This is a genomic window from Bradyrhizobium sp. PMVTL-01, from assembly GCF_051861855.1.
GTDB lineage: Bacteria > Pseudomonadota > Alphaproteobacteria > Rhizobiales > Xanthobacteraceae > Bradyrhizobium.
Window position 1 is genome coordinate 4591054 of the sequence record NZ_CP193982.1, and the last position, 52397, is coordinate 4643450.

62 protein-coding genes and 3 tRNA genes (2 of these 65 only partly in view) are annotated in these 52397 nt (G+C 63.9%); 6 read left to right on the forward strand and 59 right to left on the reverse strand.

Annotation, left to right across the window (positions count from 1 at the left end; translation table 11 throughout):
• The 8 genes from ACRQ5Q_RS22115 to ACRQ5Q_RS22150 form a co-directional block, all read right to left on the reverse strand.
• On the reverse strand, positions 1-562 hold the start of the coding sequence (locus ACRQ5Q_RS22115; protein WP_439367967.1) for a TolC family outer membrane protein. Its footprint begins 824 nt before the window's first position; only the first 562 of its 1386 coding nucleotides appear in the window; its start codon is at positions 560-562; its stop codon lies beyond the left edge, outside the window.
• 208 nt (positions 563-770) lie between these two features.
• Complete coding sequence (locus ACRQ5Q_RS22120; protein WP_439392302.1) at positions 771-1433, reverse strand: protein-L-isoaspartate O-methyltransferase family protein; 663 nt, start codon at positions 1431-1433, stop codon at positions 771-773.
• 140 nt (positions 1434-1573) lie between these two features.
• Complete coding sequence (locus ACRQ5Q_RS22125; protein WP_439367965.1) at positions 1574-1753, reverse strand: hypothetical protein; 180 nt, start codon at positions 1751-1753, stop codon at positions 1574-1576.
• Between the two features lie 213 nt (positions 1754-1966).
• A tRNA-Asn gene (locus ACRQ5Q_RS22130) sits at positions 1967-2041 on the reverse strand.
• Between the two features lie 254 nt (positions 2042-2295).
• A complete protein-coding gene (locus ACRQ5Q_RS22135; protein WP_439392303.1) occupies positions 2296-3990 on the reverse strand; it encodes a flotillin family protein in 1695 nt (564 codons plus the stop codon).
• 23 nt (positions 3991-4013) lie between these two features.
• Positions 4014-4673 (reverse strand): OB-fold-containig protein, encoded by a 660-nt coding sequence (locus ACRQ5Q_RS22140; RefSeq protein ID WP_439367963.1) that lies wholly within the window; start codon positions 4671-4673, stop codon positions 4014-4016.
• Between the two features lie 10 nt (positions 4674-4683).
• A complete protein-coding gene (locus ACRQ5Q_RS22145; protein WP_439392304.1) occupies positions 4684-5844 on the reverse strand; it encodes a PspA/IM30 family protein in 1161 nt (386 codons plus the stop codon).
• 308 nt (positions 5845-6152) lie between these two features.
• Positions 6153-6416, reverse strand: a complete 264-nt coding sequence (locus ACRQ5Q_RS22150) for a hypothetical protein (protein WP_439367962.1) — start codon at positions 6414-6416, stop codon at positions 6153-6155.
• Between the two features lie 259 nt (positions 6417-6675).
• Here ACRQ5Q_RS22150 and ACRQ5Q_RS22155 point away from each other — a divergent pair, with 259 nt between their 5' ends.
• On the forward strand, positions 6676-6882 hold the full coding sequence (locus ACRQ5Q_RS22155) for a hypothetical protein (protein WP_439367961.1): 207 nt from the start codon (positions 6676-6678) through the stop codon (positions 6880-6882).
• A gap of 83 nt (positions 6883-6965) precedes the next feature.
• On the opposite strand, the gene ACRQ5Q_RS22160 is transcribed toward ACRQ5Q_RS22155, so the two are convergent.
• Complete coding sequence (locus tag ACRQ5Q_RS22160) at positions 6966-7112, reverse strand: hypothetical protein (RefSeq protein WP_439367960.1); 147 nt, start codon at positions 7110-7112, stop codon at positions 6966-6968.
• Positions 7113-7311: 199 nt separating this feature from the next.
• Positions 7312-7385, reverse strand: a tRNA-Cys gene (locus ACRQ5Q_RS22165).
• 292 nt (positions 7386-7677) lie between these two features.
• Between ACRQ5Q_RS22165 and ACRQ5Q_RS22170 the strand changes: the two genes are divergently transcribed.
• The 3 genes from ACRQ5Q_RS22170 (at position 7678) to ACRQ5Q_RS22180 (ending at position 8973) form a co-directional block, all read left to right on the forward strand.
• The gene (locus ACRQ5Q_RS22170; RefSeq protein ID WP_439392305.1) at positions 7678-7911 is read left to right on the forward strand and encodes a hypothetical protein; all 234 of its coding nucleotides are present in this window, start codon (positions 7678-7680) and stop codon (positions 7909-7911) included.
• A gap of 331 nt (positions 7912-8242) precedes the next feature.
• Entirely contained in the window at positions 8243-8614 is a 372-nt protein-coding gene (locus ACRQ5Q_RS22175) for a helix-turn-helix domain-containing protein (protein WP_439392306.1), read from the forward strand.
• Between the two features lie 101 nt (positions 8615-8715).
• The gene (locus ACRQ5Q_RS22180) at positions 8716-8973 is read left to right on the forward strand and encodes a hypothetical protein (protein ID WP_439392307.1); all 258 of its coding nucleotides are present in this window, start codon (positions 8716-8718) and stop codon (positions 8971-8973) included.
• Positions 8974-9136: 163 nt separating this feature from the next.
• Here ACRQ5Q_RS22180 and ACRQ5Q_RS22185 read toward each other — a convergent pair whose 3' ends face one another.
• From ACRQ5Q_RS22185 to ACRQ5Q_RS22215, 7 genes are read right to left on the reverse strand one after another with little or no spacing between them, the layout of a single operon-like run.
• Entirely contained in the window at positions 9137-9463 is a 327-nt protein-coding gene (locus tag ACRQ5Q_RS22185; RefSeq protein WP_439392308.1) for a septal ring lytic transglycosylase RlpA family protein, read from the reverse strand.
• A gap of 6 nt (positions 9464-9469) precedes the next feature.
• Positions 9470-10162: a hypothetical protein gene (locus tag ACRQ5Q_RS22190; protein ID WP_439392309.1), complete on the reverse strand. Its 693-nt coding sequence runs from the start codon at positions 10160-10162 to the stop codon at positions 9470-9472.
• An 11-nt stretch (positions 10163-10173) separates the two neighbouring features.
• Entirely contained in the window at positions 10174-10581 is a 408-nt protein-coding gene (locus tag ACRQ5Q_RS22195; RefSeq protein ID WP_439392310.1) for a hypothetical protein, read from the reverse strand.
• Between the two features lie 26 nt (positions 10582-10607).
• Positions 10608-10991 (reverse strand): hypothetical protein, encoded by a 384-nt coding sequence (locus ACRQ5Q_RS22200; RefSeq protein ID WP_439392311.1) that lies wholly within the window; start codon positions 10989-10991, stop codon positions 10608-10610.
• Positions 10992-11022: 31 nt separating this feature from the next.
• Positions 11023-11817: a hypothetical protein gene (locus ACRQ5Q_RS22205; protein ID WP_439392312.1), complete on the reverse strand. Its 795-nt coding sequence runs from the start codon at positions 11815-11817 to the stop codon at positions 11023-11025.
• The gene (locus ACRQ5Q_RS22210; protein ID WP_439392313.1) at positions 11804-12307 is read right to left on the reverse strand and encodes a hypothetical protein; all 504 of its coding nucleotides are present in this window, start codon (positions 12305-12307) and stop codon (positions 11804-11806) included. Before ACRQ5Q_RS22210 ends, ACRQ5Q_RS22205 begins: the two co-directional genes overlap by 14 nt.
• The gene (locus tag ACRQ5Q_RS22215; RefSeq protein WP_439392314.1) at positions 12304-12942 is read right to left on the reverse strand and encodes a glycoside hydrolase family 25 protein; all 639 of its coding nucleotides are present in this window, start codon (positions 12940-12942) and stop codon (positions 12304-12306) included. The genes ACRQ5Q_RS22210 and ACRQ5Q_RS22215 overlap by 4 nt, the downstream gene beginning before the upstream one ends.
• A gap of 258 nt (positions 12943-13200) precedes the next feature.
• On the opposite strand from ACRQ5Q_RS22215, the gene ACRQ5Q_RS22220 reads away from it, so the two are divergent.
• Positions 13201-14232 (forward strand): hypothetical protein, encoded by a 1032-nt coding sequence (locus ACRQ5Q_RS22220; protein ID WP_439392315.1) that lies wholly within the window; start codon positions 13201-13203, stop codon positions 14230-14232.
• The gene (locus ACRQ5Q_RS22225; RefSeq protein ID WP_439392316.1) at positions 14229-15323 is read left to right on the forward strand and encodes an acyltransferase family protein; all 1095 of its coding nucleotides are present in this window, start codon (positions 14229-14231) and stop codon (positions 15321-15323) included. The genes ACRQ5Q_RS22220 and ACRQ5Q_RS22225 overlap by 4 nt, the downstream gene beginning before the upstream one ends.
• Here ACRQ5Q_RS22225 and ACRQ5Q_RS22230 read toward each other — a convergent pair.
• From ACRQ5Q_RS22230 to ACRQ5Q_RS22435, 42 genes are all read right to left on the reverse strand, one after another.
• Positions 15296-15559, reverse strand: a complete 264-nt coding sequence (locus ACRQ5Q_RS22230; protein WP_439392317.1) for a hypothetical protein — start codon at positions 15557-15559, stop codon at positions 15296-15298. The two genes, ACRQ5Q_RS22225 and ACRQ5Q_RS22230, sit on opposite strands and share 28 nt — an antisense overlap.
• Positions 15560-15569: 10 nt before the next feature.
• Complete coding sequence (locus ACRQ5Q_RS22235; RefSeq protein ID WP_439392318.1) at positions 15570-17432, reverse strand: hypothetical protein; 1863 nt, start codon at positions 17430-17432, stop codon at positions 15570-15572.
• Positions 17433-17506: 74 nt separating this feature from the next.
• Positions 17507-17842, reverse strand: coding sequence for a hypothetical protein (locus ACRQ5Q_RS22240; RefSeq protein WP_439392319.1), 336 nt, complete (start codon positions 17840-17842; stop codon positions 17507-17509).
• A 13-nt stretch (positions 17843-17855) separates the two neighbouring features.
• Entirely contained in the window at positions 17856-19685 is a 1830-nt protein-coding gene (locus tag ACRQ5Q_RS22245) for a hypothetical protein (protein ID WP_439392320.1), read from the reverse strand.
• Positions 19686-19689: 4 nt separating this feature from the next.
• A complete protein-coding gene (locus tag ACRQ5Q_RS22250; RefSeq protein WP_439392321.1) occupies positions 19690-19875 on the reverse strand; it encodes a hypothetical protein in 186 nt (61 codons plus the stop codon).
• On the reverse strand, positions 19875-22508 hold the full coding sequence (locus ACRQ5Q_RS22255) for a hypothetical protein (protein WP_439392322.1): 2634 nt from the start codon (positions 22506-22508) through the stop codon (positions 19875-19877). Before ACRQ5Q_RS22255 ends, ACRQ5Q_RS22250 begins: the two co-directional genes overlap by 1 nt.
• On the reverse strand, positions 22508-25882 hold the full coding sequence (locus ACRQ5Q_RS22260) for a hypothetical protein (protein ID WP_439392323.1): 3375 nt from the start codon (positions 25880-25882) through the stop codon (positions 22508-22510). Before ACRQ5Q_RS22260 ends, ACRQ5Q_RS22255 begins: the two co-directional genes overlap by 1 nt.
• Entirely contained in the window at positions 25882-26220 is a 339-nt protein-coding gene (locus ACRQ5Q_RS22265) for a DUF3307 domain-containing protein (protein WP_439399855.1), read from the reverse strand. Before ACRQ5Q_RS22265 ends, ACRQ5Q_RS22260 begins: the two co-directional genes overlap by 1 nt.
• Positions 26221-26225: 5 nt before the next feature.
• Positions 26226-29345 (reverse strand): lysozyme, encoded by a 3120-nt coding sequence (locus ACRQ5Q_RS22270; RefSeq protein ID WP_439392324.1) that lies wholly within the window; start codon positions 29343-29345, stop codon positions 26226-26228.
• A gap of 6 nt (positions 29346-29351) precedes the next feature.
• A complete protein-coding gene (locus ACRQ5Q_RS22275; protein WP_439392325.1) occupies positions 29352-29867 on the reverse strand; it encodes a hypothetical protein in 516 nt (171 codons plus the stop codon).
• Positions 29867-30322 (reverse strand): hypothetical protein, encoded by a 456-nt coding sequence (locus ACRQ5Q_RS22280; RefSeq protein ID WP_439392326.1) that lies wholly within the window; start codon positions 30320-30322, stop codon positions 29867-29869. Before ACRQ5Q_RS22280 ends, ACRQ5Q_RS22275 begins: the two co-directional genes overlap by 1 nt.
• Positions 30319-33504: a hypothetical protein gene (locus ACRQ5Q_RS22285; protein ID WP_439392327.1), complete on the reverse strand. Its 3186-nt coding sequence runs from the start codon at positions 33502-33504 to the stop codon at positions 30319-30321. The genes ACRQ5Q_RS22280 and ACRQ5Q_RS22285 overlap by 4 nt, the downstream gene beginning before the upstream one ends.
• 3 nt (positions 33505-33507) lie before the next feature.
• Complete coding sequence (locus ACRQ5Q_RS22290) at positions 33508-34104, reverse strand: 3'-5' exonuclease (RefSeq protein ID WP_439392328.1); 597 nt, start codon at positions 34102-34104, stop codon at positions 33508-33510.
• Positions 34104-34415: a Gp49 family protein gene (locus ACRQ5Q_RS22295; RefSeq protein ID WP_439392329.1), complete on the reverse strand. Its 312-nt coding sequence runs from the start codon at positions 34413-34415 to the stop codon at positions 34104-34106. The genes ACRQ5Q_RS22290 and ACRQ5Q_RS22295 overlap by 1 nt, the downstream gene beginning before the upstream one ends.
• A 9-nt stretch (positions 34416-34424) precedes the next feature.
• Positions 34425-35225 (reverse strand): hypothetical protein, encoded by an 801-nt coding sequence (locus ACRQ5Q_RS22300; RefSeq protein WP_439392330.1) that lies wholly within the window; start codon positions 35223-35225, stop codon positions 34425-34427.
• 3 nt (positions 35226-35228) lie between these two features.
• Entirely contained in the window at positions 35229-35780 is a 552-nt protein-coding gene (locus ACRQ5Q_RS22305; RefSeq protein WP_439392331.1) for a hypothetical protein, read from the reverse strand.
• Between the two features lie 11 nt (positions 35781-35791).
• Positions 35792-36199, reverse strand: coding sequence for a capsid staple protein (gp10, locus tag ACRQ5Q_RS22310; protein WP_439392332.1), 408 nt, complete (start codon positions 36197-36199; stop codon positions 35792-35794).
• 149 nt (positions 36200-36348) lie between these two features.
• Positions 36349-36717, reverse strand: coding sequence for a hypothetical protein (locus ACRQ5Q_RS22315; RefSeq protein WP_439392333.1), 369 nt, complete (start codon positions 36715-36717; stop codon positions 36349-36351).
• A 5-nt stretch (positions 36718-36722) separates the two neighbouring features.
• A complete protein-coding gene (locus ACRQ5Q_RS22320) occupies positions 36723-36905 on the reverse strand; it encodes a hypothetical protein (RefSeq protein ID WP_439392334.1) in 183 nt (60 codons plus the stop codon).
• Positions 36906-36916: 11 nt separating this feature from the next.
• Positions 36917-38155 (reverse strand): hypothetical protein, encoded by a 1239-nt coding sequence (locus tag ACRQ5Q_RS22325; RefSeq protein WP_439392335.1) that lies wholly within the window; start codon positions 38153-38155, stop codon positions 36917-36919.
• Positions 38156-38232: 77 nt separating this feature from the next.
• Positions 38233-38310 (reverse strand) — tRNA-Met (locus tag ACRQ5Q_RS22330).
• A gap of 34 nt (positions 38311-38344) precedes the next feature.
• Entirely contained in the window at positions 38345-39079 is a 735-nt protein-coding gene (locus tag ACRQ5Q_RS22335) for a hypothetical protein (protein ID WP_439392336.1), read from the reverse strand.
• 111 nt (positions 39080-39190) lie between these two features.
• Positions 39191-39730: a hypothetical protein gene (locus ACRQ5Q_RS22340; protein ID WP_439392337.1), complete on the reverse strand. Its 540-nt coding sequence runs from the start codon at positions 39728-39730 to the stop codon at positions 39191-39193.
• A gap of 118 nt (positions 39731-39848) precedes the next feature.
• Positions 39849-40886 (reverse strand): major capsid protein, encoded by a 1038-nt coding sequence (locus ACRQ5Q_RS22345; protein ID WP_439392338.1) that lies wholly within the window; start codon positions 40884-40886, stop codon positions 39849-39851.
• 90 nt (positions 40887-40976) lie between these two features.
• The gene (locus ACRQ5Q_RS22350) at positions 40977-41966 is read right to left on the reverse strand and encodes a hypothetical protein (protein WP_439392339.1); all 990 of its coding nucleotides are present in this window, start codon (positions 41964-41966) and stop codon (positions 40977-40979) included.
• Between the two features lie 8 nt (positions 41967-41974).
• Positions 41975-42439, reverse strand: a complete 465-nt coding sequence (locus tag ACRQ5Q_RS22355; protein WP_439392340.1) for a hypothetical protein — start codon at positions 42437-42439, stop codon at positions 41975-41977.
• A complete protein-coding gene (locus tag ACRQ5Q_RS22360; protein ID WP_439392341.1) occupies positions 42432-42854 on the reverse strand; it encodes a hypothetical protein in 423 nt (140 codons plus the stop codon). Before ACRQ5Q_RS22360 ends, ACRQ5Q_RS22355 begins: the two co-directional genes overlap by 8 nt.
• Positions 42851-43111, reverse strand: coding sequence for a hypothetical protein (locus tag ACRQ5Q_RS22365; protein WP_439392342.1), 261 nt, complete (start codon positions 43109-43111; stop codon positions 42851-42853). Before ACRQ5Q_RS22365 ends, ACRQ5Q_RS22360 begins: the two co-directional genes overlap by 4 nt.
• A gap of 136 nt (positions 43112-43247) precedes the next feature.
• Positions 43248-43499, reverse strand: a complete 252-nt coding sequence (locus ACRQ5Q_RS22370; protein WP_439392343.1) for a hypothetical protein — start codon at positions 43497-43499, stop codon at positions 43248-43250.
• Positions 43499-44056 carry a hypothetical protein gene (locus ACRQ5Q_RS22375; RefSeq protein WP_439392344.1) on the reverse strand — a complete coding sequence of 186 codons (558 nt, stop codon included), beginning with the start codon at positions 44054-44056 and terminating at the stop codon, positions 43499-43501. The genes ACRQ5Q_RS22370 and ACRQ5Q_RS22375 overlap by 1 nt, the downstream gene beginning before the upstream one ends.
• The gene (locus ACRQ5Q_RS22380) at positions 44053-44487 is read right to left on the reverse strand and encodes a hypothetical protein (protein WP_439392345.1); all 435 of its coding nucleotides are present in this window, start codon (positions 44485-44487) and stop codon (positions 44053-44055) included. The genes ACRQ5Q_RS22375 and ACRQ5Q_RS22380 overlap by 4 nt, the downstream gene beginning before the upstream one ends.
• A gap of 4 nt (positions 44488-44491) precedes the next feature.
• Positions 44492-46363: a portal protein gene (locus tag ACRQ5Q_RS22385; RefSeq protein ID WP_439392346.1), complete on the reverse strand. Its 1872-nt coding sequence runs from the start codon at positions 46361-46363 to the stop codon at positions 44492-44494.
• Positions 46363-46566 carry a hypothetical protein gene (locus tag ACRQ5Q_RS22390; protein ID WP_439392347.1) on the reverse strand — a complete coding sequence of 68 codons (204 nt, stop codon included), beginning with the start codon at positions 46564-46566 and terminating at the stop codon, positions 46363-46365. Before ACRQ5Q_RS22390 ends, ACRQ5Q_RS22385 begins: the two co-directional genes overlap by 1 nt.
• Positions 46563-46799: a hypothetical protein gene (locus ACRQ5Q_RS22395; RefSeq protein WP_439392348.1), complete on the reverse strand. Its 237-nt coding sequence runs from the start codon at positions 46797-46799 to the stop codon at positions 46563-46565. Before ACRQ5Q_RS22395 ends, ACRQ5Q_RS22390 begins: the two co-directional genes overlap by 4 nt.
• Positions 46800-46808: 9 nt before the next feature.
• Positions 46809-47048: a hypothetical protein gene (locus tag ACRQ5Q_RS22400; protein WP_439392349.1), complete on the reverse strand. Its 240-nt coding sequence runs from the start codon at positions 47046-47048 to the stop codon at positions 46809-46811.
• A gap of 132 nt (positions 47049-47180) precedes the next feature.
• Complete coding sequence (locus ACRQ5Q_RS22405) at positions 47181-47468, reverse strand: hypothetical protein (RefSeq protein ID WP_439392350.1); 288 nt, start codon at positions 47466-47468, stop codon at positions 47181-47183.
• Positions 47465-49009: a terminase gene (locus ACRQ5Q_RS22410; RefSeq protein WP_439392351.1), complete on the reverse strand. Its 1545-nt coding sequence runs from the start codon at positions 49007-49009 to the stop codon at positions 47465-47467. Before ACRQ5Q_RS22410 ends, ACRQ5Q_RS22405 begins: the two co-directional genes overlap by 4 nt.
• A complete protein-coding gene (locus ACRQ5Q_RS22415; RefSeq protein WP_439392352.1) occupies positions 48972-49559 on the reverse strand; it encodes a terminase small subunit in 588 nt (195 codons plus the stop codon). The genes ACRQ5Q_RS22410 and ACRQ5Q_RS22415 overlap by 38 nt, the downstream gene beginning before the upstream one ends.
• 64 nt (positions 49560-49623) lie before the next feature.
• Positions 49624-50124: a hypothetical protein gene (locus tag ACRQ5Q_RS22420; protein ID WP_439392353.1), complete on the reverse strand. Its 501-nt coding sequence runs from the start codon at positions 50122-50124 to the stop codon at positions 49624-49626.
• A gap of 305 nt (positions 50125-50429) precedes the next feature.
• Complete coding sequence (gene nusG / locus ACRQ5Q_RS22425; protein WP_439392354.1) at positions 50430-51014, reverse strand: transcription termination/antitermination protein NusG; 585 nt, start codon at positions 51012-51014, stop codon at positions 50430-50432.
• A complete protein-coding gene (locus tag ACRQ5Q_RS22430; RefSeq protein WP_439392355.1) occupies positions 50992-52158 on the reverse strand; it encodes a hypothetical protein in 1167 nt (388 codons plus the stop codon). The genes nusG and ACRQ5Q_RS22430 overlap by 23 nt, the downstream gene beginning before the upstream one ends.
• A gap of 58 nt (positions 52159-52216) precedes the next feature.
• On the reverse strand, positions 52217-52397 hold the final stretch of the coding sequence (locus ACRQ5Q_RS22435; RefSeq protein WP_439392356.1) for a DNA-methyltransferase. Its footprint extends 569 nt past the window's final position; 181 of the gene's 750 nt are visible here — the last part of the coding sequence; its start codon lies beyond the right edge, outside the window — the gene reads right to left on this strand; the stop codon is at positions 52217-52219.

Here is a 52397-nt window from a genome sequence, read left to right on the forward strand (position 1 = left end):
CGTCGGTGCGCGTCACTTCGCCGACGTTGAAACGATCACGCGTCTGCTTCAGCGTTTGCTCGAGCACGCGCACGTTGCTGCGCTGGACTTCCAGCGTGGCCGCATCGCGCAGATAATCCATGTAGGTCGTCGCCGCCTGGAGCAGCACGGTTTGATCGAGGCTGCGCAGCGCTTCGCGCGCACCGGACACCTGACTCTCCGCCGCCCGCGTTCTATTGGCGGTCTGGTTGCCATTGTAGAGCGTCTGCGTAGCGGTAACGCCAACGCTGCGAGGTACGGTGGTTCCGTGGAATGCGGTACTCCCCACGCTGCTCTGCACATCCTGATATTGATAACCGCCGCTCGCGGTCAGCGCGACCCTGGGCCGGTAGCCGGACAAAGCCTGCGGCACGTTCTCGTCGGTCGAGCGCACCTGCGCGCGCTGCGCGTTGAGCTGCGGATTGTTCTGATAGGCGCGCACCAAGGCGGCCTCGATCGTGTCCGCCAAGGCAGGCGTCGGCCCGGCCAGCGCCAGCAGCAGGACCGAAACCGCAGCTCCGGTGAAGAGCTTCACCCCATGCATCCCAAAATTTCCGTTTCATTTTAACGCCCGGCTCGTGCCCGCGAGCCGGGTTACCGTCTACAGAATGGAGTCGTTGCCCCGTCGCAACAATAGGACGCGGATTGCCGCGACGGAACTACCTCAAGGTAGTTCTCGGTGGAAACTCTTCACGTGCAGCATCCCGGCCACACTTCTGATTCAGAACGGGATTTTAATGGGGTTTTGGCCGTCAGAAGACGAAGGATGCGGCCCGTTCCAGCCCGGGAAGGACCGGAGCCGTGGCATCGAACAGGGCCCGATGGCCGAATTCGCCGTGGGTCCGGGTCACGATCACCGCCCGGGGCGGCCGCGATTCGGCCGACACGCCGACCAGACGCCCGCCTTCCCTAAGCTGCCCGAACAGCCCTTCCGGTGTCACCTCGGTGGCGCCGTTGAGGATGATCACATCATAGGGGGCGGCAGACGCATCGCCCTCGGTGCAGGGGGCGGCCTTGCAGGTGACATTGGCGAGCCCAAGGATGGCAAAGGTCTCCTTGGCCTTTGCAGCCAGAGCCGAATCGCATTCCGTCGCCGTGACCTGACGCGCCAGCTTGGCCGCCAGCGCGGCGAGATAGCCGGTGGCGCAGCCGACGACCAGGACGCTGTCGCCCTCGCCGATCTCGGCGGCCTGGAGCAGCTTGCCGGTAAGCTGCGGCTTGATCAGGAACCGCTTGGCGGCGCCCTCGCTCACATCGAGATCCAGGTCGAGATAGGCCAAGGCCTGCCGGCTCGCCGGCACGAAGGCCTCGCGCGGAACCGTGAGCATGGCATCGAGAATACGACGATCGGTGACGTCATTGGTGCGCACCTGGCCATCGACCATTTTGAGGCGCGCGGTCGAGAAACCGGACATTTGCGGACCCTGAAATGCGGACGATGCCGCGGACGGAAGTTGGCGGCATCTTTGGAACATGCTCCGCGAAAACGCAACATGGCCGTTGGCCTTGGCCGGCCAAGGCTCCGCAACTCACCCGCATCAGGGAACAGGACGTATTATTCGATCGTCACCGCGAGCCGGCCGATCAGGGCGGCGACCTCATCCAGTCGCGCCGAATCGGGCGTCTCGACCGCACGCGCAAGGCGGGCCAGGCATTCGTCGTCGCTGAGCTCGGGAACGTCGGCCGGCAGAATCGAGGGGGCCAGTTGGGCGCGGTCGATCTGGATGTCGGGCATGGGAATCAGCTCCGTAAAAGTCCGGCTCCACGAAGCTCGATTTGAATTAAGTCGATTTGGTGCCGCCCCGGCGGCCGCGATGGCGCTGCCGGACACAACTGCTTGAACGCGATTCTGGGCGGATCGGGGCCGCCAAGTGTTGAGAGATGACTCGATCGGCATCGCGCGTCGCATCAGCGAACGCTCACAAGCCAATGAATATACGACGGAATTTGGCTCCCCGGGCTGGATTCGAACCAGCGACCATCCGATTAACAGTCGGATGCTCTACCGCTGAGCTACCGAGGAAAAGGGCGAACTGTGGTCCGCGCGCGGGTGCGTATAACAAAGCCGGTTGCGCTTGCAAAGGACGAATTCGTCATCTTCCGCAACGCGTCTGAGGAAGGGCCTGGGCCGGCCCCTCCTCCGGGCGTTGCCTCAAGACAGTCGTCCGAAGTGTGATCGACGGATTCAATACGCGATCGATCGGCATTCCGGGATGCTGCGCGACGCGAGACGCGCAGGAGCCTGTTCTTAACGTTTCGAATTCTCAGTAACGGCATTCATAGATCGGCGCTGTTTGTTTTCTCAGGCGCGGGCGCCGGCACTGCGGCGCCGTTGCTCTTGCCCGTCACGGCGCCAACCAGCGCCTTCACGGGATCGTCGCCCGGCGCAAAGCCGCTCTGGCGCAGGATTTCGTCGATCATCGGACGCAGCGCGTGCACCTTGAGCAACTCGCCGGCAAGCCCTTCACCGAAACCGACGTTGCCACCACCGACACCGTTGCCGCCGAATGCACCGCCGGTATGCAGGATGCGGACATCCTTGAGGTTTGCGATCGGCTTCACCATCTCGGCCAGCGCCGAGGGCATGGTCTCGATCCGCTTCTTGGCGATCTCGAAATCGATGACGTTGCTGCCTAGCTTGTTCTGCGCCTCGTTCTTCATGGTGATGACGGCAGCTTCCGCTTCACCGATGTTCCGGACACCGACCGCCTTGATCTTGTTGGACTCGGCCTCCGCGGTCGCCAGCGTCTTGACCGCCTCGGCGCGGTCGAGCGAGGCTTTCTTCTCGGCCTCGGCCGCAACGATCAGCTCGGTCGATTTGCGCTCGGCTTCGGTGCGTGCGGCGAGCACCTGCGTGAGACGGGCACGATCGGCGACCTCGACCGCGCGCGCGGTCACGACCTTTTCCTCAGCGGAGACGGCCAGCGCCTCGGCGGTCTTGGCCTCGGCGACGGCTTCCGAGGTCTGCTTGCTCTTCGCCGCGATCTGGATCTCGTTCTCCTGCGTTGCGATCTGGATCTCGCGCTGGGCGTCGGTCTTGCGCTTGTTGATCGCCAGATCCGACTCGATGACAGCGGTTTCCTTGACCTGCTTGGCGCCCGCCTCCTTCTCGGCGACCGCTCTGTCGGTGTCGATACGGGCGTTCTCCTCGGTCAAGCGCGCGGTCTGGGTCGCGGTCGCGACCTCGGCGCGGGTGCTGGCGGTCTTGTTGGCGATGTCGCGCTCCTGCGACAACTCGGCCTCTTTCTTGGTCCGCTCGATGCCGAGGGTCTGCTGTCGTGCCTCCAGGTCCTTTTGCGCGATCGCCACCTCGTTGTCGCGCACAATGGCGTTGCGGTCGCGGCGGCGGGTCTCGGTGATCGTCTTGAGCTGGGTCAGACCTTCGGCGTCGAAGAAGTTCTCCGGGTTGAAGAACTTCACGTCGGTCTGGTCGAGCTTGGTCAACGACACCGATTCCAGCTCGAGGCCGTTCGACTTGACGTCGGACTCGACCGTGGACTGCACGTGCTTGACGAAATCCGAGCGCTTCTCCTGCAGCTCCAGGATGGTCATGGTGGCCGCGACCGATCGAAGGCCGTCGACGAATTTCGCCTCGACCTGGTTGCGCAGCGCCTCGGCATCGTTGGTCAGCGCGCCCAGCGTCTGGCTCGCCAGCGCGATGCTCTCCTCGTCGGGGCGGACGCGCACGTAGAACTCGGCGACGATGTCGACGCGCAGGCGGTCCTTGGTGATCAGCGATTCCCGCTCCTTGCGCTCGACGGTGAGCCGCAGCGTCTTCAGGTTGACGCTGGCATAGGAGTGGAAGATCGGCAGGATCATGGCGCCGCCATCGAGCACGACCTTCTTGCCGCCGAGGCCGGTGCGCACGAAGGCCTCGTCGCGCGTGGCGCGCTTGTAGAGGATGGTGAAAACGATCCCCAGGACGACGATCAGCGCGACGCCGATCATGGCCGGGACTGCGATGTCGAACATGACTTTTCTCCAATGAATGGCGACTAGCTGCTTAGAGGGGGCTTGGAGGGCTTGAGTTCATCCTCGGCCTTCACCGCGACGAAACGGGTGCCATCGCGATCGACCAGCAGGACCATGGTTCCCTGCGGCAGGGGCGACGACGAGGGTGCTGCGACCGCCAGGACGAAGTGGCGGTTGCCGTGGACGTCGGCGACGCTGACGCGGCCAGGCGGCCCCTGGTCAAGCGGACCGACGACGACCTCACCGACGCGGCCAACGAGATCGCCGAGGCCGACGACATAGCTCTCGTCCTTGGGAATGATCCGCGCGATGGCGCCGCTGGCGGCGCGGACCAGTGGAACCGACACCGCAACCGCTGCGATCGAGGCGACCGTCGCCGGCAAGGGGCCCGCCACCATCCGCGCGACGTCCTGGATCAGGAAGCCGGTGATGGAGAAGGCGCCGAGCGCCAGCAGCAGGAAGATCAGCAGCGGCACGCCGCCGACATTGATCCAGGAGATGGCGTTGAGCACGCCATTGTCGCTGGGATGGCCGAAGTCGAAGCTGGTGCCGAGCATCTCGCTGAGGGAAGCCCCGATCAGCATCGTGATCACCTCGAGCGTGCCGACGATGACGATCATGGCCGCCGCGATCGCGAACGGCCTGACCTCCGGCGACATCACGTGTTCGAGCAGTGCGCTCATGACACGGCACTCAGGAGCGCGACTTCAACCGCGCGAGCCTCGCCGCAATTTCCTTGTCGCGATGAAGCGCGCTCAGTTCATCGATGTCGCTCGAATACGGGATGCCCTGCGGCACGCCGGTCGCGCGAGCTACCGCCCTGCCCGCGCGCAGCGCCTTGGCTGCAGGAGTGCCACCGGACTTCCGGGGCGACGTCGCGGCCTGGTGGCTGGCATGTGCCTCACTCTTTTCGAGATCGGCGCGGCGCTGCTCGGCATCCTGGAGCGCCGAGAGCACCGCGCGCAGCGAGGTTACGCATTGCTCGATCTTCTCGTTGTTCTCGTCGATGGCGCGGGAGAGCACCTCGAACTGCGCCTCCAGGTCCATCTGCCGCGCGATTCCGGCGCGGGCAAGATCGTCGCGGCCATCGGCGATCGCGCCCTCGATCCTGGCGGCAAGATCGCTCATCTCGCGCTCGATCTCGGTGCGGCGCGCGTTAAGGCGGTATTCCTCGGCGCGCGCGGTTGCGAGCGCGTCGCGCGCCTCGCTCTCGGCGCGCTCGATCTCGCGGATGGCCTGGCCGACCACCTTGAGCTTGTTCTTGCCTTCCGCCTGCTCGATCGCGTCATAGGCGATCCCGGCGATCAGACGCCCGACCCGGGACAGGAAATTGTCGGGGGCGGCAGCGATGGTATCCATGGCGTTCTCCTCCTCTGGCAGGCTGCTCGGCGTGACGCCGTAGTGAACTTCGAAACCGTCGTCGGTGCGGATGAGGTGCGCGGGCACGCTCTGGCCCCAGCCCTCGGCATAGCCGGCGTAGTCGAAGGACACGCTGTAGCGCCCTTGCACGGTCGCAATCGAAATGGTGGCGGGCCCCTTGATCCTGGCGAGTTTGTCGTCGAGCGGCAGGCGGCGCCCTTGCGCGAGGCGATAATCGGTGCGGTCGCGCAGGCCCAGCGTCACCAACCGCGACGGCAGTGCGGTCTCCTTCCGGATCGGCTCATAGGCGTGGGCGTGGAGCAGAACGACGTTGGAACCGACATTATGTGTCCGGGCCACCTCGTCGAGGATCTCCATCATGCGGTCATAGGCCTGGAATGTCGCCTCGATGGCGGCCTTGGCGGCCGGGTCAGGGGCAAGCCTGTAACGCAGCGCGGACGGCGCGTTTCGGGGTGACTGGCTCATCAGAAGCACTAAAGCACCACTTTAGTGCTTTGAGGGGACGTGCGATCACGTTCCACTGATCCCTATGCACTCTGCACTTTACTCGCTGCCGGCAGGCCGCGCGTTCAAGGCGGCGGATCACTCCTAGATCACGGCCCGCGATTTGGGCAAGCGGCTGCACAAAAACTGTTCGCAGCACGAGACGCCCGGCGATCAGATCTGCCGTCGGTATCCACAGCATTCCACAGGCTGTCCGCAGCATATCCACAGGCTGACCATGCCGGATTCGCGAGAACCCACGAGCCACTTGCTGCGCACAAACTCACAGGGCTGGCATGTCAGCCGCCGGCCTGATCGAACACGGTGCGGCAAGCCTCGCTCAAGCTTGACCGCTTACGGCGCAGGCACGCGGTGATGGCGCGGACATTGGGAATCTCGCCGGCGCAGAGCCGGTAGACATCGGGGGTGCAGGCCCGGCGCTGTTCGGGTGTTCCCTGCTGCGCGTGAGCGGCGGAGGCAAACAGCGTCAGGAAAAGCCCGACGGTCGAGGCCCGACGCGCCCGGCTCTTCACGCCTGCAAACCGCAAGAACCTCGTCTTCATGACCAAGTCTCCCGTTCTGTCCGCCTGCTCGCGGCCTCCGTTGGCCGGTCGTCGCGAAGGGGTAGGAGAAATAAATCGCCGAGAATGTGATCTCTTTCACACTGGCGGCGGGCCAGCGACGCCTAGGTTCCCGGGGGATTTTTTCAATCCCTAACCAATCGGGACCGGATCGCCGGATCGTTAAAATGCGAACGATCGGCTCAATCCGGTAACAAGCCGGCTTTGCGACATTGCGCCATCCGCGTTCTGCGAGGGTGTGATGAGCGAAGCCGAATTCAACTTGCTGCTGGATGCCGTCCGGGACGCCATGATCGTTGAAGATTTGGCGCCAGCGCCGGAGGAGGAATTCGTGCCCCGTTCGTGGTCGTATGATGCAACACCCAAGGAAACCCTGAAGGCCGCCAACGACAATGATGGCGCCTGGCCCCTGCTGCCGTTTCCGGACGGCTGGTACGCGGCCTGCTGAGGCCCCGTTTTGCCGCGGCCTGATGCGCCCGCCCTCGCGGGCGGTTCGGGATCACCGCGCGCCAGGACCGGCGCCAGCCCCGATCAACTCTTGACGCGCTCCTCGCCGTCGTGCGGCACCCGGCCGGGTGCAGCCGGCGGAAAGATGCTGTCATAGATCGCGCGCGCCTCGGCAATGAGGCGCGCCCGCTCCAGCTCGGATTTCGGGACAAATCGAACGACGTCGCCCACGTGCTCTCCAGCTCCAGGTTTGGGAATGCGTCACTTCGCAGATGCGAAGTCTGTGCCAGAGAGCCTGAATCGCGGGTTCGCCCAAGCCCCGGGCAAACCCGGTGGCGGCGTCCCGCCGCAGCTGGCGCGATTGCGGCGCGCAGGATCGGCGGAAGCCGGGCGGAGATTGAGTTTTTGCTGAAGGATCAGAGACTTGTGATGGAGGCCACGACCAGAATTGAACTGGTGTACACGGTTTTGCAGACCGTTGCGTAACCACTCCGCCACGTGGCCTCAACGCGCCGGATCAATACAGACGATCAATCACTTAGGCAACCGCCCTTCTCGCCTCCGCGACAGATTTCCGAAACTCGATTTCCGTATGATTTCCGAAACTCGCGTGCGCGCTCTGTTCTCTACTAGCGCCCATTGGTAGCATTTCAGGCGCAGATCGGCTCATTCCTGCAGGTTTTTACCCGGTAGTCTCTGTTTGTTCTCTCGCTCACCCCGAGCGCGACCGACTTACTAGCGCCATAAGTGCATCAAAAATGCATGGCACTCTGTCGGTGCGACGCGCGAGGGGACAATGACTGTCTGGACTATAGAAATCATGATGTACCGCCCCAAGGGCTCGCGGCACAAAATCGAGATCGGACGGCGGCTCAGTCGGGATGGTGGCAAAACATGGATCGAGGACGGCAAGGCCGATGCGAGGTTCGAAGACACCTACACGAAGGTGAGACGTGTGGTGAGCACCGCAGAATACCAGGAGCGCATCAAGAACCCGAAGGTGGTCACGGTCGCCATTCCGATCGGGTGATCTGGGCCGCGGACAGCTAACCGGTAAAAATTCCTATTGTCTATCCCGTCCTGGTTGTTTAGGAACCGGCCAGGCAACCCCAACCCCCATCAACCCGAAACCTCGATGTGCTAATCTCTCTCCCTCGCTTGGAGCGGCGTGAAATCCGCCCCTCGCGGGTAAGGCAGCAGAGCCACTGCCGGCTATAGGCCGGGCGGCCCCACGAATAACCGCTAGTAGAGGCGTGGGGTCGCTCCCTGCGTGGCGGGAATAATGGGGGTCAGCAAGCTCTGCTGCTGAATTTCACCCGCCCGGCACCAGCTGGGCCAGGCGTGGGAGGCAGAGCCCCTCCATGAGGCCGGCATCGAAGCTATCTCAGCTCGTCCATCTGTGGGTCGAGCTCACACGTCAGCTCCACAGGGTCATGGCGCCCGATGCCCGAGCGCAGTTCGGCGCGCATGCCGGACCGCTTCTGGTCAGCGGTGCCGTTTATCTCGGCACCATTGAGGGCCGCCCCATGACGTCAACCAAGATCTCCGAGTACGTCGGGATCCCGCGCTCGACCGTCATTCGCCAGTTGGGGGTACTGCGCCGGCGCGGCGCAGTCGAGAAAGTCGGCGCAACGTACCGTATCCCAACGCGACGGATGGAGCGCATCACGCGCAGAGACCATGGCGCTATTGTGCGTCTCGTGCGCATCACCAGCGAGAGGCTGTCCCGCTAATTTGATTCAATCGATCCTTGTTAACCCTGCGTGCGCGCAGGTGTCCATTTTGGACACCAAGTCGCTTAGTAGGCCGCGCGTGCACATGCTTTGATGTGGCCTTGACGGCAAACAAAGAAATGATTTTCGGGGAGGACAATCGGGATGGGAAAATTGCAAACATGTCAGAGTATCAGAACCACGATCCACGGAGCTACCTCGAAACAGAAGCGAGGATCATCGCAGAAAGCGAGACCCACATCGCAATCTCTCTGCGCGTGGAAAAGGCCGTAATTGCACGATACCTGCCGTTGATGGCTGCACTGGCCAATATCAGTCCCTCGGCCGTCAAGAGAGTAATACCGCACAAGCTGATATGATCAGCGGAGTCCCGCAGGGTGACGGCTTGGCATCAGCCACCGATCGAGGCGCGGATCGGGCCAAACATTATCAGTTGAGCAGCCGTCCACAGCCCCACGATGCCCAAAATGACAGCGTAGGCCACGACGGCCAGAACTACGATACGGCCTATCAATTCGTACATCACTCCACCCTTACCCGTGCGGTCCCGCTCATTCCGAGCGCCCGCGCGGCGCCATGCGACAGATCAATGCAGCGGCCGCGCACGAAAGGTCCCCTGTCGTTGATGCGACAGGAGATCGATCGACCCGAACCGAGATGCGTCACAGTCGCGATCGAGCCGAAGGAGCGGGTGCGATGCGCGCATGAGATGCCTTCGGGATTGAAACGTTCGCCGCTCGCCGTGCGCGGACCACTCTCGCGGCCGTACCAGGAGGCGATGCAGGTCTCGGCAAGGCACGGCGAAGCGACCGCACAGCAAAGTGCGATCGCGAGGACAATGCGGATCATGGTGCCTCAGGTCGTTTCGCAGACGCCGTTAATCAGCAGCCGTCCGCCGTTCGACGCAGGAAACGTGTTATCGTAGTTCCAGATCGAGAGAGCGCTCGTTGCTGCCTGCCCGTACCACTGCAAAGTCTTGCCGGAGCCTGCAGTGTCGCGGCCGGCACCGATACAATCGCTGTTGAAGGTGAAGGGCAGCGCGGAAGCCTGGACGTTGGTCGCAGCAGTCCCGATGTTGGTCGTTGTAATGCTGATCTGAAACCAGACCTGCTTGCCCCGCTGCTGGTATCGCATCGTGGCCGACACCGTTGTGAAGGTGCCAGAGCCTGCCGTGATCGTTGGCGTGGCCGTCGATACGGCACCATAGTTGAATGCGACGCCCCCAGTGCTCGAGCAGGTCGTCGCAACCGCGCCGCTGCTGGTCGTGCAGTCGCCGGTCAAGGCCGGCATGCGTCCAGTCGGCAACGTGCCGATGGAGATGTTCGAGGCGTTCGTCGTGTCTGTCGTTGCGGACGCCGCAGGCGCGCTTCCGTTGATCTTGGCGACGGTCGGATTCGGATAGCTGCCGGAGAGATCGCCGCCGGCAGCGCCGGTTAGGCTACCCGAGCCGGTCGGGACCATTGGGCCGCTGGATATCTGCTGCGCCTGAGCCGCGCAGGCCAGGACAAATGCGACGAGCCCGACGAGAGGTACGATGATTTTGCGCATGGACAATCGCCTCACTTGTAGTAGCTGACGTCGATCGTGGCCGTTGCAGACTGCTGGATCGCCCTGAAGTTGGCGATTGTCGTTGCCCCCAGCAGGCTGACGCACTGGTTCACCTGGAGCGGCATGCCGATCGCTGCCGTCGGCGTCGTCGTGCCATCCGTCGTGTAGCGGATGGCCTGCCCCTCGGCGCAGACCACGGCGTAGATCGCGCCGGTCGGCACCGTCAGCGCGGTCGAGCTTGCCACACCGAGCCCCGCTTGCATCGGCGACAGCGGCGTTGCCGGCGTACAGGGCGTGTAGCCCGAGCCGTTCCAGCATTCGGAGATGATGCCCATCGGCAGGTTCTGCGCTGCGGCCGGCAGTGCGGTCGCAAGCCAGAGCAACGCTCCGCTCACGCTTGCGATCAAAAGCTTTCGCATGGTCTCTTCCTTTGTCTTGAAAGCAGTCAGTGCTTCGGCGGCCAGAACAGCTCGATCAGTTTGACAATGACGCCACCCGCGACGCCCAAGAAGGCGTAGAAGGCGGCGCGCATGGCCGTCATTGTCTTCTCTGATCCAATGCTCTGCTGGCGCTGTTCGTCGAAAGTGTCGACCGAGGGCTTCATCGCCGCCACTTCCTTTCCCATGCTGTCGACGCGGCCCGCGAGCTCGCCGACCCGGGCGTTCATGTCTTCCACCTTCTGGTAGAGGCGCCGCCGCCCCTCGGTCGCCTCCCGGTCATTGTGCTCCCACGTCTGCATGAGAGTTGCGACCTTGGAGGTCAGTTCGCCGATCACGCGGTTAAGCCCCATGAGCTCCCGCGTGATGTCTTGGACCTGTTGATCAACCATCGTGCGTGCGCCCTGCCCCCTTCGGCTTCCGCTAGAGCGCCGGCAACGTCAAAGCCGGCAGCGCGATTGGAGCTGCGGCCGGGAAGATCCCGGTCAATGCACCGGCCCCAACCGTGACGCCGATCAGGCCGAGCGTCTGCAGCAGGATCGTCTTCTCATCCTGCAGCAGCGCGGCGCAGCCGACCTTGAGATAACCAGGCAGGCCAGCCTTGATCTGCGCGATCAGGTCGCGCTTGCGTTGAAACAGCACGATCATGCTGTAGGGCGCCGGAGACTTAATCGCCTGCACCTGCGGCAGTGACTGTAGGAACTTGATCTGCGCCGGATAGCAGGCGTGCGCGACCGGATCGCGGAAGGAGGTCGGATCGCTCGGATTGCTCAGGCTCGCCGCGTCGTCATCGGCTTCCTGGACGGCCGCCACCACGCCGGCAACGAACTCGGCCTTCTTGGCCGTGATCTGGTCCATCAGCTGCTGGAGCGGATCGACCGGAGCCGCGGCGGCCGGACGCGCCTTCGGCGCGAGACCTTGCGCTTGCGCGCCAGGCACGGCCAGGAGCGCCACCAGCGCGATCGCCAGGATGACGATTGGTTTGATCGCACCCGGCGAGACGCTCACCAGCGGACCCGGCTTGGTCGACGATACACCGACCAAAGCGGTGAGAATGATCCCGTTGACCTGGACGAAGTTGCCAAGGAACCACTGCACCGCGGGTGCATATTGCGCGATGATCGCGGGCGCGTGCTCGACGCTCACACCGGCGATGAAGGCCAGGACGTTGGTCCAGAGACCAAAGTAAAAAGTGAATTTCGGATCAACCTGCGGCATTGCTCATTTCCTTTTCAGCAGTAATAGCGACGCGCCCTGAGACGATCAGGAGCAGGTCGCGCGGGGTGATGTGGTTGAACTCGGTCGCCAGCGGCGTGGCGAACCAGCCCGAGGCGGCGAGCGCTGCGGCCTGCAGCTCGGAGCAGAACCAGGCGCTCGGGTCCTGCCAGTCGCGGCGCGCCACGAAGGCAGCGATCGCCTCGACGTCGTAGGGTTTGCCGAGCTGCTCGCGCAGAAAGGCATGAAATCTGTCGACCATCGCCTGGCCGGCCGGGATGGTGACGAGCAGCTCCTTGGTGAAAGAGCCCTTGTCATAGTCCCGCGGCCGCGCCAGCACGCCGGAGTCGACATGCGCGCCGAGCAGCGTGCCGTCGGGCATCAGGGCCTCGACGTGACTTGCCCAGAAACCATATTCGGCGGCGCGGATGGCAAAGGAGATCGGGTTGCTGCCCGTAACGAAGCGGAGCGTGATGGCACCGATCATAGTCATGCCCAGCTCGCCACGAGCTCGTCGCGGGTGCCTTGGAAGGCGTTAAGATCGATGCCGCCATTGCCCGCGACGATGCCGGGCACATTGTGCGGCAGCGGCCCGACGCCATCGCCAGTGTACTGCCAAAGCCACCAGCGATCGAAGAACATCGGCAGGTGCGGAGACGGACCGTACTGGCAAAGCCAGAGCCTGTGCGAGAGGATGTAGGCGCGGTCCTGCGGGCCGAGCGAGGCGATATTCTCCTTCAGTCGATTGCCGGAGTAGATCGCGCCCTTGCGGCCGATGCGCTGCTCGAGCAGGCGGAGAAAATCCACAGCTTGCTGCACGCTCATGTTCGAGGGCCGGTTGTCCTCGAAGTCCAGCACCATCAGCGTGCACTCGTCAGGCCGCGCCGCCTGCAGGAAGTTCTCGACTTGGAGCGAGACGGCGTCGCCCGTATTGAAGTGGTACGCACCCCACAGCAGCCCGGCGTTCAGCGCCGATCTGCGCCGGCTCGCATAATCTGGGTCGCCATACGCCCTGCCCTGGCTTGCCTTGTGGATAACGCCCCAGATCCCGGCCTTGGCGGCCAGGCCAAGATCCTTGACGACGTTGTGGTGCGAGATATCGACGACGCGCGGGGTCTGGGTGGACATGCGGGGCTCCAAGGGGGCTAAGGGGAGAGTTCTATCCACAGACAGCAAAAAGCCGCCCGGAGGCGGCTTAGGGTCGGGTCGTAATGCTGGACGAGCTCGCGTAACCCGTGTATTAGGCCACCCGTATGGGGAGGCATCTCAATTGAAATTCAATCGTAAATCGTTGTTTGCCCTCGGCGCTCTGGCTCTGATCTTGGTCGCTCTCCTGTTTCTCAGCGACTCTTCGATCTTGTCGAAATTCCACTACAACGCGTTCTGATGCGTTTCCCCGGCAGGTTACTGTTGCAGGGCCTCTTTCTGGTCCTCGCGGTCGAGGCGATGTCCTGGCTATTTGCCGTGGCATCCATGCACCGCGGCAATCCCTATCGTCTGTACAGCCCCACGCGCCTCGAGGCGGCGATCGAGGCGAACTTGCCAAAGGAGCGCGAGGCACCTTCACTTGGCTGGGGCAATGAAAGCGCGCGCGCTCATCCTCCACTTACGACGCCCATCTGCGGCTCCGCCTGGGGCAACTCCTTCACCTTCGGCGACGACGTCGAGGACAAGGATGCGTGGCCCTATCTGCTCTCAGTGCACCTCGGCTGCCAGATCGAAAACTTCGGCTCCGATGGCTATGGACTTGACCAGACCGCATTACTGTTCGAGCGCAAGGCGCCGGGCGGATCACTCATCATCGTTGGCCTCAACTGGCCCATGCTCCAGCTCGATGCACTGACGTCGTGGGCTTTCATCGACCCGGAGAATGGAGTGCCGGCCGCACGCGTCACTAAACCGATCTTCGATCGTGGTGCTACTACGCTGATCCCGCGACCCGCTTCCACCGTTGAGGCAATCACCGCCCATTACGCGAAAGATGCCGCCGCTGGTGACTGGACCCAACTAACCTTCCCCTATTCGGTCGCAGTCGGAAAAGCGATCTGGCGCCATTTCAGCGTCCCAGCCTTTACAGACAGTGGTCCGATGTCCAACACCGCGATTTCCAGTGACCTGCACGCCAGGGGCGGCGCGTTGATCGCTCGGATGAGCGAGTTCGCCCACGCCCATAGCGACCGTCTCGTGATCGTTCTACTCCCTCCGGTCGATGCCCGCGTTCCGGCATCGCAGATGTATCAGCGATTGCTTGCCGTTCTTCCGGCCGGAACCTGCGTCATCGACCCCACTGACGAATTCAACGCGCTTGCCTCACGCGAGCCGATTAAAACGGCCAGCGGCCACTACAGTGCCGCCGCCAATGGCCTCATCGCTCACACCGTAAGCCAAGGCCTCTCCCGCTGCGGGTTTGCCTCATGACCGAGAAACACGTCCCAGCGTTGGACTTATTACGCGGGCTCGCCGCCTTGTCAGTCGTGATCCCGCATTTCTTCATGGCGGTCGGCGTCGGCACGCATAATGCCGAAGCGGTTTCGATCCTCGGCGTCGAAGTCTTCTTCGTGCTGTCTGGCTTCGTGCTCGCCTCTCAGATCCTGCTCGTCACCGTCGAGCACCCCAGCCTAGCGAACCTCGGTATCTTCTGGGTGCGGCGCTGGATGCGCACGATCCCGGCTTACCTGGTGGCCCTCACTCTCACGTCGGTCGGCACGCATGCGCTCACGTCGGCCGACTTCCTGCGCTACCTGTTCTATGTCCAAAACTTCGCCACCCAAGCCAACACGCGGGACTATTTCACGATCGCGTGGAGCCTGTCGGTCGAGGAGTGGTTCTATCTCCTCTTCCCGCTCTTTTGCCTCGCCCTGGTTCCGGTCATTCCGGCTCGCCGGCGCGCCGCGATGGCCGCTCTCCTCTTTGTCCTGATCATTACCATACTCCGCTTCACCTTCGGCGACAGCGCTGACTGGGGCGCCGGCACGCGTCGCATCGTGATGTTCCGGATGGACGCGATCGCATGGGGCTTTGTGCTGCACCTAGTCTGCACCAGAACATCCCTGCTCAAGCGCATGTCCCTCGGCGTCGCCGCCGGCTTGGTTACGGCGCTTTCAGGCGCCGCCGCCATCCTGACCGCAATAATGCCGACGGAAGGCCGTCTCATCGAAGGGCTCTTTCCCTTCTACGTACCGTTGTTCGGCGCCGCCGCAATCCTAGCAGCCCTGAAGCTGGACGCAGCGCTGGCACGCTCGCCCGGGATGATCCGCTTTGCGTCGTGGATGGGGCGCATCTCATACTCGACATACCTCTTCCACATCCTGGTGCTGTCAGCACTGTTGCCATTCACAGGCCAGCTATCGATTGCTCTGACCCTGCCGCTCTTCCTCGTGCTGGTCGCGGGCGTGGCAAGCCTCATCTATACCGGCTTAGAGGCCCCGATCCTTGCCGGCCGCCCTCGCTTCAATGTGCGTCCGGCAACGCCGATCGCCAGCTACTCCTTCCGCTCGACGCAGGTATAGGTGACTTGCGCGTCTGACGGCGCGCGATCCTTCCCGATGATCTGCGTCCAGTTGCGCTCAGTGCGCTTCGCGTAGCCCATCTCGCGCAAGGTGTCGATGCGTTGCCGGGAGAAGGTCTCGCAATCGTCCTGCGACGAAAAGTAGACGCCCTGCAACTCCATCTGCTGCGGGTTTGGCAGCTTGTCGTTGGTTACGGGCATCACCAGGACAACCCAGATCGTCGTGAGCAAGAGCAAGGTTTACCTCCTAGAAAGTCACGTCCGCATTGAGATCACCCGTCACAAGCGTGCCGGCGTTGTTGTAGGCATTCGTGCAGCCGTTCGCCAGGAACGAGCCGAACTTGATCCGGTTGGCGACCGAGCCGCCCTGCCGCACGACAAAGGATACGCAGGTATTGCCGCCGGTCGCATTCTCGATATGGATCAGAGGAGCCGCGGACGTCACGTTGTAGAAGATCGGGGTGCTGATCCCCTCCGTGTGGAGGCCATCAATGTTGATGACGCCGCCCGCTGTGCTCGCGATCAAGAACCCATTGCCCGTCAGACCATTGGTCTCGACAACCATGTCGCGGAAACTCTGCACGGCAGCCGTATAACCCGGGATGATGCCGGCGTTCGCGGACGTATTGAACGGATTGCAGTCGGTGTCGTAGGTCCCGACCAGAGCCGCACCGCCGAAGCCGGTGTCCCAGTAAATGCAGACGCGCGGACCGGGGAAGATCAAGACCCTGGAGACCGCGTTCTGCTGCTGCACGCTGTTCGAATAGATAGCAGCGATGTTGTTGTTGGCCGCTCCCGATCCCGGAAAGATCATCATGTCCTGCACGCGAGTCCCGAAGCACGCCAGATGCGTGGTCGGGTCGCACAGGGTCATGAAGTGTGAAGAAGCCGAGAGCGAGTCAGCAATCTTGACGCCGCTGGAGTAACGACCGACGCCCTCGAACGTCACGCCGAAGGGGACCTGGTGCGCTGACAGCAGCGTATAGCAGTTCGGGATGACGATCGGACGCCCCGCCAGGCCTCCGGCATCAACCGTAGGCGAAAGGATGGCGGAGCCGTAATTTAGCGCATTCTGGACCGTCATGGTGTCGTTGGTCGCGCCGGCATCGCCGCCGGTTTTTGTCCAATTGCACGCAGCGCCGAACTGCTTGATGTTGTTGCGGCCCGTGCTGTCCGCGATGATCTGCCACTTGTTGCTCCCGCTATCCGTGAAGCTGCCAGTCGGCGTCGTGACCGATCCGACAGTCCATGCGAAACCCGTGCAGGTTCCAAGGGTCGAGGCAGCGACCGCGAGTACGTCATTCACCTGATAAGCATTGCCACCCGTTCCGGTAACAGTCACCGAGGTCACGACCGTACCGGACACGACGATCGTTGCCTGCACGTTCGTGCCGTGCCCGCCAGTCAAGGAAACGCCAAGGTACGTTCCATTTGTGCAGGTGGTGCCCGCATTGGTGATGCTGCCCCCGCCGGTACCGGTCGGAATGAAAGAATCGACGAAGTTGCCGGAAGACAGCTTCGTGAACTGAGCTCCACCCCCGTCTCCGGGCTGCGCATAGCCCAGCGTCACGACAGAGGAGAACGCGGAGAGGTTCAGCGTTGCGGCTACAGCCCGGCTCGGCAACACCGGGGTAAGCCCGCACTGCCAGCCGCTCCCCGACACCCATTGCGTGAACTGGTAGATCGCGGAGCAGGAGGCGATCGCCAGGTCCGAGGTCGTCGCCCCGTCGAGCGAGCCCTTGATGGTGTTGGCAGCCCCCGCCTGGATCTTCGCGTTGGTGGCCGCGTTGGCGGCAATCTTGGCGCTGGTCACCGCGTTCGGCTGGATCGTGACGGCGCCGGTCGAGGTGTTGATCGTCGCATCGCCCGAGGCTGTGAAGCCGCCGAATGCGCCGCCGTTGTTGTACTGGATCTGACCGTTGGCGCCGCCCGCGCCGTGCGTGATGGCCTGGTTCACAAAGGCCGTCGAGGCCGCCCGGTTGTCGCTGGTGCCGAGCGGCGCCGTCGACACGATGCAGTTGGGATTCTCCTTGCCGCAGCCGGCGCGTGCGGCGCCCGGTAACGCGAGTGCGGCCACAGCGAGCGTGGCCGCCGCGATCAGGCCTTTCAACTTGGTCATGTCCGACGATTCCAAACGGAGCCGTCGCGCGAACCCCTGTAGCTGCAGGGGGGTGGTGCGAGCTGCTACAGCAGCTCGAGTATTTCGAGCGGCACGTTGACGCCGTCCGAGATCACGTTCCAACCGGAGTTGAAATTGATGAGCCTGCCATCGCCTATGAACTCGCGGCTTGCCTGCGGCAGGATCGGAATGCCCTGCCCGACCACGGCGGCTTGGTTCGCCGGCACCAGGTAGATGATGTTGGCCGCTGACCCGTTGATGAAGATCAGCCCGCGCCTTGATGCATTGGCGCCTATCGCCTGAATGGAGGCACCGCTGACCAGCAGTGAGCTTCCGTTCGGCGAGGCAATCTGGACATTGAGATTCTGCTGGATGGTAGGAAGTACGCCGTTGGCGCTCATTGCAAGGACCCCATCAAAGGTTGTCGATCCAGCCTTCGGCCGCGATCGTAAGGTTGATGCCGCCTGATGAGGCGACATAGATGTTGGTCGACTCCAGCATCATCTGGGCCGTGATGCCCTGGTTGAGCTGCTGGCTGGAGGAGATGTCGGCAACCGTGGTGATCGGGGGCATGTTGGTTGTCGAGCCGATGCCCCCATAATTATTGTTGGGAGCAACGAGCGCAATAAGCGCCGAACCTCCGACCGATGAAAGCTGCATCACCTGCAGGCTGATCATGCTGGCCGTCGGGGGAACCACGGAGGAGACCGAGAATGCTACATAGGTGCCATTGACGTTGCCGATCGCCCCCGCCTGATTGACGATTGCGGGTGGCACCACCGTATTCGTTGCGGCCGTCACCACATATTTGGTGCGCGAGTTCTTCTGCAGCGTACGCATGAAGTGCGCGGAGGAGTCAGTCCGCATCGCCCCGATGCGCTTCTTGTAGATGTAGCCGAGCGGCATGGTCGGCGAACTCGATGACGTCGAGGCAAGCCCGGCGATCGAGGCGCCGTCCGAGATCGCGTAGATGTAGACCCAGCCCGAGGTCGGCAGCGATCCGGTATCCATGCCGTTCGCGCCGATCGTGGCGCAGTTGATCGTGAAGGCGATGGAGGTGAAACGAACGCCACCGGCAATGGGGCCCGGCAACGTCATCTCATCGGCATGGATGTCGAGATGGTCGTTCGCCGAGGCGTTGGTGGTGTTGGTCAGTGTGAGGTTCGAGAATCCGCCCGAGGCCACCGGCGCCCCGGTCGCGATCGAATATTGTACCAGCCAATTGGCGAAGGTGCCGCCATCAGTCGAGATGAATGCCGCCATGTTGGCGGGGATCTTGACTGATTGCCCGCTTGCGTAGCCCTGGAAGGTATCGTTGGCGTTAGGTGCCAGCGTTACTGCGCCGGCAGAGGTGTTATAGACCCAGAAGCCGAAGCCATTGAACAGCGTGTTACCGCGATCGAGGGTGAGCGTGATCGGGCCCGTCGTGATGAAGGAGTTGAAGCAATTGGCTTTGTGGATCGCCGTGTTGACCGCGATCTGGCTGATCGCCGGGTTGAGCCGCGCATTACCACTACCGTCGTCAGAAAGGCCGCAGCCGATGCCCTCGGTCGCCATGGCACCAAGGCCGAATGCCGAGCGGCCCGCGGCAAGGCTCGCCGCATTCACCACCGGCTGCATCGCCGAGGAGATCACGCCGGAGGCCGGGGTCGAGCCGGCCACGAGATTACCCTGGCTGTCAAACGCCGCGCCCTGGTTCGCTCGCTGGGCGATCGGCGGTAGCGGGGCCGGCGCCGTCGCATCGACCACCGGCGCCACAATCGCGCGGGCCAGCGTCTCGGCATTCTGCTGGACCAACATCGTGGTCATGTCGAGGCCGGTCTCGGCACCGTTGCCAAGCCGGCTCAAGCTGTTCTGGTTCTGCAAGCTGATCGCCTGAGTCAGCGGTAGCGTGCGGAAGATGGTCAGGGTCGAGCCCGACGGAATCGGCGTTCCGCTCGGGTTATAGGTGACGGTCCCGCCGATGCCCCAGATCGCCCCGGTCACGGGCGCGTTCAGCGAGATCTGGTACTGCGTCGCGCCGGAGCCTTGCGACAGCACGGTCTCGTTGCCCGACGCATCCGTGAAGATGACGCTGATATAGGCAGCAGCCACGCCGACAAAGCTGAAGGTGAACACGGTCGAGGTGCCGTTGCCGAGCGCGATGGTCTTGTTGACGGTCGAAGAGACCGTCGCGCGCGCGGGCGCAAGCGCCAGCGCGAAGGCAAGCGCCATCGCGACGAAAAAACGTCCGAACAGCTTCATGGGTCTATTCCGTCTCAGGCAGCGCGGGCCGGCGCTGGATGGGATGCATCTGCGGTTTCGCGGTCTGGATCGCCTCCGGCGCGCGGGTCTTCATGTCGCCGGGCAGGAGCTCGGCCGGGGGTGCCGTTCGCGGCGGCGGCGCCTTAGCCTGGCGCGGCGGCGATGCGGGGCGCTTCGGTTCGTCAGCCATCACCGGCTCCACTGCGTCGGCCGCAGCAGGAACTCGATTCCCTGCTTGTCCTTCATGGTCCGCTCCATCCGCTCGAGGTAGCCCGGGTTGAGCCATTCCTGGAGACGATAGGTGATCAGGTAATCGAACCCGAGGCGGGTGTAGATCATGTTCATGCCCGGGATGTTGTTACGCACCATCCGCGTCGCCAGCGCGCCGGTGGCCGCGCCCTTCTTCATGTGCGTCAGGTCGGTCCAGAGCTCCGCGACCTGGTTGACCTGGCCGAGCGTCGGCCCCGCCAGCGTATCCAGTGCGCTCATGCCGAAGCGCGACCATTCCCCGAGCAGGAAATCACCGTAGATCGAGGCCGCGCCGCCCCGCAGGAAACCCGAGATCAGCGCCTGCACCGGCTGGTTTTTCCACTGGGAGCTCGCGTCCTGCCCCTTGGCGGTCTGGTTGAGATAGTTGGCAATGATGCCAAAGAGCGTCGAGCCGACGATCAGCTCACCGAGTCCCGCCATGCGCCCGAGCCCCGTGCGGCCGCCATAGATCTCCGCGCCCCAGGACTTCGTGATCATGGTCGCCGGAAATTGCTTGAACTGCAGCAACAGGCGCAGCGCGACGTTGAGCGGCGAGCCAGCTTGCGTACCCTGGAACAGTATCGCCTTCTCTCGCGCGCCAGGCTCGAGCACGGCGAACTGGCCGCGCTCGGAGAAATACGACCACAGCTTCAGCGCCAGGTCCTGCCGGATACGGTCGTTGGCGCCCTGCGGTAAATGGCCGGCAAGGCGCAGCATGACGCTAGAGGCTTGCTCGCCGACTGAGGCCTTGGATTTGGCATAGGCCTCGACATCTTCATCGGAGAGACGCCGCGCGACGTCGGGCGTCAGGTACGTCTGCCCCTCGATCTCGTTCCACCCTACCGTCTTGAGCAGCTTCCATTCGGCTTCATCAATGCCGAACGCCTGAAGCATGCGGGTTTCGTCGGCACCGAGCTCGCCGAATTCCTTCGCGCGGTTCTTCCCTAGCGCGTAGGCCATCATCCGCTCGGCGTCGGCGCGCTTGTTCTCGGTCATCGCCGTCATGCCGGTCCACTTGAAGAACCAGTTTTCCATCTTGGCCAGCGTGCCGGCGCGGGCGTCGGAGATATCGAACCGCGCAGTGACACCGCGCAGCCGCCCGAGGATCCCTGTGTGCAGGAGATCGGCCACCTCCGCCTTGGCGCTACCCTCGACCCCTTGAAAATAGCCGGAGAACAATGACGTGTTGCGCTCGACGAAGTCGAGCCCGTGGCGCGAGAGCTCGCGGGAGATGGTGGCATTGTCTTGCAGCATCGCAAATGGGGTGAAACCCAGCTTCGAGAGCCGCTGCACGGCCATGACGCCGTTGACGATGCCAGCCCAGGTATTGGCGATCGGCCGGTCGGCCTCGCCCGAGACAACAGCGAACCGGTTCTTCAGCGCGTTCTCGCGCTTGTCGATCGCGAGGCGCTCCGGCTTACCCATCGCCACGTTCTTGGCATAGGCGAGGATCTCCTCGAAATTCTCCTTCGGCTTGGAGCCGAACACCTTCATCAGCGCATAATGATCGGCGCTCTTCATCACCGACTGCAGCCACGCATCGGTCGGGTTGTAGCGACCGAAGCGGCGGTTATAGGCGAGCCAGTCGTCAGCACTCTTCCAGTGCAGTGTGCGCTCCTGGCTGACGTGCTTGGCGACGTTGGTGAACAGCGGCTCACCCGAGACAGTCTCCATATCGAGGTGATCGCCCGTGACGAAGCCGCCATACATCTCGGCAAGGATCTTGTCGGCCTCGTCTGCCTGCCCTCTAAAGGTGCGCTTGACGTCGATGTGGCCCAGCACGGTGGACGCCCAGGCCTCACGGTCGGCTTGCGTAAACCCCTTGTAGAAATAGCCGCGCGGATCAGTCGGCGAGAACGGCCGCGAGGCTCGCCGGATCAGGTCCGGGTCATGCGTCAGGCGGGTCACATAGCCGGAGTAGTTGGTGATCCACGCGCCTTCCGAGTTCAGCGCCTGCACCCGCACATTGTCCCACTTGTGCAGGACCTCGGCGATCTTAAGCGCCGCCTCGTTCTTGGTCATGCCGGGCTTGCCGCGATCGCCCATGTCGAGCTGCCACTTCTCGCGGAAGATGTCATCCTCGATCGCGCGGGAATAGAACACCTTGTCGAGCCCTGAGAACTTCGGATCGTCGCGCCCGATACGCTCGAGGTCCGTCACGACGCCGCCGATCCAGTCCTTCTTGGCGCCGAGGCCAATCGCTGCGGCGGAGAGCTGGTTGCCAGCCCGGCTCTTCGGATCAAACATCGGGACGTTCGTCCCGGTCAGGCGGGCCTCAATCGCCAGCTCGGCGCCGTGCTTGGCCTTCACCGCCGTGTCGACAAAGGTGCGCAGATCACGCAGCTTCAGAGCGTCCTCGCGCGCGTTGCGCTTGGCGATGGCGTTGCCGATGCTGGCTTCCTTCAGCACCTCCTCCGTGGCGCGGCGCAGCGCCTCGGCGCGCGCCATGCCGTCCGACTCGTAGCCCTCAGCGCGGTCGTTGATGTCCTCGAGGTGATCCATCACCTGCGACCGCTTCATGCGGTTGCCGATGATCTCGAGGATCTCGTCGATGCAGTCCTTGCGACCAGCCATCAGCCGCCCCCCCCTTCGAACAGGCACGCCGCGCCGCGCTCGGCGACCGCGTCGAAGTCGGCCTTCTCCCGATCGAGCGTGGCGATGACCTCATCCAGCCGCGCGCGCTCCTGCTCGGGCAGGCGATGCGCGAACATGTCGTAGAGCTCCCTGGCGTAGGCCTCGGCCTTCTGGGCCGCGGTCACGCGCTCGTCGAGCTTGGTTGGAGGCTCGGGAACCTTGGCCGCAGCATTGGAGGCGGCGACGATGTCGGGATCGTTGAAGTCGGGCCGCTGCGCGGCGATGCCGCGCCAGGCGGCTGCCTTGTCTAATTGGGACGGGACCGAGCCTCGATCACCTTCGCCACCATCTCGTGGTTGGCCGCCATCTGCTCGGCCCTCTCCTCGTCCGGGTACCCCGGCTTGCCCGCGTTCGCCCGCAGCTGCTCGGCCATTTTCCGATGCTGCGCCGGGCTCGCCAGGAACGTCCCATCCCGGGATAGCTGTCTCTTGGTCTTGGCTCCGGACACTGTGGCTGGCCTCATAGCGGTCGTGGTCCTCCATGATAGCACGTTCGTAGGCGGCAAGCACGTCGTGTTCGCCCTCCTTCTGGACGATCTCGACGACCCGCTTCTCGAGCGCAGGATCGATCTGCGCGCCCTTCTGGCCGGTAGCCGCCTCGATCTCGTCGTGCAGGGCCGAGACAATCTCGTGCCGCTCGCGCTCGAGGTCAGCCTTCATCTCGGCCTTGGTGGCGTGCTGCTGGTCGAGCTTGTACTGGCGCCGGCCGGCGTTCTCCTCGGCAATTCGGTCGAGCAGATCGTTCGGCGTCAGCCGCGGCGGGGCGCCGGAGACGTCGGTCTCGTCGAAAAGATAGCCGCGGTCCTTGGCGAGCCGTAGGGCGTCGTCTAGCGGCCGCCCATTCTTGCGGATCAGCGCGCCAAAGCCCGGGACGAATGGCCCCCTGGCCGAGCCGAAGATCGCTTCGAGTTCAGGATCGGGACGGAGGCCGCCCTCATGGGCGAGCATTTCGAAAAGGGACCAGGTCTGCGGATCGGCCGCGGCGCGACCGCGGGGCCGCTTCGCTTTCACAGCTTGCGTCCGCTCCGCCTCGCGCTGCTGCAGAAATTCCTCGCGCTTCACCGGCTCGCCGTTCTTGTGGGTGATCTCGATGTCCTTGTCGTCGAAGACGACGAAGTTCCGGGTTGCCTGATCTGAAATCACCTTGTCGAGCGCGGCCTGCGCTTGCTCCCGGGTGTCGAACGCCTCGTTAATGCCCGCACCGTTCACGTGGAATTTTCCGTCCTCGTCGGGCTTGGTAACGTACGCATCGTTGAAATCACGCGACCGCTGGTCGAGATACCTGATGCCGCGGATGCCGGCATCAGAGAGAGCCTTTGAAGCCACGCTCGGACCTTGCGCTCCCCAGCGCTCCCCGTTTTCATCGACATGCTCACCGACACGCTGCGACAGGCGGCTGTACATCGACTTTATGTCGTGCCCCCATTTCGCGGCCGTGCCCGCGATGGATAGATCGGGGTGCTCTAACAGGGCTTTTCGGACATGCTCGCTCTGTTCGGACAGGGGTTTGTCCCAATCGAGGAAATGCTCCGGATTGGACTTGATCTTGACGCGATACATGTTGCCGATCGCATGCACAGCCGCTTTGGTCTCTTCTGAGACGTCGTAGCTCTTCAAGCTCCGGAGCGCCGCGCTGACGGCCTGGTGCGGGTACTCGAAGCCGAGCCAATCGTCTTTCTCCAGCGCCAGCATCAGCCGCTGCTCGCCTGGAGTGAAATCCTTCCAATTATCTTTGACCTCAGCCCACGCATCCTCCGGCCCGAAGCCCTCGTCATAGAGCTCGCGGACCTTGTTGACGAAAGCCTTGTCGCTGACCGTGCGCTGATAACCACGAGCGACCTTTTCGTTCTCGGCAAAGTAGAGCCCGTGCCCGTAGGCTTGCGCCCCCTCACCGGTTCCGATCTTCGACAGGTCGAACCGGTCGAAATCATGCGGCGACCCGTGCCAAGCCTCGAAGCTCTCCGCGATCCGCGGATCGGCGCCCGCTGCGGCCTCGAGCATTTCGCCGGCCTTGGTGGGCTCGCCGTTGACCAGCGCCGCGATCGTCACCCTCATCGCATCCTCGTGCGCGCGGGGCGGGAGATCGTTGATGATGGCGACCGCGGGCGACGGGGAAGAGGTCTGAGCACTCTCGGCAGCGCGAACTGCAGCGAGATCCGTATCGATGACCGTTCGCTCGCCATTAATGACAACCGTTGTCCGGGCGGTATCAGACGCCTCCCCGAATTGGCGCTCCACGCTAGCGACCAGCGCGTCCATTTCCGGACTCGGCTCGACCGGCGCTGGCTTAGGCTCAACTGCCTCGCCCGGCTCGATGCGTCGGAAATGCTGCTCTGCCTGCTCGGACGTGATGCCCTGCTCGGCGATCGCCGATGCCGGCACATGGGTGCCGAACCCCGGCGCCCGCTCCAGCACACCGGGAAACTCGCCGAGGATGTCCCGCGTGATCGACGGCGGTTGTGGCCGCTCGCGTAGATCCTCCCACGGGGTGTGATACTCAAGCGGCTCGCCGAGGTCGTAAGGAAAGAGTGGACGATCGACCCGGCGACGGTATGCATCCGAGATGAAGCCGCCGCCGGCGTGCATCGCGCCGCCGAGCGCCGCGCCGAACATGATGTTGTGCAGCACGTCAGCCATGCCGAAGTCGCGGCCTTCCTGCGTGTGCGCCCACCAGTCGAGCGGCTCGAGCGCAGCCTGGCCAACGGCACCCTGCGCGGCGCCCACACCGGCGCGAACGGCGAGGCGTGCAGAGAGGCTATCGCCGGCAGCGGCCAGCATCTTGCCATACCGCAGCTCGCCCATGACCGGGATGAAGGCGGAGGCCACGTTTATCGGATCGGCCGCGCCGACAAGGAAAGAGGTGCCGACCTGAAGTGCACTGGGGATGAAGCCCTGCGGCCCACGCTCGATCGTGGCCTCGCGCTCGCGGCGCTGCTGCGCATGGCGCATCATCACCTCGAGCTGCGCCGGCGGGATGTCCGGCTGATTCGGAAGCGTGAGGTGCTTCTCAAGCCCCGCCTTCTTCACGCGATCGATCGCCTCGAGCATATCCATTCGGGCCGTGGCCGGCTTGACGGCTTCAGTCAGGTCGACGCCGTCAAAACCCGTCGCAGCGCCCATGGGGTCGACAGCCATCGGCTCCCGCGGCCGCTCGCCCTTGGTATCCGCGATCTCGAAGGCGGTCCCGAGCTGCGACATCGGCGAATCCGCCCAGGCCTCGGAGGCGGTCGCGCCGATCGCGGCGCCGAAGCTCCCGGCGAGCTCGTGGATGCCGCGCTCGGGCGCCATCATGGGGCCATCGGTCACGATCGGCACTAGGCGATCCCCCACATCAGCAGGGCGATCCACAGCAGCTTGCACGCAAGATGGAGGGCCTGGTCGAAGTTGTAGCCGATGCAGTTCCTGCACTTGCTGTAGTCGATGCAGGTATGGGCAACGAACTCAAAACAGGCGAGCAGCCAGGAGCCAGTGATCAGACGGACCGCACCGGCGTGGATTGCGGCGTGACTCAGCAACGCAAGCGGCCAGATCTGTTCGCCTGGCACCAGTGTCAAGGTTGGATTCTTGGCCTTGCTCAGCCAGTCCCCCTGCAAGGGATAGTCGCAGATCGCATGCGCGATCCACATGAAGGCGAGCAATTCCAGGAGCAGCATACTGTTCACGGCTGCGCTCCGGAAAAGCGCGGATCGGCAACGGCGTATGTGCGCTTCGCGATGTCCTGTAACTCCTGCCAGGACACAATCAGCGGCCCACCATCGGCCATGCGGACGGCACGGTCGTTATAGGTGAGCATGAGTCCCTTCTCGTCGGGCGAGGTCACCCATTTGCCGTCGCGGGCATAGGCCGCCGCGGTTTCGCGGGAGAGGTATTCGGGCGAGAGACCGCCCAGCGTGTCGCGCGCCGGCGCAACATCAAAACGCCGCTGGCCGTATCGCTGCGCCTGCTGTTCGTGCAGTGCCTGCGCATAGCTGCTCGAATTGTCCGGCGTGTCGAACTTGCCGAGATGCTTGCCCGTGCGCTTGAAGGTTTCGATCGCCTCCTCATCCGACATGATGCGGCCATCGTCGCTCACGGTCGGGATCAGCGTCTCCTTGCCGTCGATGTTCGCGCCAAGGGAGCGGACGGTCGAGATCGTGCCGTCAGGATTCTTCACCACCGGCCGACGATCGAGATCGATGTTGCCCTTCTCGATGCGGCCTGGCGCCGGCAGGTCGGGCGACGGCGCGCGAGGCGTTCCCATCTCCAGCTTCACGGCGTTGGCGCCAGCCATCACCTGCTTCGGGTCGATGTTCGGGTCCTTAGGTACGCGGTAGCCTTCCTGGAATGTGTATTTGAAGCCGATCATGTCCTCGAAGGCTTTTTCCGCGGCGTCACGCGACGTCATGCCACCGATGACGTATCTCGCGGCGAGCTTCTCGGCCTGCTCGCGGAAATCATTGAAGACACTGATCGCGCCATCCTGCCCTCCCATGGAGCCCGCCAGAGGCTTGAAGGCGTCGAGCACATCCTTCTTGATCGCGGCATTCTTCTCGGTGTCCTGATCCTTCAGAATCTGCGGCAGCGAGAACGGCGCGAGATCGGCGAGCACCTGCGCTGCGTCAGGCTTGATACCGGACCCGATTACGCGCACGACCGGCTGCACCTTATCGGCGAGCTGGCGATAGACTTCCGGCCAGTGCTGCGTTCCCCACAGCTTGGCCTCGGCCTCGATGCCTTGGCTCACCGCGAGCGAGCCGCCGTTGAGCGCGGGATTATTCAGCCGTGCGGCCAGTTGATCGATATAGGCCTGCGGAACGATCTGCACCTTGTCCGCCGGCACACCGAGGCGGAGCTGCTCGGCCCGCATCTTCTCGGCGAACATGCTGGCATAGGCCGTACGCATTTCCGCCGTCGCGGCTTTGTCCGCCATTTGCGTCTGGAACTGCTGGTACATGTTCCTGCCGGCGTCCGTCCGAGTGATCAGGAAATTGGCGGGATCGTCCGCCTTCGCCTTCTCGTTGGCTGCGATCGCCCTGTCGAGCATCGCCAGCCGCTTCTGCTGATCGATGAAGTGATCGCCCGGTTGCGGCTGATGCTTCTGGCGGAGCGCGGCAAGATCGGCGAGAGAAAGCCCGGCCGTGGTGTGCAGATCTGCGCCGAACTGCACACTCTTCTGATATTCCTGCCAGGCATCCTCGCCCTCCTGCACGCCATAGTTCGTGATGAACTGCTCGCGCGAGAGCGGATTTTTCACTTCGCCGGTTGCGAGTGCCTCGGCGGTTGAGTTCTTCACCGTCACGCCGAAGGTCGCCTTCTCCTGCGCGCTCTGCAGGTCCCAGGCTTGATAGATCTTGTTGACGCGGGCAAGCGCGGCGGCCTGCACCTGCGGGCGATTCTGAAGATCCGGGTTATCCAGGATCTTCAGCATCACGTCGCCCTTGTTGGCGTGCGGGATGGTCGCCTCCGTCGGCGAGATATCACCGCGGCCGAACCAGGCGGCCTCACGAGCCCGGCGCTTCGCAAGGCCCTCGTTGGTTTCGCCATCAGCCTTGTTGTACTGGAGGAAGATCTCCTTGGCCTTGGCCATATCACCCGCACGCACCGCATCGCCGAGACCAGACCTTGTCCACTGGTCACCGGCGTTGAAGGTCAGCGACGTGAGCGCAGCGCGCGTGCCAGCGTCAAGGTTCGGATTGACCGTGTCGACAATCTTCGCCGCTTTGCCAATCTCGCGATTGAAGCGAGCATTCGCCTCCTCCGGCGTGATCACCTCGTCCGGCGAGTTCGCGCGGGTGCCATAGCCCACCGCGTGCTGCTTGACGTCCCAATAGGCCTTGGCGCGGTAGCCTTCCGTGTTCTTGATCGCCGCGATGAAATTTTCCGGGATATCGGCGACGACTTCGGGCCGCGCCGCGCCACCGGGTGGACGTCCCATCGCCTCATCGGCGATCCTGGTGCCCGCGATCTGGTTCAGTGGGCCTTTGAGGTAGTTCTGGATTGCCACGCGCGAGGCGGCGTCGATCTTATCCTCCTGCGACTTGTAGAAGTCGAAGGCGCGCTTGACGCTTTGCGGCGAGGCCGAGTCGCTCGAAGCATCGGAGGCGATCTGTTCGACGATCTGCTTGACGTTTCGACCGCGGTTCTTCTGCACCTCGGCCTCGATTGCGGGATCATCATAGCCCTGGCCGTGGAAGAGATTGCGGACCTCGTTGTCGGAATTCCCGAGCGCGTTCTGGACGGTCAGGTCCCCGTCGAGCTGCGGCGCTTGAGATTGCGTCGCCAGCAGCACGGCACGGCTGCCGTAGCTCTGCGCGCTATCTGCAGCGGTCTTGGTCTCCCAGGTCTTGCGCTCGGTTGCGGCGTGGCGAGCGGCCCCGGAGGAGGTGACATCGACGAGACGGCGCCCCTGATCGTCGACCAGCCGAGTCGTGTATGGGTTGCCCGCTTGGCTCTTGGCCTGGTCGTGGATGTCGCGGATCTTCTTGTCGAACTCCGGAAGCGCATCGATCGCAGCCCTGCCCTTAAGCGTCAAAAATTCGGCCTGCGCCTTCGAGGTCTGCTCACTCTGCCAGGAGTGCAGCTCGGCAGCATGGGTCTGCGAATCCAGCTGCTCCTGCGTGGTCAGTGCCTGGAAGCCGGCATCACTTGCGGCCTCGATGCCATGGCCGAGCTGCTCGACGCCATGCGCAATTCCGCCACCGAACATGTCGGGTGAAGTCTGAATGCGCTCGTGCGCACCCGTGCCGCCGACGCTCGGGTTCTGTGTGGGAAACGGGGTGTATTCGAGGGGATGAGCCATTTTGACCTAACCAAACATCGTCTGGTACTTCGACCAGTTTGCGCCGACGCTCGACGCATTCGACAGCAGCGTGCCCGCGCCCGAGAGCCAGCCGGCGGTCACGTCCTGCTCGCTCTGGCTCTTGAGCAGCTCGGACTGCGCCGTATCGGATGTCGCTTCCACCTGCTTGGCATAAGCACGCTTGGACGCATCGGAGCGGACGGTCAGCGCATCCAGCATGCCGAGCTCTTCCGTGCCGGCGCGTACGTCAACGGCCGAGCCTGTATTGACGTCGATGCCGGAGGCACCCTGCCTCGCTTTCTCACTGCCCACCTGCGCGCGGGTCTTCATCTGGCGATTGAACGCCGCCACATCGCCCGCCTGGATTTCCAGCGTGGCATCTTGCTGCGCGATCTTGGCATTGTTGGCCGCGACCTGCGCCTGGTAGGCATCCGATTCCGACTTCGCATAGCCGGACTCGACCGCCCCCACGCCCTGGATCACCGAGCCCGCAATACCAGCAGCGCCGAGCGCAACGCCCATCAGGTCCTCACCATCGTGTAAGTCCGAAACAGCGCGCCCTTCGGCCCGAACGGCCGCGGCTCGGAAAGGGTGAACCCGAGCACGTCGAGAAGCCGGCAGGCTCGCGTGTAGGAGGCCGCGACATGCCCTTCAAGGCGAACTCGGTAGAGCAGCATCTCGCCGACGGCCTGCCGCGCGCAACGGATGAAGGAGACCTTGGCCCGCTCCGCTACCGGCGTCGTCATCAGATAGGGCTCACCGATGTCGGCGAGCAGCGCTCCGCATAACCCGCTCATCGCGGCAAGCTCTCCGTCAACGTAGTAGGACCGGCGCAGAATTGCGTCGCGGTAGGAGCGCCGGATAGCGATCGTTGCGTCCAGCCCGAGTGCCTCGACTTCCGCGGCGTCCTCGGCGCGCAGGTTCGCTGCGAGCTTGTAGACGTCGCCGACCTCAGAGGGACGCACGTCGACAATCATCGGTCGCCTACCTCGACCTTCGGCATGAAGGCCAGAATGTTCATGGGCAGTGGGAGGAGCTGCTGTGCGCAGACCATGCCTGGCGCTGCCTCGAAGCCGTTCCAGTTCTGCCAGTCGTCAGCGATCGGCGTGAACTTGTCGCCCGTGAACAGCGGCAACGCCGCGTCGGGCACGTTCTGCCGCGGCAGCCAATCGAGGTCCGAAAGGTTCGACCAGGCGATCTCCTCGAAGAAATCGAGCGTCGAGGGCACGGGCTGGTTCGCACCGATCTGAATGCCGCGCGTCTTCTCCATGCGGATGCCCACGCCCGAGATGACCTTGCGGTCGCCCTGCACCGTGCCCGCCTGCGGGATCTCGACGGGCATGGCCTGCAGCTGCGCGATGAATGGCAAGCCGACCACGACGCTCGAGGCCGGGTTGTCCAACGTGATCTGCCCGTTCTCGACCGTCACCGGCGGGATCACGACGCCGTCGGCAAGGCCGGTCACGGTCATACCCTCGAGGTGGCCAAGGTTGGAGATCACCGCTACGGGCTGGGTGATGGTCCACTTGCCGGATGGCGCAGGGATAGGCAGCCGGTGGGGGTCGTTCGGCATCACGTTGATGATCGGCACGGTAACTGCGGCCGTCAGCGACGTGGGCGATTGCACGCTCTGCACCGTCGCCTGGCCGCCGCCGATCCGGATCACCGCGCCGACATCGTCAGCTGCGAACACCGCAGCGGAGGCCTCGAAGGTCACGTTCTGGGAGACTAGCAGCACCAGCGTGCCACCAGCGCCGGTTGCGTCCACGATCTTCGCATAGGTCGAAGGCGAGTAGTCCTCCCCCTGCGAAACGATATCGAAAGCCGTGATTACGCCAGCGGCCGCGGTCAGCGTGATGACAGCACCCGAGCCAAGCCCCAGGGGATCGATGACCTGCACCACGGGCGCTGTATAGCCCTGCCCGCCATTGGCAAGATAAGCGCCCGAGATGTCGCCAGGCCCTTCGGCTGCCGACGCCGTCAGGGCCGCATCCGGCGCCGGCTGGGCAAGTGTCAGATGCGCATCCACACAGCGCGGATCCTCCGGCCCGAACCACAGCCGGTTATCCATCCGTTCGATGTAATAGGCCCATTGCCCGACGCCGCGGATGTAGCGCTTGACCACGAAGTAAGGCGCGTCGACCGGCGGTTCGGTCGCGGAAGCCACACCCTCGACCAGACCGTTGGTGTCATGCCGGGACCAGCCCTGGAGCTCCTGCTTCTTGTCATAGGTGAGCGACAGGAAGCGGCCGTCGTCGCGATAAGCCCAGACGATCTTCCAGGGCACCTGTGCCCAGGCCCAGCCGAGAATCTCGTAGCCGTCAAACAGGTGGTTCGACAGGATCGAGATGTCGTCGCCGGCGTAGATGTTGTTGATGAAATTGTACTGGATGTCGCGGATCACGTAGCCCAGCGACTGATTGAACAGGATGTCGTAGCCAATCTTCAGCGGCGGCACGGTCGGCGCGAAGCCTATGGTTTCCTGCGGCTGCGCGCTCTGCGACGACGGCGTCCAGGCCGAGCCTGCACCGCCAGCACCCGAGACCTGCCAGGCATCGAGCCCCGTGGCCACAATCAGGCCGCCAGGCATCGGCTGTAGCGCCTGGACGCCGTTGACCTGCTGGCCCCAGGGTGTTGCGATGATCGCGTCGCTATCAATCGGGGGCACCGACGAATCCATGTTGGTGTAGGAGCCGGTCTGCGAGCCGAAGAGCGTATCCGGGTTGTTGATCGTCGCGGCATAGAGCCGGCGCGACTGGAAATAGCCGGGCACGCTCGGATAGGTGCCGCTCTGTGCCCCGACATTGAGCGTATAGTTCGCCCCGGCCCCGCCGCCGGAGTCTGCAATCACGATGGCATCGCCGGCCTTGTAGTCCTGCCCGGCAGTCTTGACGATGATCGCAACCACGGCGCCACCCACAACAACTGGCGCCAGCGTGGCGCCAGTGCCAGTCGCGCTGATGATCGTCGCCGTGGTTGTCGCCTGCACATACGCCGCACCCGTTGCGACAGCCGTGCACGAGACCACTTGCCCGCGCGCGAACGGGTTGTTGTGCTGCGGCGGCGTTTTGGCCTGGTCGGCGACGATGTTGGTGTTGACGAACTGGGTACCATAGGCCTGGCCGATATAGCCGAAGCTCACTCCGACCGGCACCGGCGCGTCGTAGGAGGGCGGCGCCTGGTAGACATTGTAGTAGGCCGCATTCGCCACCGCATCCCAGGTGATCGTGTGCGAGCCCGCGACCGCCGATATGTCGTCAGAGTTGGTAATGTACGCGACGCTGGAGGCAACGCTTTCATCACCCGTCGTCGCGTCGATCGCGGTCACGACATAGGCGTACTGGGTGGCGGTTGTCGGCGCCGCGCCGTTGTACACGGCAGCCACACCCGTCGGCGCCGCGATCGAGGACGCGAACGTCGTCTGCTCGAAGTTCCAGTTATTAGCGGCCAGGCGCTGCAGGTCGATGGGCGGGTATTCCGTCCCGTCCTCCTGATTGACGCAGCACAGTGTCATCACGTCGGCGGACTGCACCACCTTGAGATACTTCAGATCCTTCAGCGCATAAGGCGAAGAGAAGGTCGTGTAGATCTTCGAGATGGTGCCACCGGCAGCATAGGCGTCATAGGCCAGCGAATTGACCGGTATCCCAAATATATTCTGCAGGCTGATGAAATCAGGAACCGCGTTCGCCACGATGAAGGTCGTGGAGTCGAGCTGGGCCATCCCCTGCACGCCGTCGACGAAGGCCCAGTCACCGTTGTTGAAGGTGTGACCTGGAACGTGCAGCACGCAGGGATTGGCCTGCGTCGCGCCCGTAATCGGAACTGTGGTGTCGAGCACATAGGCGCCGTTGACCACGACGCGCATGTAGGTGCGCCCGGTAGCGTCGGCGCCGAACTCCAGAAGGTAGCTCTGGAAGATGTTGAACTGAAACCGCACCAGCTTCGGCGGCAATGAGGACGGGCTTGCCGGCGTCAGCGACTTGCCGCACCACAGAAGCCCGCCGCGCGAGGAGGCCGGCCCGCGATAGGACACGAAGCAGTTGCGGTACACGGAGGCACCGATATTCCACTTCGCAAAGTCCGTCCGGCCCCAGATCGACGGCGACAGCTCGCCGGCGGCATAGGACGGTTTGATCAGCGAGACGGGCTCAGGCATTGTCTAAGCGGCGGCCGTTCCAGACGGCGCCGGAAGACGCCCATGCTGCTTCAGCCAGCGCAGCAGGTCGAGCGCATCGAGCGCGTCATGCAGCGCACCGTGGGCGCCGGAGGGGTCGCGGTTCAGGCAGTGTCGCACGGCTTCCGCAAGCTTTGGCCACTTGTAGCCGCGACCGTTTACCTTCGGGATACAACAGAAATCCGTGAGTGCCCGCATGGTGCAGATGGTGCGGGTCCGGCCCTTGAAGTCAGCCATGCCAGCCCGCCGGAGCTCGCCGCGCATGATCTTGGCGTCGTAGTCGACGTTGTGACCGACGATGATGCGCCCCCCCAGAACCTCGCCGGCATAGCGTACCAGCACCTGGTCGACGGGCACGCCGTGTGTCTCGAGGAGCTGCTGCGACAGGCCGTTGATGCGCTGGGCATCCGCAGACATCTGCCAGCCATCGGGGCGCACGAGCACCTGCGTGGCGCAGATCAGGTTGCAGTCCTCATCGGCCGCGAGCATGGCAAACGACGCCAGGCGCGGCTGGCCATCGGCATCGGCCGGCTGCGAGAAGTCGAACAGGCCGGTCGTTTCGGTATCGATGATTGTGTACATCAGCGCGTGTGCCGTTCGTACAGGCGCTGCTGCAGGAGATAGCCTTCCAGCGGCCAGATTTGATCGACGGCCTTCCTGCGCGAGACCTGCTTCCCGATCTCCTCGTCGAAGTTCTCTTTGCTGACCGCGGAGGCCTCGCCGCGGACCGTAAAGCCATTGGTCAGCGTGAGTTCGCACACCATGCATTTGCCGCTCGGCAGCACGGTATAGGTTTCGCCGACGATCACTGCGGCGATCGCCTCCGGCGTGAGCCGCGGCGCCGACAGGCCCTTGGCCTGAATCTGTTTCTCGATGTCCTGGTCGAACGACATTTGATCTCCTCAGTAGCTCACGCCATCAGGGCCGGCCCAGCCATCCCAGCTGGCCATGTAGCCGCCCTGCGGCAGATTCCAGCCGAACAGGCCAGAGCCCGTGTTGCGCACCTGTATCCAGTCGGGGATGATGTCCATCTGAGTGATGCCTTCATTCCCGTCGGAATCGCGCGCGGCTTTGATCAGGTTGGCGGCTATCGCGATCTGCACCTTCTGGCGATCGAGCGATCCAGAGATCGGCGCGCAGCCCCATGCGCCCAGCGCGCCAACCACCGCGTTCTGCAAGCTCGGATCCCAGAGATCGACATTGGCGATGCGCGCCGTGTAGACCGCCTCAACATTCGGCGCGTTGGTCAGGATCACGCGGATCTGGTTGCCCTGCTCGTCGACATCGACCGCCGGCACGAACGGCATCGACGAGTTGACGCTCGGCATGAAGTTGACGCCGACATTGGTCATCAGCGGCGCCTGGTTCGCAGGCAGGCTTGGCTTCGGGATGACGAAGCGGACCTTCAGGCAGTCGTTCGGATAGCCGTACTCATAGCGCCAGGGGATCGGCGGCGCCGGCAGCGCGCCGGAGGGGTTCTCCGGCGTGCCGACGGCGGCCTTGAGCAGCGTCAGCCCCGCTTGCTTGCGCGCGCAGTTCCAGTGCGCGGCGCGAAACACCGCGTCGACCTGCAGCTGGTAGAGACTCGCCATCGTCGTCGCCGCAACGTTGCTCGACGGCGACGGAGGATCGAGCCCCGTAATCTGCGTGCGCGCAACAATCTGGCCAAGGGCCAGATTGCAGAGCGAGACCGGATCAGCCATCGACTATTCGGCCGCGGGCTTCGTCTCGGCCGCAGTCTGCGGCTCTTTAGGAGCCGCCTGCTCCGCTTCAAGCTTCTCGGCCTCGACAGCCTTGGCCTTCTCGGCTTCCGCGGCGCGCTGGGCCTCGATCGCCTTCTGCACCTCGTCAGGTGTGCTGCGCGCAGCATAGCCGACGGGCGGATAGTTCTCGGCCCGGTAGCCGGCTGCGACGAATTCCTCGATGGTCGGGCCGAGCGGGACCTTGTCATCTTCGGCGGCCTTGGCCTGCTCGGCATCGCGCGCGGCGCAGGCTTCGGCATGCGCATCGGCCTGTTCTGCCGCCTTGGCCTCCGCTTCGTCGAGCGCCTGGTTGTGCTCCTCGGAGATCTCGACATAGAGCGGCTCGTCGACGAGCTTCTCCCGCTGGCCGAGATGGTCGGCGATGTTCACATCAGGCCGGGCCGAAACCGTGCGATGCGGACCCTGCTCGCCCTCCTCCAGCGTGAACACATAGCCTGGTTCGCGCACTTCGCCGTGCATCTGGGCACGTGCGATCAACCGGTAACGCTTGGTCATGATGTCCTCCGTTATTCGCCGTCGTTGTCAGTGTCGGCGTCCATTCCGGGATAGAAGCGCTTGCGCCGCGCCTTGGAGCGCTCGACCTGCTCCTCGGCGCTGTCGCCCGGAGCTATGCCCATGTCCGTGATCTGGAGCTCGATGCGGCAGCACTGTTCGGTCTTGCCGTCCGTGGTCTCGCGCTCATTCAACGAGGCGTTCGTGACCTTGGCCTCCGCAATGAACTGGATCACGTCGCCAATAACCGGGAGGTCTCCGTCGAGCCCGAGCTTTTTCAGAGACTGGTCCTCGAGCGAAATGGAAAGGCCCCACGGATATTTCGGGCCGGTAAACTTCGCGGGCGCAACGCTCGGCGCATCCGCCATCGATTCCTTCACCTCTTCAGGCGTATTGGCCATGCTGACCATCTTGGCGAACATGCGAGGATCTCCGTTGAATTGAAGTGACGGCTTCTTCCGATTACGCGTTTGAAGGGCCAGCGACTGCCCTGCCCGCCGCGAAGCATCGAAAGCGTGTTGGCCCAACCGGCCGTCTCTCGGACCTGGGAGGAGACGCGGGCAGCCTGAACTCAGACCTGCGCGGAATTGTCGGTCACGGCCGGCGGCGTGCCAGGGGCAGCGCCCTGCACGGGCGAGGCGGCTGCCGGCGCACCCGTCGCCGCACCCTCACCCGCGGCCATCTCGGCCGCGTGGCGCTTGGCCATCGCAGCCATTTCTTCCTCGTGGCTGTCGGTCAGCGCCTTGCGCGCCTGGGCGTGACGGTCGTGGGCCTCGGAGTGCTCGCGCGCATGACGCTCGGCCGTGCTCTCGGGCTTCTTCTCACCCTCGCCGCCCTCCTTGCCGGATTTGCCGTCTTTGGCCTTATCCGATTTGTGCTCGGACTTCTTGCCCTTCTTCTTCTCGTGGTCGTACCAATCGCGCTTCTTGGCTTCAGCCATGGTCGTCAGTCCTTCTTGCCGTACCAGCGCTCGGAGCGCGATTTGACCGGTTTGCCGTCTTTTACCTTTGCAGGCAGCTTGCCGCCCGGATCAGCCTTGGCGAACTCGCGCGCGGCCTTGCCCTCAGCACCCTTCTTGTTGCGGTTGGCAAAGGCCCAGCGGCGTTGCGCCTGGCTGACGGGCGGCATGGCTGCGAGCCTTACAGCTCGGCGCTAATGACGATCTTGCCACCGCCACCGGCGCCCGCGAGGCCACAGCCTTGGCCCGCCGTGCCCGCCGAGCTGAGGGTGGCAACCAGGTTCATGTTAGTGGGCACATGCGCACCGTCGACAGCAAGGAAAGGCGTCGCCAGCACGCTCGAGGTATTGAGGTTCTGCGCAACCCACGTGGTGCCCGACAGTGCTGAACCGGCGAAGGTGACAGAGGGCGCAGCACGCATCGTGTCCGGGAAGGCCAGCGTGACCTTGCAGGTCGTAGTGGTGGCAAGCCAGCCGGTCGCAACGCGCACGCCCGTGGCCGGCTCGTTGATGACGAGCAGATAGCGCTGCGCCATCAACAGCTCGATCGAAGCAGGGCGATGTTCGAACCCGCCGGCAACGCCGGTATCGTTGACCTCGCACTGAATGCCAGTCACCTCGATCCAGTCGTTCGCGCCCGCCGTGCCGGAGGGTGTCCAGGCCATCTTGAAGCCGACCTGGCTGACGTTGGTCGAGGCCACCTGCGCCGGAACGGCGAACGGCATCGAGTAACGGGTCCAGGTCGAGGTCGGGGTGAAGGTGTTGGTCACCGCAGTGTAGTTGGCCCAGGAGCCGGAGGCAAAGTTCGTCGCCGTATCGTCCGTGCCCGTGCCGTAACCGATGGTCGCGGTCACCGCACCGCCGGAGTAGTTAGCGCCGGTCTTGGCCCACAGCTCACAATAGGCGGTGTGGCCCGAGAAGCGGTAGGAGTTCGAACTCTCCAGCACCTGCCCCATCGAGATCGCGGCCGTATTGGCATTGCCGGATTTGCGCTGGAAGCGCAATGAGGCGCCGTAATTGCCCGTGATGTCATTGGCACCGGTCTGCTTCGACCAGTTAATCGCGCTCGATGCACCGCCGACGAACCACCACTGGTCGGGACCATAGGTCACCGTGTTGGCGATATCGGCTGCCTGCGACGTACCGCGCTGGAAGGGGTTGGTCGTGAAGTCGCCACCGACCAGAGCGTTGCGGAAGCCGGCAGATCCGGCGCCGCGGGAAAAGCCGGCGACCTGGTTGGTCGTCGCAAAACAGGACACTGTGCAGGGATAGTTGACGTCGAGCTGCTCGGTCCCGGACAGCGTCGGAAGCTGCAGCATGCCGGTCTGGGCGGCTGCAGAGCCAAGCGTGCCGATCAGCACGGCGCCAACCAGCAGCGCCGCAGCAGCGAAGGAAAAGCGAGAGAACTTCTGTCGTGCCATTGCGGCGCTCCCGATGGAGTGAAAAGAGGCTATCGACCCAGAAACGACAAAGCCGCCCGGAGGCGGCTTTGCGATGCTGGTTGCAGGGGTCGGATTCGAACCGACGGCGCTCAAGGTTATGAGCCTTGCGAGCTACCGGGCTGCTCCACCCTGCAAAGCCCCATATATAAAGACTGGAACGTACAGTGATCAGCGGCCCGGAGGTGGGCCACCGAGCGGCGCGCCCTTCGGCTGGGCCTTGCGCACGCCGGCTCCGGGTCCGGTCACCTGCGACGTTGCGCGGGTCATGCCGGGGCCGAGCTGCGAGAGGTCACTCATCCTGGCGTTCAGCACCGGCGGCGCCTTGCCGCCCGACTGCGGCGCGAAGTTACGGCCGATATCACCGGCGCGCAGGTCCCTCGCGTTCTTGCCCTCGCGCTTCAGCCGCAGGCCTTCGGCAACGAGGATCGTGGTGCGCTGTGCCTGGCTCGGGCTCATGTCCTTCACGCGCGGGTCTCGCGCGAGGATCTGAGCCGCCTCGGACATATCCCCGATATCGATGTAAACCTTGTTCTGAGGCAGGCTCTCCAACCACTTGCAGTAGTTGACAGCCGCGGCACGGTTCAACGGACGCATGTGCTCATTCGGCGGCGTGTGGATCACGATCGTGGCACCCTCCTGATACCAGGTGCCGTGCATGCCCTGCCCATAGAAGCCATCGGCGAGGAGCTCGTAGCAGGGCTCCTGCTCCTGCAGGATCTGGTTCGACTCGGGGTCGCGCATCGAGAAGGTGCGGTCCATGTCCGAGAAGCCGTACTTGGCGAGCAGCGCCTTGTCATCGAGCGCCACACCAACGCCGCCAGCAGTGACGCTGCCGAGCGCGTCAGCCACAACTTCAGCCATCACAACCGGGAGATCCCGGACGTCGTCTTTTGCCTCGCTCATTGAGCGCTCCTTCGTTTCAGTTCGTCAATCTCTACAAACAGAAAGCCCCGAGCGGTTTCCCGCTCGGGGCTTTTGGCCCGGCATCCGCACGGACGCCGACGACCGGTCAGCTCAGTAATTGCTGGGATACTGGCCCAGGGTGTCCTGCGCGGAATTCGAGCCGATGTTGATGTAGCTCGTCAGCGTCAGGTTCGTGAAGTTCGCGCCCGCCACGACGTAGTTCAGCGCGATGAAACGCGGCAGGGCGGCCCGGGTCTCACGACGCGGCAGGTCAAGGGTACCGAGCCGCGAGGACGCCAGCACGGAGGCCAGCGGGATCGCACCGGTCTGCGCATAAACCTTGTACGCCACACCCGAAGTGTTGCCCGTACCGGCGTCAGGTGCACCCTGGGCCTGGATGGTCAGCGAGGTCGCGGCGCCAGGATTGCCGGCGCCGGAGAACACTTCGATCTGCGGCGTGCCCTTGCTTCGGCCGAGGCCGAGGTCCTCGCCGAATACGGAGGCGTTGCCGATGATGGAATTGGTCGAATAGGCCCCGGTCGCAACCGCCAGCGTGTTGCCCGTGAGCAGGTCGTAGGCGTTGGTCGACTGCGCGGTCGCGGTCACGGCCTGCGCGCTCGACAACACCAGGTTCTGGTCCTGAAGTGCCATGGTGATGGTGTCCTTAGAATGAAATGGGATGATCAGCGGGACCAACCCCGAGCACGTGCCTAGCGGCAGAGGCCGTTTACGCGTGCCTGGCGACAGAGGAGCCCGGGGTTAGCACTCGTCAAACAACGCGCGACTCCGTGTTGAGCATCGAGTCCTGCACGCCGATCGGCACGTTGCGCCAGTTGACGATCGGGCGTCCCGCGTAGTCGGTCGGCGACAGCAGCACGTTCTTGTCGCGGATCGCCTGCACGTCCATCGCGGCGCGCACGGTACGGTCGCAGTACATCTTCAGGCGGATCGACGGCGCCATCTTGTTCGGCGCGTCGGTCTTGGTGATGCCCGAGATGGTGCGTCCGGCGGTCGGCAGACGGACGATCGCGCGCGACAGGATGGCGAAGATGTCCGGCGGCGTCGGGCCGAGCAGGCCTGCGGTCGTAGTGTCGATGTTGCAGAGGCGGACGGTATAGCGCCAGTCCTCCACCACCAGACCCATCTGCCACTGGAACAGCGAGGTGTAGGCCTCGAAGCGCTGGTTGTTCGAGTCGAAGCCAGGAACGACGTCGCCCTTGTCATCGAACACGAGACCACCCTTGGAGCCCTTCGGGTAGATGCCGTAGGCCGTGGTGTCACCCCAGCCAATCAGCCAGATCGAGGCGTTGGAGTTGCCCGTGCCGCCGCAATCGAAGACGTTGACGGCGTTCTGCGCGGTTGCGGTCGAGACCGTGTTGAAGAACGGCGACCAGCCCGTGAACTGCTCCGGCGAGGTCCAGCTGTTGCCGTAGACCAGCGTGGTCGACTGCTGCTGGGACAGGCCCTCCATGTGGGCCACGTCTTCCTTCTCGCGCTGCACGCTCTCCTGGCCGCCGAGCTTGCACAGCTCCTTGTCAACCTGAGAGTAGTCGCGCAGCAGCGACATGCCGAACTCGAGCTGTGCCGCGTTCGACTTCGAGTAGGGCGTGCCCTGGTAGTAGCGGATGTAGCTACCCTTGGGCAGCGAGGTCCGGACCGTTGTGACGTGGGAGGTGAGACCATTGGCCTCCACCATCGGCATGTCGTCGATCATCTCGTTGCACTGAGACAGCAGTTCCGCCATGTCGGCGATTTTGCCGTCGGGATCAAAGCGGCGCCCGATGTCGGCAAGCGTCAGAAAAGCCATGTGGATCGACTCCAGTTGGCCGGGCTGTGCCCGGTCAGAGAAGTCGCGCGTTGATGCCCGCGTAGCCGCGCGGGGATTGGTTCGTCGTCGTTACGCTTTCGGCGTGCCGCCGTTCATGCTCGGGTACCAGCGCTCGCCACGCGAGCCACCAGCCTTCGGAGCTGCCGGGTTCGATACCACCGCGGAGTCCTCGAAGATGTTCAGGGCAGTCGCGATGTTGTCCAGGAAGCGCAGGAAGCCAGGGAAATTCCCCATGCCATTGCTCGAGGTGTGCGCGATCAGCTCCGCCACCTGTTCCGGCGAGCCGCCGTATTCCTCGAGCACAGCCTTTCCGCGGCTCAATGCCGTGTCGATCCGATTGCCGAATTCCTTCCGCGCATCGGTCTTCCACGTATCGTTGAGTGTGTTCCAGACATCCCGCTGACGCTGGTCGGCGGCCTGCTGGATCTCCGTCTGCATGCGCTGCATCTCAGTGACATGCAGATCGAGCAGCGACTGGGCAACATCCTGTGGCACCTGAGCCTTGCCGGCGATCTCAGTGAAAGCACTGACCCGCTGGTCGTCGAGCTTGATGCCGTCAGGCACTTTGAACGCGTCGTACTTGATCGGAGCCGGGGGCGCTTCGGCCGTGGCTTCCTTCTTGGCCGGGTCGGTATCGTCTGCCTTGTCACCTTCAGCCTTCGGCTTGTCATCAGCCTTGGCCTCCTTGGCATCACCCTCGGGTTTCTTATCACCCTCGGGCTTGGCAGGCTCTTCCGGAGCCGGCTCATTCTTCGCCTCACCTTCCGCCTTTGCGGCCTCGGCCGGCTTCGCAGCTGCTGACTCGAGCAGCGAAGGTTCGGCTTTCGGCGCATCACCGGCCACCGGCGCAGCCTCACCACCTGCAGGCGCGGCGGGAGCGGCATCGCCAGTGGGCGCGGCGGCTGCAGGCTCTGCGCTTGGACCCGCAGATGCAGCCGGCGCCGCTTGTCCAGAATCGCCAGCGGCTGCAGCCACCACCTCGGTCGCAGCCGCGGGTGCAGCCGGATCACCCGGGGACCACAGCGGCCGGTATTTCTGCATGAAATCGCGATAATGCATCACTTACCTCATTTCTTCGGCGGCATCGGCGGCTGGTGGCCGGGGAAACCCTGCGGCGGATTGAGATGCGCCACCTGGTCCTCTGCCCTCGGGCCACGCTCCGCCTCATCGCGGCGCTTGCGCTCTTCACGCCGCACGGCATTGCGCCGGGCCTCCTCCTCTGCCCGCTCCTTGATCGCGGTCATGTAGAGGTCGACGGAAGCGGCCATCACTTCCTGCAGCAGCTCTAGGCCGTAGGACTCGCGCCCCAGATTGTGTGCGGTCGCCTCGGGCTGGCCGATCACGAACTTGGCGGGGCTGTTGATGTAGCAGCGGTCAAGCTGCCGGATCATGAAGGCCCTGCCCTTCTTCGTGTGCATGATGGCGCGAATGACGTCCGCATCCTCACGCTTGATGCGCTCGGCATCGCGGGTTGCGTTGTTGACCGCAACTGCGTCCGACGCATCGAACGGTTCTGGGAGATCCTCAGCCATGGCCCGCCGGCGGAAGGATGATGCCGTTCGGATGCTTCTCCGCGTGCGCCTTACCCATCTTGGCCCACTCGTAGAACACCTTGATCATCCGGTAATCGTTGCCATAGCCCGTGACCGTCAGCCAATCGAGCAGGCCCTGCAGCTGGAAATTCCGCTCCAGGAAGCGATGCAACTCGGCGGCAAGCTCAGAGGCCGCGGCAAACGCCTCATTGGCCTCCGCCCCGAAATGGCGCTGCGCTTCACGCATTGCCTTACGCGCGTTCGGCTGCAGCGGGGCCGACAGCGCGTCCATCATCTTCGCGCGCAGCGGCGTGGGCACGCCATCCATCAGCGCTTTGCGGAAGGCGGCATCGGCCTCGCTGGAGACCAGCACCAGGCCATTCTCATATCGGACCGTGAAGGGCTCCGGCTTCATCCGTCGAACCTCTTCACGTTGAACGCCATCCGTTGCAGCGGGTTGGGTCGCGCACCTTGCGGGCAGATCGCGATGCGAGCTTCGAGGCCATCGACAGAAACGCGGGCTCCGTGCGTATCAATTCCAGCCTCCATGCCGAGAAACTGGAACGGAACATTGCACTCGCTACAACGTACCGTGATGTCTGCCATGAACTGACCTGTGTCCTCCATCCGCGCAACGTTCACCTGCGCGGCGAAGTTCATATGCTTGCACATCGTTAGCCTCCATCGTCCGCCGGCCAGCTACGACCCTTGCGCGACGTGTCAGGGGGAAGTGTTGCCACTTCGCCGGGGACGATGAAGATCGAAACCTCTTCATCGCGCGAGAGCCTGCGTAGCTGCGCAGGCGTGTTTAAGTCCAAGCGTTCAGGTCGAAAGTGCCGTTAGCGACTCGATCCCGGATCATCTGCGGCGACCAGCCACGCTTCCAGGCGCGGTAGACGTCGACATAGCCGAACTCGTTGAGTAGTTCGCGATAGGCGAGCGGCATGCTGTCGATCGCGTTCATCACCGGCTGCGCCACGCGTGCGGAATATTCCTCGCTGCCGAGCTCGGCGCGCTTGGCTTTGAAGCCAGCTGTCTCGCTGTTGTTGAGCGCGCGCATCAGTGCCTCGAATATCCCGGCGGCAGGATCAGCGCCGGCGCCTGGCGGACGGCCTTCTTCACGGCGGCGCGGCGCATCGCGTGGAGCTTGCGCGCCATGTCGTCGAGGGTGCCGGCCATGGTCGACCACCAGAGGTCGCCGCGATGACAGGTGGCGAGCTGGCGGCAGCCGCCGGCAGCCTGCTCGACGCCGTCGAGGAAGCGCTGGCGGCACTTCTTCCAAGGCAGCGGCTCGCCCCGGACCTCCTCCGTCTCCTTCTCGCGCATGGTCAGGCCGAGACCTGCATGCTGCACGGCGATCAGCCGGGCCTTGTCGAAGCGCGTCATGAAAGCACGCCAGTGCTCGGCCTGAAGCGGCTCGTGGCGGATCAGATGCGCGCAGGCATCAGAGATCATCCTGAGGCCCTCGATCACGCGCTCGTAAGACTGGCGTTCGTCCATGAGCGTGCCCTGGCGGATGGGATCGCCATTGGCGTCGACCTCAATGCCTTCGGGGCGCTCCTTGTCCTCGCCTTCAAGGGGCTTGCCGTCGATCGTGGGCTGGAGCTCGTCGCTCACGATTCCCTCGTGTAGCCTTCGAGGAAGGCCTTACGCGGCGAGAACGATTTATAGCCGTCGGCGTAGACGACATAGAAATCGCCCGGCGCCGGGATGTAGCGGCCGAACATCTCCTCGGGCGCATTGATCGGCGCGAAGCCGGCGTCGCGGAACGTCAGCCGCCGCGTATAGTCACTCGGACCAGCGGTCAGGTCCGCTTCGCGGACGCCAATGCTATCGATTTCCAGAGCCGCAACTGTCTTGTGACTGCGGTAACGCGGCATTGCCACAGAAGCACCTTCACTCATCTCTTCAACCTTTCCTCGTTGATTAGCTAGTTTCAAAAGCAACGTTCCACCGCCGCGCCCGACGATGTCGCGATCGCACACAATCACCATGCGCCCACGATCGACGTAAAGAGCACGCTCCACATCGAGCTCAATCCAAGTCATCCACCTATCCAGCCGGTACGCTGGTCGGGTTTGCCGGCGTCAGGCCCTGCGCGATCTGCAGCGCGTTGAGCGCCCCGCCAGGATCGATCTCGCTGGCCGTCTTAGCAGCGCCTGCCATGGCCGGCGCCGTGTGCGTCAGCATCTGAGCGGTCTGGGCCTGCTTGGCCGCCTGCGCCTGCGCCGCCTGCCGGCCGTTGCGGATCTGCTGCACCTCGTCCTCGCCGTTCATCACCGAGGCCGGGAAGTTCGCGCGCTCGAGGTAACTGCGCGCCCACTTCTCCTTGTTGATGACGTCGCCGACGTGGGCGTCCGGATAGGCCTTGTCCATGTTGGTGATCACGGTCATGCCGCGCTCCATGGAGGCGGTCTCAGCGGCGCGCTGGGCGACCGTCACCATGCTCTCGAAGTCGATATCGAGCGGAACGTTTTGCAGGCTCTGCGGCTTCGGCGCGATCAGGCCGCGGCGGCTCACGATCGAATACGCGCGGCGGATGTCGTCGGCGAGCTCGTTGGTGATTCCCTCAACCACAGGGCCGAGCACCTGCATCTTCTCGCCGCGGCGTTCTGCGATGTCCATCTCGTTGCGTGGCTGCACGCCCGGGATGTTCTCCATCATCAGGAACAAATCGTTGAAGAACCATTTGTCGATGCGCTTCTCGATCTTCTCGATCAACTTGGACATGTGGTCGATGTCCATCCGGATCTCAAAGATCGGCTTCATGCCCTTAGCCGGATCGTTCACGTAGGTAACACGGCCGGGCAGGATCGAAGATGGCTGGTTCTTCAGCGAACTGTCGGCGAGCAGCGGCGGCCGCACCAGCTTGTCGATGGCCTCCGCCTGGCGAACAGTCATCAAGTGCAGCTGCAGGATATCCGGCAGCGCATCCATGCCCGGCGAACGGCCGTAGGGATCGTTGGAGACGCGCGTCCAGGGCGGCGCGATGAAGGGCTTGGTGCGAAAGCCCTTGACGCTGAGGGGGCGATTGCTCTGAACGCCCCACTCCCAATAGTACTCGCGATAGGTGAAGTTGCCGGGAACGACGCCGAGGTTCGGGTCGGTCATGCCGGGCATGGCGAGCGAAAAGTTCGGCTCTAGCGCGTGGGCGACAACAATCTCGGTCTCCAGCGCGGCGCCCTTGAGCTCCCACAGCGTCTGGACATTGTCCGAGCAGTTCTCCAGCCCGAACATCATGACGAGCTGTGCGACCGTCTGCACGAAGGTGCGGTAGAAGGCGTTCACGCGGCCGTCAGAGCCAAGGGCGAGATAGTACTCACCGGCGCAGGGGTTCTGGCAGCGGATGATATTCTGCCGATCCTCGTACATCAGCTTCGGCCCCGTGCCGAACACCGTGAGGTCCTCGAACATCGTGGTGCCGGACTGGTAGTAGTTGGACCCGGCGAAGACGCGATACATCCGGTCCTGCGTGTCCTCGAACCAGTCCTTGGCGGCCTGGTCGGGCTTGAAGTTGCGCAGGCCCGGCTTCAGCTTGAACCAGGGGCGCGAGCTGGACATGATGCCCGAGCGCATCCCCGCCGTGCAGACGCGAACGGCCTGAGTGCCGGTCGGATCCTTGATCGCCTGGTTGATCGCCGATCCCCGGGTCATGGTGTTGGGGACGATCAGCCAGTGATAGCGGCGCGGCAGAATGGCCTCAGCCAGCTTGGCCCAGTGCTCCCACCACGACAGGCGCCAGTTGCGCAAGCCATAGAGCCGCGCCTCGAGCTGCAGCCTCAACTCCTCCCAGCGCTTCTGCTGCGCAGAGTTGTCGTTGGCGTACCACGACCGCTTCGCCATGGCGGGAGCCTTGGCCAGCAGCGAGTCCGACTGCATCTCGTAATGCGCGACAGAGCGCGCGAGGGCGGCTTGGAGGGCCATTACGGGATCACCAGGAGCGGCGGATTGATGACGTGCTCAAGCCGCCGGGCATCGCCGAACATCACCGCAGCCTCGATGTCACGCTCGGCTTGACGCCGCAATTCCTTCCGGACCTTCCGTAGCCAGCGGTACGAGTCCCGCCACTGCGCACGCGTCATGGTGCGCGGAAGCTTCTCCGGTCTGAACACGAGGGCAAGGCTCACGCGCTGGTATCCCCGAGCAGCTGGGCCTTGGCCGAGCTCACCGCTCCGGTTGCGCCAGGCTTGGTCAGGCGCGTGCCGTCATAGCCAGCGCCGGCCGCTGCAGCGGCGCGCTGCTTGGCCTGGCTGGCGGTTGCCTGCACGTTGCTGTTCGCCAGCGTCGGCGCATGGGCGGCCGGCGGCACCGGCGGAGGCGGCGGAGGCGCGGACGGAGTGTCGGGAGCAAAGATACCCATGGCGATCCCTCAGAAGAGCAACGCAAGGCCGGCGGCGATGCCAGCGAGCCACGACGTGGACACGAGCCAGGCGGCGACGAGGCCTGAGCCAATGCGCGAGGCCTGCGCAACATGGGCGAAGAACGCGAGGCCCATGGTGAGCAGCGCGAGCACCCAGGCCGCATGGTGATTGAGACCAAGGCCGGCGAGGAAAACGCTGACCGTGTAGACCAACCCCCAGACAAGCGCGGCGACGAAATGGAGCTGCATGATCACCTTCCCGAGTACCCAAACGGCGCCGAGGTGAGCCCGTAGCGCTCCACGCGTTCCCAGCACAGATGAGCGGCGTAGAGACTGCTGGCCAGTATGGCGAGCGCTAGAAGTCGGTCAATCATCGCAGCATCAGCCTCTCAGCGGGTCATAGTCGAACGAATGCACGACGGCGTTCCGGCTCTGCATCTCGATCTCGATCGCGATGCGCTCGGCCATCGTCATGGTGTCGAGGAAGTCCTCGACGTTCTGATTGTGCTCGCCCTCGTTCACGTAAAGCGGCTTGACGCTCGTGGCTTTGACGAAGTTGGCCAGCGTCTCGCGCGTGGCGCGCGCCCAGGGCGTCATGCCGCGCGGCACGATGTCGGTCTCGGGGCGCGCCGGCTCGCCAGGCTTGAACAGGCACCGCACGTCGCTCATCGCTGCGCCATCGGGTCGTATTCGTACTGGTGGCCGGAGCCGGCCTGGTTGCCGTACTTGTGGCGCTGGTCGGCGGGAGCCACAGGGTGCGCGAAGGTCAGCGCCAGCGCATCGCCGTTATCGGGAGAGGAAAGACCGCGCGCCTTCATGTGCTCTTTCTTCTCCAGCGCGATGCAGTCCCGCGCATTCTTCATGGCGTAGCCGTATTCGACGGCGGGCAGATCGGCGACGAGCTCCGGATCATCATCGATCATGCCACCGGAGAGCCAGTCGCGCATCGCGCCCCACATCTCGGCCCGCTTGTTGTAGTACCAGATGCCGCTCTCGCGACCCTTGATCTCGTTGTCCGGGCTGGCGCCGAAGTCGATGCCGAGCGCCGGCAGGTGCAGGTAGTTGCAACGGTCGACCACTCCGGCTCCGAAGCCGCCATTGTCGATGAAGATCGCATCGGGTTGGTACCGCGCATAAGCCTCAGCCACGCGCGCGGCGATCTGCATTGTGTCGAGCCCGCGAAACTTCATTGGTTTGATCGAGCGCGCATCCCGGCCTCGCCGGAAGCGGAACACGGTCTGGTCATCCCCGAAGCGGGCAACGTCGACGCCCATCACCAGCGGATCGTACAAGGTGACCTCGGCGTCACGCTTCGGATCAGCCGCGGCGCTGACCAGCTCACTCGAGATGAACTGCGAAGTACCGGCCTTCGGGAAGACACCCTTGACGCGGACACGGAAGAAGTCCGAGTCCTCGCCATAGTCCGCTTCCCACTCGGCAATCTCCGCCTTGTTGGTGATCGGAACGTCGCGGCTATCGATCTGCTTCGGATTCCAGCGATGGGCGAAGCGCCCACCTGGGAAGCACTCACGGAAGCGGCCGACATTGCGGGTCGGGTTACCGAAGGCGGTCCAGATGATCTCTGTGTTCTGGTCGGTCAGCGCGCCAGTCGAGACGTCCCAGATCGAATCCGGGATGCCCGAGGCCTCGTCGTAGAGCAGCACGATGCGCTTGCCCTCGTTGTGAAGGCCTGCGAACGCTTCCGTCCGCGTCTCGTTCCATGTGACCGCGTCAATCCGCCAGGTCGCCGCATGCTCCGGATCAGTCGAGAAGATCGCCTTCGCGGTCACTTCGAACCAATGGGCGTTGATCGACAGGCGATGCCACTTGCCGAGCTGCACCCACGTCTTCAGCTTCAGCTGATCGCCCGTGTTCGCCGTCACCACGCCGATCGTGTCAACGCAGGTCGATATCGACCACAGGATGATCCACGACACGAGCGCCGACTTGCCGATGCCGTGGCCGGACGCGATCGCGATACGCAGCGCGCGGTCGGGCGACATGCCATCCCGGATCGCTACCAGCACATCACGCTGCCAGTCGAGCGGCCCGGTATGGCCGGCCAGTTCGCCCTCCCCCCAGGGGAAGGCAAACATCACATAGCCGAGCGGGTCGCGATCGAACTCTGCGATCTCGTCGACGAGCTCGGCCTCTGGATCTGGGGCCTTGGCCTCAGCCTTGGGCTGATGCTTTTCGCTTGCGTGCTGCATTCAACCGCGCAGCGAGCCCATCGATCACCTGCACCGGTCCGCCGTTCTGCCCCTCGAGGCGAACGCGCTGTGGCTTGGCCGGCTCGATGTGCTCTTTCAGTATCTTGTTGGCCGCGATCTTGTCGTGGAACTTGATGCGCGGACGACCATCGGAGTCGAAGCCGATCTCCGAGATCGCATAGGCCTGCTCTTCCGTGAGCTTCGACAGGTCAACGCCTGTGAACTTGCCGGCCTCGTTGAACTGCATGATCCCATACACGTTCACGCCGGCGATCTTCTTCAGGTTCGAGAGAATCCAGGCCTGGTGGAGCTGGGCCAGATCAGCAGCCTTACGCTGGTTGCGCCGGATCTCTACCGCGGCGCGCGGATCATCGAGGATTCTCCGACCATTGCCATGGTGTGGGTGATAACCGACGCGCTTCTGCGCCTCCTCGATGTCCAGGCAAATGCAATACTCGCGCACAAAGGCCTTCGCCCTGTCGCCAAGCTCGGCGGGACGCTCCCGCCCTCCCCTCTTCCTCGCCGGTCCCTCGGCCTTTACGGGACTCATTTGGACTCATCCGGACTCAATCTTGCCTCACTTGCCCATTGATCGGATTCGCGAATTCGGCCGTTTATCCGCCGGCCGGAAACAGCCCCGCCACGTGCCGCGGCACTGAGCCGCCATGCAGCGGCTTCGGCCGGCGCGTGCCGACATGGCGAGCCCCGTCACCGGGGGTGGCCGCGTAACCCTCATCGAAGGCTTCGCCTTCAGCGACATTTGCGAGTGCCTCGCCCACGATGTCCTCGACGTCGACAGGGGCAGCTTCGACAACCACAGCCGGGTTGTTGGCGAGCTGCTGCACCGTGTCAGCCAGGTGCATCATCATCGTCTCAAGGCGGGCGAAGCGATCCTCGTCCGAGGATGGCGCTGCTGGCGCCGCTTGCGCCGTGGTTGGCCTCCGGCCAGTCTGCCGCATGGCTTGGCTGACGATCTCCGCCTTCGGAAACGTCAGACCGGCAAGCAGCTTGTTGCGGCAATGGTCGAAGAACTTCAGGCCTGCGGCATCAGCCTCGGCCTTCAGCGCATCACATTGGGCATCGGACAGCCCACGAATCTCAATGGTTCTGCTCACAGCATGAGCCCTTCAATGTTGCAGCGGGGGCGCCGACGGAGACGGTCCGGCATGGCCGCCGGTGTCTCGGTCTGGAGACCTGAGAGGACACGACGGCGCCCCCGAAACTAAAATGGCCGCTGATCGGGTGACCAGCGGCCAGTCAAAGGGAGGAAACGCCCAACGAGGGCACAGTTGTGCAATCGCGCAACCGACAAAACAGAAAGCCCCGCTCTCGCGGGGCCCGGAATCGTTCTAACGGGCCAATCTCTGGGCCCTCCGCCGGAGGCTCTGCCTCCCGCCTCGGCGTTGTCACCCCTTTGGGGCTATACCGCCTCGACCTGGTCCTCATCGAACTCTTTGAGGACCTCGCGCTCCATGACCGTCAGCAAGACAGCGAGTCTATGGTGGCTGTCAAGCCGGGCGATGGTCACTTCCCACATGTCCCAAGGGCCGCCGATGATGCGGACTCGTTGCCCCAGCTCGAATTTGCGCCGCGGGCCTTCCTCGGCCATATGGAGCTCGAAACGGCGGATCTTTTCCATCCATTTGGAACTGACCTTGATCGCTTCGATCACGCCGTCCTTGTTGGTCCGCTTGACGAAGCCGCCGATGCCGTCGGCGATCTCCTTCAACCTGGCAAGGTCGGCGTCATAGTCCGGGATGAACATGATGCCGGAGAACAGCGGCAGCTGTCGCAACACGCTACGACCCCAGCTCGCCCGGAACGATCGCGTCTCCTTCGGCAGATAAGCGTCGATGTCGCGCTCGTGGAGTTGCCGCTCGGCCTTCCGTTCATAGTTCGGGTGGAGGCGGAGCATGTAGTGGCATTGCGCGTCCCGCTTTACCTTGACCGGCCGCTCCACGAACTCAACGAACTGCCCGATCTCAAGCTGCGCCACTGCTGCCATCTGCCTCTCCTTCCGGTTGGTCCTGATAGATCGTCCCGTCCTTGCTGGGCGGGAACGGCCAGGGTGCGTAAATGCCGCTCCTCTGGTCCTTACCGAGGCCACGGGACTCGATGAACGCGCCGCGCGGTCCGGGCACTGTCGCCTCGATGAAACCAGCCCATGAGCCGATCTGCTCGCGGCAATCGGCCATGTCGCGCCAGCGCCAAGTCGAGCGGCTACCGGCTTTCGCCATGGCGAGGATCTGCGGGGTGATCTCGCCGCGGTAGGTCACGCGGCCGTTGCGCTCGGGCGGCTGCTTGCGGGCAACCTGGTGCAGAGCTGCGATCGCACGGCCTTCCGGGCTGTCGAGAGCGAAGCTGTCAGGGCGCGCCGGGGGCGGACCACCGCGCCGGAAGTTTTTGAACATCCCCTTGCGCAGCCAGGTGTTGGCGTTCTTCGGCGCGACGCGGTCCTTCGCACACTCGGCGGCGTAGGGCGGCGCGGAACTCACGGCCCATTCGGCATCGTCGATCGAGAGCTTGTCGAACTCCTCGCGCGCTGCGGCCTGGTCCATGCGGGCGATGCGCATGTACGAGCCCAGGAACTGGCGCCAAAGGCCCTCGCGCCGCTCTTCCGCTTCAACTTCCCTTCGCGAGCGAACGCCCCCCGGAGGGGGGTTAGGGGGGAGTCCTTCGGACAAGGGAGGACTTATGCAGTCGCACGAGTGAGACTGCCCCGGTCTCACCGGTGAGACTGCGGCAGTCTCAGAACTGTGAGACTGCGGTTGGACCAAAGTCTCACCGTGAGACTTTGGTATTTCCGCATTCTCGGCCTCGTGGTCGCCGCCGGCATCGTCATCACCGCCCTTGCGGGTGCGGATCGGCAGGATCACGCGAGCCTCGAGATTGAGCTGGATCTCGTAACGCTGCGCGCCCTGCTCCGTGTAGTATTTGCGGCGGACCAGCAGCCCGAGCTCCTCGAGCTCCGAGAGCCTGCGGAACATCGTTGCGCGCGACAGCCGCGCTTTGCGGGCCATGTAGTCCGCATCGCAGTGCCGCGTCATCCCGTTAGGGTCGGCAGAATCCGCGATCACATAGAGCAGCGCTTGCTGCGGACAGCTTTCTAGCTCCTGGGAGAGCGCCCAGTTCATTGAAACAATGGACATCTGTTTTTTTCAGAGAAGGGGTGATGACTGACGCAGACGCAACTGGAACTGAAAGGGTCTATTCAGCGGCCCCCGCGAACAGGGGCGCATCGCCGTCGATACGTCGGCGCGCCATGGCGGCATATTCCGAGTTGAGCTCGATCAGGATGGCATCGCGGGAATGGCGCTGTGCTGCGATGGCTGTCGTGCCGCTGCCGCCAAAAGGATCTAAGACTACCCCCCCCGGGGGGCACGCGTAG

Excerpts from the sequence above, each read along its gene's own strand:
- ACRQ5Q_RS22120 (WP_439392302.1), bottom strand. The coding sequence starts at position 1,433 with ATGTCCGGTTTCTCGACCGCGCGCCTCAAAATGGTCGATGGCCAGGTG.
- ACRQ5Q_RS22125 (WP_439367965.1), bottom strand. The coding sequence starts at position 1,753 with ATGCCCGACATCCAGATCGACCGCGCCCAACTGGCCCCCTCGATTCTG.
- ACRQ5Q_RS22135 (WP_439392303.1), bottom strand. The coding sequence starts at position 3,990 with ATGTTCGACATCGCAGTCCCGGCCATGATCGGCGTCGCGCTGATCGTC.
- ACRQ5Q_RS22140 (WP_439367963.1), bottom strand. The coding sequence starts at position 4,673 with ATGAGCGCACTGCTCGAACACGTGATGTCGCCGGAGGTCAGGCCGTTC.
- ACRQ5Q_RS22150 (WP_439367962.1), bottom strand. The coding sequence starts at position 6,416 with ATGAAGACGAGGTTCTTGCGGTTTGCAGGCGTGAAGAGCCGGGCGCGT.
- ACRQ5Q_RS22155 (WP_439367961.1), top strand. The coding sequence starts at position 6,676 with ATGAGCGAAGCCGAATTCAACTTGCTGCTGGATGCCGTCCGGGACGCC.
- ACRQ5Q_RS22170 (WP_439392305.1), top strand. The coding sequence starts at position 7,678 with ATGACTGTCTGGACTATAGAAATCATGATGTACCGCCCCAAGGGCTCG.
- ACRQ5Q_RS22175 (WP_439392306.1), top strand. The coding sequence starts at position 8,243 with ATGAGGCCGGCATCGAAGCTATCTCAGCTCGTCCATCTGTGGGTCGAG.
- ACRQ5Q_RS22185 (WP_439392308.1), bottom strand. The coding sequence starts at position 9,463 with ATGATCCGCATTGTCCTCGCGATCGCACTTTGCTGTGCGGTCGCTTCG.
- ACRQ5Q_RS22190 (WP_439392309.1), bottom strand. The coding sequence starts at position 10,162 with ATGCGCAAAATCATCGTACCTCTCGTCGGGCTCGTCGCATTTGTCCTG.
- ACRQ5Q_RS22195 (WP_439392310.1), bottom strand. The coding sequence starts at position 10,581 with ATGCGAAAGCTTTTGATCGCAAGCGTGAGCGGAGCGTTGCTCTGGCTT.
- ACRQ5Q_RS22200 (WP_439392311.1), bottom strand. The coding sequence starts at position 10,991 with ATGGTTGATCAACAGGTCCAAGACATCACGCGGGAGCTCATGGGGCTT.
- ACRQ5Q_RS22205 (WP_439392312.1), bottom strand. The coding sequence starts at position 11,817 with ATGCCGCAGGTTGATCCGAAATTCACTTTTTACTTTGGTCTCTGGACC.
- ACRQ5Q_RS22210 (WP_439392313.1), bottom strand. The coding sequence starts at position 12,307 with ATGACTATGATCGGTGCCATCACGCTCCGCTTCGTTACGGGCAGCAAC.
- ACRQ5Q_RS22215 (WP_439392314.1), bottom strand. The coding sequence starts at position 12,942 with ATGTCCACCCAGACCCCGCGCGTCGTCGATATCTCGCACCACAACGTC.
- ACRQ5Q_RS22220 (WP_439392315.1), top strand. The coding sequence starts at position 13,201 with ATGCGTTTCCCCGGCAGGTTACTGTTGCAGGGCCTCTTTCTGGTCCTC.
- ACRQ5Q_RS22225 (WP_439392316.1), top strand. The coding sequence starts at position 14,229 with ATGACCGAGAAACACGTCCCAGCGTTGGACTTATTACGCGGGCTCGCC.
- ACRQ5Q_RS22240 (WP_439392319.1), bottom strand. The coding sequence starts at position 17,842 with ATGAGCGCCAACGGCGTACTTCCTACCATCCAGCAGAATCTCAATGTC.
- ACRQ5Q_RS22245 (WP_439392320.1), bottom strand. The coding sequence starts at position 19,685 with ATGAAGCTGTTCGGACGTTTTTTCGTCGCGATGGCGCTTGCCTTCGCG.
- ACRQ5Q_RS22250 (WP_439392321.1), bottom strand. The coding sequence starts at position 19,875 with ATGGCTGACGAACCGAAGCGCCCCGCATCGCCGCCGCGCCAGGCTAAG.
- ACRQ5Q_RS22255 (WP_439392322.1), bottom strand. The coding sequence starts at position 22,508 with ATGGCTGGTCGCAAGGACTGCATCGACGAGATCCTCGAGATCATCGGC.
- ACRQ5Q_RS22265 (WP_439399855.1), bottom strand. The coding sequence starts at position 26,220 with ATGCTGCTCCTGGAATTGCTCGCCTTCATGTGGATCGCGCATGCGATC.
- ACRQ5Q_RS22270 (WP_439392324.1), bottom strand. The coding sequence starts at position 29,345 with ATGGCTCATCCCCTCGAATACACCCCGTTTCCCACACAGAACCCGAGC.
- ACRQ5Q_RS22275 (WP_439392325.1), bottom strand. The coding sequence starts at position 29,867 with ATGGGCGTTGCGCTCGGCGCTGCTGGTATTGCGGGCTCGGTGATCCAG.
- ACRQ5Q_RS22280 (WP_439392326.1), bottom strand. The coding sequence starts at position 30,322 with ATGATTGTCGACGTGCGTCCCTCTGAGGTCGGCGACGTCTACAAGCTC.
- ACRQ5Q_RS22285 (WP_439392327.1), bottom strand. The coding sequence starts at position 33,504 with ATGCCTGAGCCCGTCTCGCTGATCAAACCGTCCTATGCCGCCGGCGAG.
- ACRQ5Q_RS22290 (WP_439392328.1), bottom strand. The coding sequence starts at position 34,104 with ATGTACACAATCATCGATACCGAAACGACCGGCCTGTTCGACTTCTCG.
- ACRQ5Q_RS22295 (WP_439392329.1), bottom strand. The coding sequence starts at position 34,415 with ATGTCGTTCGACCAGGACATCGAGAAACAGATTCAGGCCAAGGGCCTG.
- ACRQ5Q_RS22300 (WP_439392330.1), bottom strand. The coding sequence starts at position 35,225 with ATGGCTGATCCGGTCTCGCTCTGCAATCTGGCCCTTGGCCAGATTGTT.
- ACRQ5Q_RS22305 (WP_439392331.1), bottom strand. The coding sequence starts at position 35,780 with ATGACCAAGCGTTACCGGTTGATCGCACGTGCCCAGATGCACGGCGAA.
- gp10 (WP_439392332.1), bottom strand. The coding sequence starts at position 36,199 with ATGTTCGCCAAGATGGTCAGCATGGCCAATACGCCTGAAGAGGTGAAG.
- ACRQ5Q_RS22315 (WP_439392333.1), bottom strand. The coding sequence starts at position 36,717 with ATGGCTGAAGCCAAGAAGCGCGATTGGTACGACCACGAGAAGAAGAAG.
- ACRQ5Q_RS22320 (WP_439392334.1), bottom strand. The coding sequence starts at position 36,905 with ATGCCGCCCGTCAGCCAGGCGCAACGCCGCTGGGCCTTTGCCAACCGC.
- ACRQ5Q_RS22325 (WP_439392335.1), bottom strand. The coding sequence starts at position 38,155 with ATGGCACGACAGAAGTTCTCTCGCTTTTCCTTCGCTGCTGCGGCGCTG.
- ACRQ5Q_RS22335 (WP_439392336.1), bottom strand. The coding sequence starts at position 39,079 with ATGAGCGAGGCAAAAGACGACGTCCGGGATCTCCCGGTTGTGATGGCT.
- ACRQ5Q_RS22340 (WP_439392337.1), bottom strand. The coding sequence starts at position 39,730 with ATGGCACTTCAGGACCAGAACCTGGTGTTGTCGAGCGCGCAGGCCGTG.
- ACRQ5Q_RS22345 (WP_439392338.1), bottom strand. The coding sequence starts at position 40,886 with ATGGCTTTTCTGACGCTTGCCGACATCGGGCGCCGCTTTGATCCCGAC.
- ACRQ5Q_RS22350 (WP_439392339.1), bottom strand. The coding sequence starts at position 41,966 with ATGCATTATCGCGATTTCATGCAGAAATACCGGCCGCTGTGGTCCCCG.
- ACRQ5Q_RS22355 (WP_439392340.1), bottom strand. The coding sequence starts at position 42,439 with ATGGCTGAGGATCTCCCAGAACCGTTCGATGCGTCGGACGCAGTTGCG.
- ACRQ5Q_RS22360 (WP_439392341.1), bottom strand. The coding sequence starts at position 42,854 with ATGAAGCCGGAGCCCTTCACGGTCCGATATGAGAATGGCCTGGTGCTG.
- ACRQ5Q_RS22365 (WP_439392342.1), bottom strand. The coding sequence starts at position 43,111 with ATGTGCAAGCATATGAACTTCGCCGCGCAGGTGAACGTTGCGCGGATG.
- ACRQ5Q_RS22370 (WP_439392343.1), bottom strand. The coding sequence starts at position 43,499 with ATGCGCGCGCTCAACAACAGCGAGACAGCTGGCTTCAAAGCCAAGCGC.
- ACRQ5Q_RS22380 (WP_439392345.1), bottom strand. The coding sequence starts at position 44,487 with ATGACTTGGATTGAGCTCGATGTGGAGCGTGCTCTTTACGTCGATCGT.
- ACRQ5Q_RS22385 (WP_439392346.1), bottom strand. The coding sequence starts at position 46,363 with ATGGCCCTCCAAGCCGCCCTCGCGCGCTCTGTCGCGCATTACGAGATG.
- ACRQ5Q_RS22395 (WP_439392348.1), bottom strand. The coding sequence starts at position 46,799 with ATGGGTATCTTTGCTCCCGACACTCCGTCCGCGCCTCCGCCGCCTCCG.
- ACRQ5Q_RS22400 (WP_439392349.1), bottom strand. The coding sequence starts at position 47,048 with ATGCAGCTCCATTTCGTCGCCGCGCTTGTCTGGGGGTTGGTCTACACG.
- ACRQ5Q_RS22405 (WP_439392350.1), bottom strand. The coding sequence starts at position 47,468 with ATGAGCGACGTGCGGTGCCTGTTCAAGCCTGGCGAGCCGGCGCGCCCC.
- ACRQ5Q_RS22410 (WP_439392351.1), bottom strand. The coding sequence starts at position 49,009 with ATGCAGCACGCAAGCGAAAAGCATCAGCCCAAGGCTGAGGCCAAGGCC.
- ACRQ5Q_RS22415 (WP_439392352.1), bottom strand. The coding sequence starts at position 49,559 with ATGAGTCCCGTAAAGGCCGAGGGACCGGCGAGGAAGAGGGGAGGGCGG.
- nusG (WP_439392354.1), bottom strand. The coding sequence starts at position 51,014 with ATGGCAGCAGTGGCGCAGCTTGAGATCGGGCAGTTCGTTGAGTTCGTG.
- ACRQ5Q_RS22430 (WP_439392355.1), bottom strand. The coding sequence starts at position 52,158 with ATGTCCATTGTTTCAATGAACTGGGCGCTCTCCCAGGAGCTAGAAAGC.